Consider the following 51654-nt stretch of genomic DNA (forward strand, 5'->3'; position numbering starts at 1 on the left):
CCGTGTCGGGGTGCCGCGAATTATACAGATGAGTTGCCGCGACGTCAAGCTTTTTCGGCTGAATTTTTCGCAAATTTCTCTGCTTGTTTCACAAGATATTGATAATTCGCGAGTTTGGTTCGGCATTGTTATCAGTATTTTTTGCTTAGGTGGCGTTTCAGCCGCTGGGATGCCGGGCTTTTGCTGATGGTTGTCCCGCTTGAAGGGTTTTTGAGGGGCTGCTGTCAGGCGGCGGGCTGCCTTGCCCTGCCGCAAAAGTCCGGCGGGACGGGCTGTCAGAGGGAGGCGATGTCTTGCGCGATTTGTTGGCGCAGGGCGTCGATGCTGCGGAAGGGGGTTTCGGGGCGCAGGAAGCGGCGCAGTGAGATGCTGAGCTGTTCGCCGTAGAGGTCGCCGCTGTAGCCGCCGAGGAAGTGGGTTTCGAGGCGGACGATTTTGGTGTCTTCGCGGATGGTGGGGCGCAGGCCGAGGTTGGCGATGCCGCGGAGTTGCAGCCCGCGGTGTTCGCAGCTGACTTCGTAGACGCCGTAGGGCGGCAGGGCGGCGCCGGGCGGCAGGGCGATGTTGGCGGTGGGGAAGCCAAGGCGGCGGGCGAGTTGCTGCCCGTGCTCGACGCGGCCGCAGATGGTGAAGGGGTAGCCGAGCATGCAGCCGACGCGCTCGAGGTCTCCGGCGGCGAGGCGCTCGCGGATGCGGCTCGAGCAGATGATGTCTCCTTCTTGGCTAAGGAGTTCGTTGATGCAGGGGGTGAAGCGGAGTTCGGCGGCGGCGCGACGCAGGAATTCGGTGTTGCCGCGGCCGCCTTTCCCAAAGTGCCAGTTGGCGCCGACGGAGATGCCGGCGATGGGGCAGGCGGCGGCGAGTTCGAGCAGGAAGGTGCCGGCTTCGGTGTCGGCGAGTTCGCGCGTGAAGGGTAGCAGCAGGAGCAGGTCGGCGCCGAGGGAGGCGATGCGCTTGGCTTTGAAGGCGGCGTCGGGGGTGAGGAGTTTGGGGGCGGCAGCGGGGTTGAGGAGGGTGAGGGGGTGCTGCTCGAAGGTGAGGACGCCGCGCAGGGCGCCGGGGCTCGCTGCGCTGCGGATGACGGCGGCATGCCCCCGGTGGACGCCGTCGAAGAAGCCCATGGCCCAGTGGATGGGGCGGTGTATACGGCGCAGGTCGGCGGTGCTGTGGAGGATTTGCATGGGGAGAGGTGGGGGAGGCTCGCGGTTCGCTGCCGGGCTGCGGTTTAGTTTTCGCGCCGGCTCAACACCTGTTCGATGCTCAGGAGGCGGGCCAGGAGTTCGTCGCGAGTGCAGGCTTTGAGCTCGGGGACGCTGATGGCTTCTTCGACGCGGAAGGGGCCGGAGCGACTGCGCCGCAGGGCGGTGAGGTGGGCGCCGCAGCCGAGCAGTTGGCCGATGTCGTGGGCGTAGGTGCGGACGTAGAAGCCTTTGCTGCAGCGGACGCGAAAGTCGACTTCGGCGTTCGCGAGGTCGATGCGCAGGATGTCGTGTTCACGGACGGTGACGTGCCGTGCTTGCCGCTCGATGCTCTGCCCTTTGCGGGCGAGTTTGTAGCAGGGGACGCCGTTGATTTTGACGGCGGAGTACATGGGCGGGGTTTGGTCAAAGCTGCCGTTGAAGTGCTCGAAGGCGGCGCGGATGGCGTCGGCGCTGAGTTGGTCGGTGGGGCGGGTGGCGATGATTTGGCCGTCGGCGTCTTGGCTGTTGGTTTCGATGCCGAGTTTCATGGTGGCCAGGTATTCTTTGTCATCGCACATGAGGCGGTCTTGCAGTTTGGTGGCTTTGCCGATGACGACCATGAGCAGGCCGGTGGCCATGGGGTCGAGGGTGCCGCAGTGCCCGACTTTGCGGGTGTTGAGGACGCGGCGGCAGAGGGCGACGGCGTTGTGCGAGGTGAAGCCGGGGTCTTTGTCGACGAGGAGGACGCCGCAGGGGGCGTCGGGTGCTTCCGAGGTGCTCATGGGGATGGGGAGGGGTGGCGGGGGGATGCCGACGGCCGGGGAGCCGAGGGCGGCGCGGGCGCTGCGATGGTGCGGCTTCGGGCGGCGCGGCGGGGAGGGGCTGCGGGAGGTTTTTAGTCGGCGGGGAGGGTGCGCAGGATGCGGCGCAGTTCGTTGAGGACGCGTTCGCGGCAGTCGGCGAGGCTGCCGCGCATGCGGATGCCGGCGGCCATGCTGTGGCCGCCGCCGTCGAAGCAGCGGGCGACGTCGGCGACGTTGACGCGGGGGTCTTTGGAGCGCAGGGAGACGCGGATGCGGCCGTCTTCGAGGTCTTCAAAGATGGCGCTGGCTTTGACGCCGCGGATGACGCGGATGATGTCGACGAGGTCTTTGGTGTCTTCGAGGTTGATGCCGAGGCGTTGTTTGGTGCCGGCTTCCATGGAGTAGTGCGAGAGCATGCCGCGCTCTTCGATGACGAGGCGGTTGAGGACTTCGCGCTGGACGATGATGGTGCTGAGGGGTTGCTCTTGGTAGAGGCGGCGGTTGATGTCCGCGACGTCGATGCCGGCGGCGATGAGTTCGGCGGCGGCGATCATGACGTCGGGGGTGGTGCTGCTGTATTGGAAGGAGCCGGTGTCTGTGCTGATGGCGGTGTAGAGGGCGGCGGCGATGCCAGGGGTGATGCCGATGCCGAGGTGGTGCAGGAGGCGCTGGATGATGTAGCCGGTGGCGGCGCAGCCGGGGTCGATGATGTTGCAGTCGCCGTAGCGGGTGTTTGTGCCGTGGTGGTCGATGTTGATTTTGCAGGGGGCGGCGGCGAGGATGGCGCAGGCGCGGTCGCCGAGGCGTTTCCAGTCGCCGGTGTCGAGGCAGATGAGGGCGTCGAGGTCGGCGGGGCAGGTGTCGGGGACGGGTTCGATGAGTTCGGCGCCGCTCAGGAAGGTGTAGCGCGAGGGGACGGGATCTTCGTTCCAGAGGCGTACGTGCTTGCCGAGGCTGCGCAGGGCAAGGCCGAGGGCGATGGTGGAGCCGATGGCGTCGCCGTCGGGGCGGAAGTGGGCGATGATGCCGATGCGTTGATGCTGCTGCAGCTGCGCGACGAGGGGGGCGAACATGCGGGGAGTATAATGCACGCGGAGGCAAAAGGCAAGCTCTACCCGCAGGCGGCGGCTTTCCTCTATGTAGGGCTCTGCGGGGGATGCGATCTCGCGGAGGGACGGCGAAGGCGGGGCGCGTGGGGCTCGCGGAGCAGGAGAGGAGCTATGCCGAATGAAAAAGACCGCAGCTGCTTGCAGCTGCGGTCTTGCGAGTAGGGCTACAGGGACTCGAACCCCGAATAGCGGTGCCAGAAACCGATGTGTTGCCAATTACACCATAGCCCTGTGTTTCGGAACGGGCGCAGTATACTCCTGCGCGGATGTGGTGTCAAGACTATTCTGACGTTTTTTTTCGCTTCGGAGGCGCTTTTTTTGCATTTGGGGGCGGGGTTGCCGCTGCGGCGGGGTGTAACGGTTGGTTTTAGGACGCAAGCGGGCGTTGACATTGCGCGTGTTCTTTGTATAATGGCGCGCATGAGAAATCAAGACGAGAAGATGCCGGAGGATCAGGATTGCTGCTGCGCCGATGAGCCGCAACAGGAGGCTCCGCTCAATGAGACGCCTGTGGATGAGTCGGATGCTCAGCAGGCAGCCGATGCAACGGATGAGTTGACGAAGTGGCGCGAGCGCGCGCTGCGCACGGCGGCGGAGTACGATAATTACCGCAAGCGCTGCGTGAAGGATAATCAGGATTTCCGCAAGTATGCCAACCGAGGGCTGCTGGAGGAGTTGCTGCCGGTGGTGGATAATTTCGAGATGGGGATGCAGATGGCCGGGCAGGATACGTCGTCGATGATTTACATCGGTATGAGTATGGTGCAAAAGCAGCTCAGTGACTTTCTCACCGGGCAGGGCGTGGAGCGCATTGCGGCGGAGCCGGGTCAGGCTTTCGACCACAATGTGCACGAGGCGATTCAGAGCGAGCCGTCGGATCAGCCCGAGGGGACGATTCTGCGCGTGCTGCGCCCGGGTTATATGCTGAAGGACCGCTTGCTGCGCCCGGTGAATGTGGTGGTGGCGGCTCCCCGCGACGCGGAGGCATGAGGGCTGCCGATACGCTGATTTTCAAGTTCTGAAACGGTTATGGCAAAGGATTATTACGAGGTGTTGGGTGTGGATCGCCAAGCGGATGACGCGACGATTAAGAAGGCTTACCGCAAGCTGGCGATGAAGTATCACCCGGATCGCAATCCGGATAATAAGGAGGCTGAGGAGAAGTTCAAGGAGATTGGTGAGGCCTACGAGGTGCTCAGTGATGCCGATAAGCGCGCGGCTTATGATCGCATGGGTCATGAGGCGTTTAAGAATGGCGGCGCGGGCGGCGCGGGCGGCGCGGGTAATCCGTTCGGCGGTTTTACGGATCCGATGGATATTTTCGCGCAGATGTTCGGCGGGATGGGCGGTTTCGGCGGTCGCGGCCGCCGTCAGGCGGATCCGCGCCAGCCGGGTTCGGATTTGCGCTATGATCTCGATGTGACGCTGGAGGAGGCGGCCCACGGCTGCGATAAGACGCTCGAGATTGAGCGCCTTGTTTCCTGCGAGGCTTGCCACGGGACGGGCTCAAAGGACGGGTCTGCCGGGTTCAAGACTTGCCCGACTTGCCAAGGGACGGGTGTGGTGACGCGCCAGTCGGGGTTTTTCGTGCAGCAGAGTACGTGCCCGACTTGCCGCGGCGCGGGGCAGACGATCAGCAATCCTTGCCCGAAGTGCCGCGGTGAGGGTCGCGTGCACAAGGATGTGCAGATTACGCTGCATGTGCCGGCCGGTGTCGATACGGGGACGAAGTTGCGCTCGAGCGGCAATGGCGATGCAGGGCTGCGCGGCGGTGAGACGGGTGATCTCTATGTTTTCATCGAGGTGAAGCCGCATGAGATTTTTACTCGCGAGAAGTCGGATCTGAGCTGCGCGATGCCGGTGTCTTTCATGGATGCGGCGACGGGCTGTGTGCTGAAGGTGCCGACGCTGGACGGGGCGGCGAAGTTGAAGTTGCCGGCAGGTACGACGAGCGGGACGATTTTCCGCGTGCGCGGCCAGGGTATGCCGTCGCTGAAGGGGTCGGGTCGCGGTGATCTGATGGTTGAGGTGACGGTGGAGACGCCGACGAATCTGGACTCGAAGCAGAAGAAGGCGCTCGAGGAGTTCGGCAAGACGCTCAAGGAGTCTAATCAGCCCGAGGTGCAGGAGTTCCTGAAGCGCGCGGCGAAGTATCTGAAGTGAGGAGGGGGAGGCGCGATGCACCGCTGTTGTCTGCCGGGGGCCGATTGGTCGGCTGATTCTCTGCTGCTGGAGGGCGAGGAGGCTCACCATGCGCTGCGCGTGATGCGTTTGCGCCCGGGTGATGTTTGCGAGCTTTTCGACGGGGAGGGGCAGGCGGCGCGGGTGCGCGTGGCGGCGGTTTCCGGGGCGTCGATGCGGGTGGAGGTTGAGGAGTTGCTCGCGCCGCTGCCGCCGGTGGCGGAGATTGTTCTGGCGCTGGCGGTGCCGAAGGGGGCGCATATGGATTTGGTGGTGCAGAAGGCGGTGGAGCTGGGCGTGTCTCGCGTTGTTCCGCTGCTGACGCAGCGCACGATTGTGCGCCTCGATGCGCGCGAGGCGCAGGCCAAGCAGCTGAAGTGGCAGCGCACGGCGCTGGAGGCTTGCAAGCAGTGCGGGGTGAATCGCGTGCCGCAGGTGGAGCTGCCGCAGCCCTATGATCGTTTTTTGCAGCGAGGGGATGTGCCCGGTCTGCGTTTGCAGTGCGCGATTCTGCCGCAGGCGCGACCGCTGCGCGAGCTGCTGGAGGCGGCGCGCGCGGACGGGGCGTCCGCCTGTACGCTGCTGATTGGGCCGGAGGGTGATTTCAGCCCGGCGGAGTATGAGGCGGGCGCGGCGGCGGGCTATGCGCCGGTGTCGCTGGGGCCGATTATTCTGCGGGTGGAGACGGCGGTTTTCATGGCGGTGGCGGCGGCTCGCTATGCGCTGGATCGCTGAGGGCTTGGGCGGTGACGGGTGTTTGTCGGTGGCGGAGAGGTCGGCTCGCTGTTGTTGAGGGGCGGAGGATGTGCTGATATGGCTTTTCTGGAGCTCGATCATGTGTGTGTGCATTACCCGGTGCGCTCGACTTGGGGGCGCACGGGTGAGGTGCTGCGCGCGGTGGATGATGTGTGCCTGAGCTTGGAGCGCGGGGAGGTGCTGGGGTTGGTGGGTGAGTCGGGCTGCGGCAAGTCGACGCTGTCGCGGGCGATTATGCAGTTGCAGCCGCTGACGTCGGGGCGCATTTTGCTGGAGGGGGTTGAGCTGTCGGCGCTGCCGGCGGCTGAGGTGAGGCGGCGCCGGCTGGATTTTCAGATGGTGTTTCAGGATCCGTACGCGTCGCTGAATCCGCGTCTGAGTATTTTTTCGACGCTGGCTGAGGCGCTGTCTCGCCGGGCGCCGCTGCCGCGTTCGCAGCGCGAGGAGGCGGTGGCTGCGTTGATGGAGCGCGTGGGCTTGGCGCCGGAGCATATGCACCGCTATCCGCATGAGTTTTCGGGCGGGCAGCGGCAGCGCGTGGCGATTGCCCGCGCGATTGCGCCGAAGCCGGCTTTGCTGCTGGCGGATGAGCCGGTGTCGGCGTTGGATGTTTCGATTCAGAGCCAGATTCTCAATTTGCTCACGGGTTTGGTGCGGCAGATGGGGATTACGATGATTTTTATTTCGCACGATTTGGCGGTGGTGCACTATGTGGCTGATCGTATCGCGGTGATGCGGCGCGGGCGCATGGTGGAGTGCGGCTCGGCTGATGAGGTGTATTTGCACCCGCGCGAGGCGTATACGCAGGAGCTGCTGGCGGCGGTGCCGCGGTGCTGAGGCAGCGGCGGGCGGTGCCGCGGCGCCTATCGCGTCATGCACGGATGCACACGCACTTTTGGCTTGCGGGTTGACTGATCTGTGGCAGAATACGCGCATGCACAAGACCGCACTCTCTCTCTTCGGCTTTGCTGCCCTGGCGCTGTCGGTTCAGGCGGCGGAGTGGCTGACGGATCCCGAGGAGGCCAAGCAGAGGGCGACGGCTGAGCACAAGGCGATTCTGGTGAGCTTCACGGGGTCGGACTGGTGCGCCTACTGCATGAAGCTTCGAAAGCGTGTTTTTGAGACGGAGGCTTTTGAGGAGTACGCGAGCCGGAATTACGTGCTGCTGGAGATTGATCTGCCCGAAAAGGAGGGTTTTGACCCCGCGCTCAAGGAGCGCAATCAGCAGCTCTGCGACAGTTACGGCATTACGGCTTTTCCGACCGTGCTGGTGCTGAGCTGCAAGGGGCATACGGCCGGCGGCTTTATCGGGGGCAGGCCGGGCCCGGATGCGGTGATGCATGCGCTGGCGCCCGGGCTTGAGAATGCGCGGCGCATGGAGCGGATTTACGATCTGCCCGCGGATCAACAGGCCGAGGAGTTGGTGCGTATTTACAAGTCGCTGCCTTCGCGCCTGCGAGGGGCGGCGCGCGGGCTTCGCAGTGAGATTCTCCGGCTTGCGCACAGTGATTCGGAGGCTCTCCGCGAGCTGCATGCCGAGCTGGCGGCCGAGCAGCAGCTCGATGACTTCCGCCGGAGGATTGAGGAGAGCGGGGAATGCCCGGCGGAGGTGCTCCGCAAGCTCGATGAGATGATTGCTCAGAGTATGCCGCAGAATTTGCCCGTGCTGCTCGATGCAAAGTTTAATCTGCAAATGATGACGGCTGAGACGCTCGATGACCTCGAGGCGGCGCGGCGGACGCTGCTTCGCCTCGCGGAGCTCAAGCCGGAGTATCGCGAGAAGATCGAGAGTATGATTCGCGAATGTTTTGCCGACCCCGAGTTGCTGCTCGAGGTGCTCCGGCAGGAGCGCGAACGCTGAGGGCGCCCCGACTGAGGCGGGCGACGAAGTCGGCGACACGGCGGACGGCCGGGGACACGGCTGAGGCGGACGGCCATGTTGGCGACACGGTTGCGGCCGAGCTGACAAGAGCCGCGCATTTTTCGCTTGCAGAGGTCTTGCTGCTTGTGCCGGAATGGGGCATGCACAAGTTGATGATGGCTGCGGCTGCGCCGGTTGTTGTTCAAGCTCCGGCGACGGCTGCGGAATGGATGACGGATTATGAGGCGGCCTGTGAGCGGGCCGCCGCCGAAGATAAGATGGTGCTCATCGATTTCACGGGCTCCGACTGGTGCAGCTTTTGCATTCAGCTGCGCTGCGGGGTGCTCGATAAGCCGGATTTTGAGGCTTACGCCCGCGATCGCTTTGTGTTGCTGGAGGTCGATCTGCCCAATAACTCCAAGTTTGATCCGAAGTTGCGCGCAGCCAACGAGGCGCTCTGCCGCGCTTTCGGCATTCGCAGTTTCCCGACGATGCTGGTGGTGACGCCGCACGGCGATGTGGCGGGCGGTTTTCTGGGTTATCGGCCGGATCTCGCGGCGGTGCGTGAGGAGTTGGAGCCCGCGCTCGCGAATGCCCGCGCGATTGAGGCGGCGCGGCAGCTGGAGGGCGAGGCGAGGCGCGATGCTCTGATGAGCTGCTACCGGGCGATGCATGAGCGGCTGCGCATCTGCGCGAAGGGTTTGCGTGCCGAGATCATGCGCTCTGACCCGCAGGATGTCTACGGCCTGCGCGACCGGGTGCTCAATGAGCAACAGATGGATGAGATCAACGGCCGACTCGAGACGCTGGAGGATGACCCCGCCGCGGCGCGCGATTATCTTGAGGCGCTCCTGCCTTCGGCTCGCCCCGCCAACCGCCTCGCGCTGCTCAATTTGCTCTACCCGCTGCAAATCAAGGCGGCCGATTCGCTCGATGAGCTCGAGGCGGCGCGGCGGACGATGCTGGAGATTCTCTCCTGCAAGCCGCCTTACGCCGAGAGTATCCGCCGCCGGCTGGAGAGCAAGTTTGCCGATCCCGAGGAGCTGCTCCGTCAGGTGCGCACGCAGCGGCGCCTGCGCGGCAACGCAAGGCCGCCGCAGCCCTGAGGCCCGCGCACGCCTGCCGAGCCCCGACCTTGCGGCGGCTCCCGACCTTGCGGCGGCTCCGGCTGCGGCAGTTCCGTCCGCGGCAGGCAATGCAAGACGGGCAATGCAAGGTGAGCAATGCAAGGCGGCACGCGACCTGCCCGGATAGCGCCCCACCTGTTTGCGTCAGCAGAGGCAGGGATTTGCATTTTTTGCTTGCAGTGCGGCGCAACTGTGTCAGAATGAGGCCATGCACAAGATGCTCTTTTCCATGATGTCGCTGGCAGCGATTGTCGCGCCGGCTTTTGCCGCCGAGTGGCTGACCGACCTCGAGGCCGCCAAGAAGCAGGCCGCTGCCGAGAACAAGGCCATTCTCGTTGACTTCACCGGCTCGGACTGGTGCGGCTACTGCATCCGCCTCAAGAAGAATGTCTTTGACAAGCCGGAGTTCGCCGACTACGCGAAGGACAAGTTCGTGCTGCTGGAGATCGATGTGCCGAACAACCCGAAGTTCGACCGCGAGCTCCTCAAGAAGAACCGGCAGCTCTGCAGCGATTTCAACGTGAGCGGCTTCCCGACCATTCTGGTGCTCACCCCGCAGGGTGAGGTAGCGGGCGGTTTCGTCGGCGGCAAGCCCGATCTCAATGCGGTGCAGGCGGCGCTCGATCCCGCGCTGGAGAATGTTGCGGCTCTGGCTGCCGCGGAGAAGCTGACGGGCGATGAGAAGACTAAGGCGCTGGCGGCTTGCTACGAGGCGCTGCCCGACAGCGTCAAGGAGTCCGCCAAGTCGCTGCGCGGCAAGATTGTGGCGAATGATCCGAACGACCTCAGCGGTCTGAAGGCTGAGGTTGAGGCCGAGAAGCAGCTGGCGGAGATCGAGGCCAAGCTCATTGCCGCCGGCAATGATATGAAGAAGGTTCTCGCGACGCTTGAGGCTCTGATGCCCGAGGTTCTGCCGGCCAACAAGCCCATCATGCTCAACTCGCTCTTCGAGCTGCGCATGCTCACGTCCGAGAACGAGCAGGATCTCGAGAAGGCCAAGCAGACGCTCGACGAGCTCGCGGCTCTCCTGCCCGATCAGAAGGCTGATATCGAGGCCTTGAAGGCTCGCATCTCTGCCGATCCCGCAGCTCTGCTGGAGAAGATCAAGAAGCAGCGCGAGTTCATGCAGCGGCAGATGAAGCCGACGGAGTAAAACTCCGCGCTCCTTTCGCCTTTTCTCCCGACCGGCTGCCGACAGGCAGCCGGTTTTTTCGTGCTTTGGCCTCAGGGAGAACGCAGCGACTCCCGCCCCTCCCCTCTTCCCCTCTCCGAGAAAAAAGGGGGCGCAGCTGCATGCTGCACCCCCCTTCTCTGCGATTCGGCTCTGCGCCTTGTCTTCGGCGACTCGCCTTTAGTTCTCGCCGTTCATTTCGGCGATTTTGCGGAGCATCGCGTCGCGATCTCGGTACTCCGTCTCGATGAACTCCTGAATCTCGGGCGCTCTCTCGGGGCAAAGCTCCGCAAGCTCAAGCAGGGTCTTGCGGGCAGCCTCGAGGTCGTCATAGGTCTTTGCCGAGGCGAGCTGGAGGCTGAACTTGAGCTCCACCATCGTCGGTTTGTTGGGTGCCAGCGCTTCGTCCGCGAGCCGACAGACGAGCTCGAGCACTTTCTGCCTGTCGTTGCCGACCTCGGCTACCCGGCGGCGGAAGTCGTCCATCTGCTCTTCAGCGGCACGCATTTCGCGCAGGCCGGAGACACCGTTGACGTCTTCTTTCTCCACCACGGCGAGCAGGTTCGAGGCGTCGCGCAGCACGGAGGGAATCGCCACGTAGCAGTTGAAGAGGGCCTTCAGGCGCTCGTCTCCGCTGAGTTGCTGCGCTGCGGTGAGCGCCTTCGCGTTGTCATAGCCTCGGTTCAGGATGGCCTGCACTTCGCTCATGTCGGTCAGTCCGCCCACAAAGCCGCCGGCCACCTCGCCTTCGGACGTCAACACCATGATGGTGGGGTAGCCTCCCACCTTGTAGCGCTTGCAGAGTTCTCTGTTGCGAGCGAGGAGGGCGCGGTCAAATTGGGGGTTGCGGGGCACGTCGACCTCCAGCAGCACGAACTTGTCCTTGGCGTAGTCGGCGAACTCGGGTTTGTCGAAGATGTTTTTCTTGAGGCGGATGCAGTAGCCGCACCAGTCCGAGCCGGTGAAGTCGACGAGGATGGCTTTGTTCTCGGCCGCGGCCTGTTTCTTGGCGGCTTCGAGGTCGGTCAGCCACTCGGCTCCGCAGGCGGGAGCGACGATGGCGGCTACGGTCAACAGAGAGATGAATGCGTTTTGCATGATCTCTATGATGACATGCGCGGCGGATTCTTCAAGGATAAAATGCCCGAGACCCCGCGCGCTGACGCAGTTGCCCCGCCGCCGTCCGCGCCGGCCGCGCCGCCGCAGGCGGGAAAACGCCGCGAGGGCGGCGGAGCCGAGCTCCGCCGCCCTCGAAAAGGGAGACTAGCGCGCCGCAGCAAGAGCGTCCGCGCGGGGTCTTTGGCTTACATCGTCATGCCGCCGTCGCAGACGAGCACCTGGCCGGTGATGTAGCGGGCTTCGTCCGAGGCGAGGAAGAGGGCGCAGTTGGCGATGTCTTCGGGCTTGCCCATGTCGGCCAGCGGGATGCGAGCCAGCAGAGCCTCGCGGGCTTTCTCGGGAATCGCGTCCGTCATCTCCGTCGCGATGAAACCGGGGGCAATCGCATTGCAGGTCACCTTGCGGCTGGCGAGCTCCTGAGCCACGGCCTTGGTGAAGCCGATGACGCCCGCCTTCGAGGCGGCGTAGTTGGCCTGCCCGGCATTGCCGGTGATGCCCACGATGGAGCTCATGTTGATGATGCGGCCGGCGGAGCTGCGCATGAGTGTGCGCTGGAAGGCCTTGACGAAGAGGTAAACGCTCTTGAGGTTCGTGGAGATCACGGCATCCCAATCGGCCTCCTTCATGCGCATCAGCAGGCCGTCCTTCGTGATGCCGGCGTTATTGACGAGGATATCCACCGTCGGATACTCGGCGAGAATCTCTTTGACGCAGGCCTCGACGGCCGCCGCATCCGAGACGTCGCAGGGGAAAGCTTTGCAGCTGCCGGGGAACTCGGCGTTGATCGCATCAGCGGCACCGCCGCAGGAAGCAGGGTTGCGCGAAATGAGCACCACCTTGGCGCCCTCGGCCGCAAAGCGGTGGGCAACGGCCTGACCGATACCGCGACCGGCACCCGTCACTACAGCGATTTTACCAGAGAGTCTGTTCATGGTGAGGCTATTCTACCCGAGGCCGGCAGTCTTGGCAAGCTCTTTCTCTGGGCACGCGCATCGGCTTATCTCAGGGCTTGCGGCAGGCCGTGAAAGGCCTGCGCTGCGGACCGTCATGGGAGCACATTTTTCTTGACAGGTCAAGATGCGCTGCATACAATCTCCCGCGGGTAAGTGTTACGTATGCACGCACGCGAGAGCTGTCTGCATCGGGCAACATGGGTTCATCCCCTGAAAAGGAGAACCCGCCGGTAGCTCAGCTTGCACGAACCCGCCATCGCCATCCGTTTCATCCAACAACAAACTTTCGTCAATGTTCGTTTTTTTCAAAAAGCTCATCGGGATGTTCTCGTATGACATCGGGATCGATCTCGGTACGGCTAATACACTGGTCTACGTGAAGGATCAGGGTATTGTGCTGCGCGAGCCGTCCGTCGTCGCCATGAAGGGCGACAAAGTCAAGGCCGTCGGCGAAGAGGCCAAGCGCATGCTCGGGCGCACGCCCGGCTCGGTCGTCGCCATCCGCCCGCTCAAGGAGGGCGTGATCGCCGACTTCGACGTCGCGCAGGAGATGCTCAGCTACTTCATCCGCAAGGCCTGCAACCGCCGCAGCCTGCGCCGCCCGCGCATTCTCATCGCGCACCCCTCGGGCATCACCGAGGTGGAGCGCCGCGCCATCATCGACTCGGCCTACGAGGCCGGAGCCAGCAAGGTGCAGCTCATTGAAGAGCCCATGGCTGCGGCCATCGGCGTCGGTCTTCCCGTCTCGGAACCCATCGGCAGCATGATTGTCGATATCGGCGGCGGCACGACCGAGGTGGCCATCATCTCTTTGTCGGGCATCGTCTACAGCCAGTCCGAGAAGTGCGGCGGCGATGCTCTCGACGATACCATCTGCCGCCACATGCTGGCGGCGCACAACCTGCTCATCGGTCCGCGCACCGCTGAGGACATCAAGATCAGTGTGGGCTCGGCCCACCCGCTCCAACAGGAGCTGCAGATGGAGGTCAAGGGCCGCGACCGCGGCACCGGTCTGCCCAAGACGGTCGTGGTGCGCTCGGAGGAGATTCGCGAGGCGCTGCAGGATAAGTTGGACATCATCGTCAATGCCATTCGCCAGACTCTGGATCACTGCCCGCCGGAGCTGGCAAGCGACCTCTACGATCGCGGTATCATGGTGGCCGGCGGCGGCGCTCTGCTGCGCGGTCTGGGCGATCTGCTGCACGAACAGACAGGCCTGCCCATCACCATCGCCGATGATCCGCTCAGCGCGGTTGCAGAGGGCACCGGTAAGTTCATTCAGGAGAACAGCCGGATTTTCGAAGACGAAAACTGATACTCACCCTGCTCTGACGCCGCTGCGGCGGGCATCCTGCCGCACGGCCTGCACCGATAGGCGCTGCGCCTCGGCATCGTCTCTGCCTGCCGCAACTCGGCAGGGCGACGGCGGGGCGGGCGGAAGTGCGGAGACGCCGTGCCCGCACCCCCTCGGTGCCGATGAGTCGGCGAGCATCGCTCGGGCAAACCTCAACCCCTAACCATACACTTTGTCATTACTTTCAAAAATGGTCAATTCAGTCAAACGCTTCTTCGGGTTCGGCCAATGCAACCCGAAGGAAGGCACGACGATTGTCATCAACGCCGAGAAGCTGGAACGCCGCGTTGCCCTGCTTGAGGAGGGCGTGCTGGAGGAGTACAGCATCGAGCGCGAAGGAGAAGACAACATCGTGGGCGGCATTTTCAAGGGCCGCGTCAAAAACATTGAGCCGGGTCTCAAGGCCATGTTCGTCGACATCGGCTATGAGAAAAACGCCTTTCTGCATTTCTGGGATGCCCTGCCTCTGGCGCTGGATTCCTCCCTCGAGGAGATTCAGAAGGAGGGGCGCCCGCGCAAGCAGCAGAAGAAGATTACAAGCAAGGATATTCCGGATATTTACCCCATCGGCTCCGAGATTATGGTGCAGGTGACCAAGGGGCCCATCAGCTCGAAAGGTCCGCGCGTGACGACGAATATTTCGCTGGCGGGCCGCTACATCGTGCTGATGCCCTTCACCGATCAGTTCGGCATCTCGCGCAAGATCGACGACCCGAAGGAGCGCCAGCGCCTGCGGCAGATTGTGCAGAAGCTCAATGTGCCCGAGGGCATGGGCATCATCATGCGCACGGTGGCGCAGGGGCAGCGCTTCCGCCACTTTGTGCGCGATCTGGCGATGTTGCTGACGCAGTGGCGCGAGGTGGAGGAGAAGTTCGCGGCCAACGATGCGCCTCTGTGCGTTTACCGCGAGCCCGATCTCATTGAGCGCACGGCGCGCGACTTCCTGACGGACAATGTCGACAACATCGTCTGTGACAGTCTGGAGGTGACGCAGCGCATGCAGGAGATTGCCGGCAAGATTTCCCGCCGCTCGAAGCGCCACATCATGCACTACCCCTGCCGCCAGCCCATTTTTGAAGAGCTGGGAATCGAGCGGCAGATTAACGAGGCCTTCCAGCGCCAGGTGCTGCTGCCCTGCGGCGGCTACCTCGTGATCGACGAGACGGAGGCGCTCATTGCGATTGATATCAATACGGGGCGCAACAAGGGCAACAAGGACCTCGACAAGACGATTCTGGAGACCAACCTGGAGTCGGCCCGCGAGATTGCCCGCCAGCTGCGCCTGCGCAATATAGGCGGCTTGGTGGTGGTTGACTTCATCGACATGCGCCACCGCAAGGATCAGCTGGCGGTCTACAAGGCGATGAAGGAGGCGCTCAAGCGCGATAAGGCCAAGACGCAGGTGATGCAGATCACGCCCATCGGCCTGATGGAGATGACGCGCCAGCGCATCAATGAGTCGCTGCTCGACTACGTGAACGATCACTGCCCCTACTGCCACGGGCGCGGCCGCATCAAGAGCGTGATGACGATGAGCGTGGAGATTCAGCGCCAGCTCAAGGCGACGATTATGCGCTACCGCGATACGGTGGGCGACATGCTGGTGGTGGTCAACAGCGACGTGCTCTCGCGCTTCAAGAATGAGGACGCGAAGCTGCTCATGGAGCTGGAGCGCCAGTGTGCCGGACGACTCATTTTCCGCAGCGATCCTTCGATTCACCGCGAGGCCTTCGCCATTCTCGACCCCGCTCACAACAACAAACCGCTCTATCAGGTCAACATGTGAGCCCGCGCCTCGCGGCGAGCCCGAAGCTTCCCTCCTCGACTCAGAACAGCGGACACACCCTCATCGGCCCCCGCAGCCCATCTGCCGGGGCCTTTGCGTGGGCAAGAGCTAACGAGGCTCAAACATACACCGCAAAATAACGGCGTCCCGCTGATTCTCCTTGCCTTTTCACCCGCCCTCATCTAAACTGAGACAGGGAAAGACGGAAGGCAGGTCACCCGCGACTCTCACCCCCTCCGCTCCCTCCGCCGCCAGCCGATGGCATCCGCGCGACGCATAACATCTCCCCGACCATGACCACCCCCATACCCCTCCCGGACGACGAACAGCTCATCTGGCAAGGCCGGCCCGGGCGCACCACCCTGCCCGCAGCCAAGGCGACAGCCTTCACCCTAACGGCGCTGCTGCTCGCCCTCGCCGTCGCGGCCGCCCACCTTCTCGCCCCGTCCTCCTCGCTCGGCGACGGGCTCGCCGAAGTCTGCTCCCTGATCCGCAAACCCTTCGTCACGGGCTTCGCCCTTCTCTTCGCCGTCGCCTTCCTCCTCTACCCCCACCTCATCCGCCACATCCTCAGCCGCAGGCTCTACGTCGTCACCGACAAGCGCCTGATCAGCCTCGACGGCGGAACGGACAAGCCGAAAACACCGCAACAGCTCGAGCGCTCCTCGCTGCGCTACGACGAGATGTCAGACCTGACCCTCAAAACGATGGGCGACGGGCTCTGCAACCTCTATCTGAGGGACAACGCCGCGCCGGCGTCAAACGGCCCCCACATCCAAGTCATCCCCTACCTGCCGCAAGACATCGCAGCCTACATTCAAAGCCGCTGCTGCGGTGAGTAGAGATAGCCGACACGGCCCCTCGCCTGAACGCCATCTGCCGGCACGCAGACAGGCAGAGCATTTCTCTCGGATCTCGCCCGGGTAAAAAGCATCAACTAAGCGTCTGAAGAAGGAGCCCACCACCCTCATGCGGGTGGTGGGCTCCTTGTATCAAGAGCAGCGGGCAAGCAACCCGCACCGGACGAAAGGAAACGCAAACGTCGACGCGCGGAAGCCGCTTCCATCGCGGCAATCACATCGCAACCCGGCGCCGACCGGCTCGGCGGCCGCTCACCAGCCCTCAACCACAAGGCGGCTGCGGGCCTCCGCATGGCCCTGCCGCGCCGCCGCGCGGTGCCATTTCAGGGCCTCGGCCACGGCCTTGAGGCCTTTTTGTTCATCGTAATAACAACCAAGCCAAAACTGCGCATCAGCCAAGCCCTGCTCAGCGGCGGCGCGGCACCATTCAAGGGCCTCCTCCTGCGACTCCTCGACGCCGATGCCCTTGGCGTAGCAGCAGGACAGATTGAACTGCGCCTCCGGCATGCCCTGCTCGGCGGCAGCGCGGCACCAAGCGACGGCCTCCTCCTGCGACGCCTCGACGCCTTCGCCCTTCGCATAGCAGCAGGACAGATTGAACTGCGCCTCCGGCATGCCCTGCTCGGCAGCGGCCTCATACCAGCGGAAAGCCTCCTCGGGCGAAGCCTCGGTACCGACGCCCTCGGCATAACAGAGAGCCAGCGCATACTGAGCCTTCGCGTTTCCCTGCTCGGCAGCGGCGCGGTACCACTTGAAGGCCTCGGCGGGCTTCGGCTCAGGCATCCCCCTGCCCTCTTCACAACAGAGCCCGAGGATGTACTGCGAGGGGGCATTTCCCTGTTCAGCAGCGGCGCGGTACCACTTGAGCGCTTCCTGCAGAGAGGGCTTCACCCCGCGGCCGTTGAGGCAGCAGACGGCATAACTGTGCTGCGCCTCGGCCAGTCCCTGCTCGGCGGCGGCGCGGTACAGGCGGGCGGCCTCGGCGTCTGACGGCTCGGTACCCTTGCCGAAGTGGCAGCAGTGGCCGAGGGTGAGCTGAGCACGGGCGTGCCCCTGCTCGGCGGCGCGGCGATACCAAGTGACGGCTTGGGTGATGGAGCGCTCTTCTCCGCGACCGGTTCTGAAGGCTTCAGCCAGCTTGAACTGAGCCTCAGCCTCTCCCCGTGCGGCGGCGGCGCGGCAGAGCGCCATGGGGTCGGTGCCGGACGCAGCTTCGGCGGATGAGGGGGCGGAGGGGGATGGTGTCGAATGTGATGCTGAATTGTTCATACGCTCTCCTTATACCTTAGTTCTGTTGTGTTCGAATGAAGATTTTTAGCCCCCCTCGGAAAAGAAACTCTCCCGCCGAACCAAGGAGCCGTCCGCCCGCAAAGAGGAGGGGGAGGAGCGGCTCCGTTGCTCGGGGGCGAGTATCGGAAGCGTCGTGGCGCTCCCCCCTCTGCGGGGGTGAGCGGCCGAGTGGAGGGTCTCAGAGCAGGTCGGGAGCGTCGAGGGCGCTGTTGAACTCGCTCTCCAGGCTCTCCAGCTCGCTATCTACGTCGACATCCGGAACAAGCAGGTCGTCCTCGGGAGCGGGATCGGTCTCATCCGATACGGTCTCCGTCGCCTCGAGCTGCACCTCTTCCGTCAGGTCAGGCAAAATGACGGCCGCGTTATCGTCTGCGGCGGGCGTCGGCTCTTCAGCATCTTTGATTTCTTCGGCGGGGGTGGCTTCTTCGGCGGGCTTGGGCTCGGCAGCGGGAGTAGCCTCTTCCGCAGGCTTGGGCTCGGCAGCGGGGGTGGCGTCAGCCGCTTTTTGTTCGTCAGCTTTTTCGCCGCAGCTCGCGAGGCTCAGCAGAGCAAGAGCGAGAAGGGGAGTCATCCATTTGTTCGCTTTCATGGTCGATGATTCGGTTAGTTTACATCGGGCACATCCGAGGTGCCCGCAGGCAGGGTAGCAGATTTTCGGGTGGGTCTCAAGAGCAAACATGCGGTTTTGTCGGCGGGGCGCCGCGCATCCTGCAAGCCCGTCCCGCATGCGCGGAGCCGGCGCCCGCAGGCGCCTTGTCGTCGTCGCGCCGCCGCCTGCCGACGCCCTCCGAACGCCTCTCTGCGCTCTCCGAACACCTCTCTGCGCCCTCCGAATACCCTCCGAACACCCCCCTGCACTTCCTGAACGACCCTCTGCATCCCCTGCACCCTCGCCCACTCTCAGGGCAGCGGCTGCGGCGGCACGGCGACCTCACCGCAGAGCAAAAAACGCGTCTCGCGGCCGGGCCACCGCGGGTTTGCGTACATCCGGCAGCTCGAGTGTCAGCGCCGATATACAGCTTGCCAGCGCGGGGCCAAGCTGCTACAATGGCGGCACACATGAAAACCGACACGATTTGCGTTCAGAGCGGCTGGACTCCCGGCAAGGGCGAGCCGCGTGTCCTGCCCATTTACCAGTCGACCACCTTCCGCTACGAGACGAGCGAGCAGATGGCTCGCCTCTTCGATCTGAAAGATTCCGGCTTCTTCTACACCCGGCTTCAGAACCCCACCAACGAGTGCGTCGCCAAGAAGATCGCCGAGCTCGAGGGTGGCGTGGGGGCCATGCTCACGTCCTCGGGGCAGGCGGCCTCATTCTACTCCGTCTTCAACATCTGCGAGGCGGGCGATCACTTTATCTCGACGTCGGCCATCTACGGCGGCACCTACAATCTCTTTGCCGTAACCTTCAAGAAGCTGGGCATCGAGGTAACCTTCGTCGATCAGGATGCGTCCGATGAGGAGCTTGAGAAGGCTTTTCGCCCGAACACGAAGTGCGTGTTCGGCGAGACCATCTCGAACCCCTCGCTGCAGGTGCTCGATATCGCGAAGATGGCCCGCCTTGCTCACGCGCACGGCGTGCCGCTGATTGTGGACAACACCTTCGCCACCCCCATCAACTGCCGCCCCTTCGAGCACGGGGCCGATATCGTGATTCACTCGACGACGAAGTACATGGACGGCCATGCCACGCAGGTCGGCGGCGTGATTGTCGACAGCGGCAAGTTTGATTGGATGGCGCATCGCGACCGCTTCCCGGGGCTGACGACGCCCGACGAGTCCTACCACGGTCTCGTCTACGCCGAGGCTTTCGGCGAGGGGGCCTACATCACGAAGTGCACGGCGCAGCTGATGCGCGATTTGGGCAGCATTCCGTCGCCCTTCAACGCCTTCCTGCTCAATCTGGGGCTGGAGACGCTGCACCTGCGTGTGCCCCGCCACTGCGAAAACGCGCAGAAGGTGGCGGAGTTCCTCACGACGCAGCCGGAAGTGGCTTGGATCCATTACCCGGGGCTTCCCGGCAATCCGGCCTACGAGCTGGCTCAGCGCCAGTTTGACGGCGGCCGCAGCTGCGGCGTGGTGACCTTCGGCATCAAGGGCGGTCGCGAGCGCGCGATTAAATTCATCGACAGCCTGAAGCTGGCGGCCATTGTGACGCACGTGGCCGATGCGCGCACCTGCGTGCTGCATCCTGCCAGCCACACGCACCGCCAGCTCTCCGACGAGCAGCTCATCGAGGCCGGCGTGAAGCCCGATCTCATCCGCTTCTCGGTGGGTATCGAAGATGCGGAAGACATCATCGCTGATCTCCGCCAAGCTTTCGAAGCCATTGCGACGGCCTAAAGCCCCATCGGGCGCAGGAGGAGCGCGAATTCTTCGCGGCTCTTCCCCGGCTCGATGCAACTCAGCTCTTTCGATCTCCCCGGTCGCGCGCCCCTCCGCGCGCGACCGGAGCTGTTTTTTGCGGCGAGCGGGCGCTTCCGTCTCTCCCCTCATCCTCCCTCGCCGAGCCCTGTCCGCGCGGAGTCGGCGTGATAAAATTAAACCGCCCCACACGGGGCAAGAGTCAGCGTTCACGCTCCTCCGAGCACCCGCCTGAACAATTCGTGCCCATCCGCTGCACGATTTTTCTTATACGCTTTGTTTCAATTTAATACAGTGCGCATCGGCGGCGCAAAATCGGCCATTTCATCTTATTTTTTTTCGAGCATTTTTCTGGACGTTTCAAATTTCGGGTGATATACCCTTTTCAGGCAAACCGCTGCCCCGTTCGGCATCAGATCGGGGGCTTTGCAGCGGTTCGGCCTGCTTCATATCACGTAATGACAAGAGCTATGTTGAAGAAAAAGAGTGCGCCCGCGCTTTCGCCGGCGTCAGGATACACGGATCCCGAGCGAGCACTTTCGCGCGGGGTAAATGGGAATGATTCGGTTTGCCGCCTGTCGGCAGACCGTGAGATCTCTCACCATGTCGGGACTCTCGAGCCGACTGCCCTGTCTGCCGCTCAGGCAGGCGACGGTCGATGCGCTCGTTGCGGTCGTGTCTGAGTCAGCGGATGTTTGCCGATTGACTGATTATTAACCATCCGATTCGTTGCCTATCGACTCTGCCACGGACGCCGTTCATCACATGCGATTGCTTTGCCGCTCCCGGGAGGGGGCGGCTTTTTCTTTCGCCGCGCGGCGTTTTCTTGTCGACTCCGGCCGGGCTCCGTGGTATCATGACAGGGTGGCGGCAGCAAGTGCCGACCCTTCGCGAAACAGCTCACAAGCACAACCCTGAGAGACACGGATATGAAAAAAGCGAAATCACTGATCAAAGCCTGCAAGATCGGCGCTTGGGGACAGGCCGCCGATATGCTCAACCGGGGCGACTCGGTGCACGGCTCGGGCCCGAAGGGCAAGACGCCGCTGATGTACGCCTGCCGCCGCGGCAACCTCGACTTCGCCGCACGCCTGATCGATCTGGGCGCGGATGTCAATGCGCGCACGCTCAGCGGCAAGACGGCGCTGATGTATGCCTGCAGCGGCTCGCCGGCTCTATGCTGGATGTTGCTCAGCCGCGGAGCCGATCCCTTGGCGACGGATGTTCAGGGGCGTACGGTGCTGCACTACGCTTGTCGGAAGGGGCAGCTGGATCTGGCCGAGAAGTTGCTGGCTGCCGGGGCGGATCTGAACGCCCGCGACCAACGGGGTCGCACGCCGCTGCACCACGCGGCTGCCAAGGGGCAGTGGCCCGTCGCGGAGATGCTGCTCGGCCGCGGGGCGGACTTGCAGCAGGCTGACCGCTTCGGCTGTACGCCGCTGCACCACGCCGCGCGCAAGGGGCGCCGCCTGCTCGTCGGGATGCTTCTCTCGCGAGGCGCGGCGGTGGACGCGCAGGACCACAACGGGCGCACGCCGCTCATGCACGCTTCGCTCACCGGGCACCGCAAGACGGCCGCTCTGCTGATGGCGCACGGCGCCGACCTGCAGCTCCGCGACAAGAACGGCAACACGGCCGCATGGCTGGCCGCCGGGGATAAGGCGCACAAGATGATCCGCCTGATGACGCCGCCCGATGCCTGAGACCTCGGCGTTTGACGCCCCGAGTGTGTGAAGCCCCGGTGCATGTCACCTCGCGTGTTCGTCACCTCGGCGTTCGTCACCCCGGTGTTCGATGCCGCGCGTCTTCGTCACCCCGAGTGAGGACGCGCCCGACGCGAGCGGGGGATGCCGCGCGGGCGCGTTCCGGCAGCGGCGGTGCTCATGCGCCCGCCGCGCGAAGCTTGGCGGCTATCACTTGGTAGCCTTCCTGTTCGGCGATTTCGAGCGGGGTGCGTCCTTCGTCATCCTCGACGGTCAGATCCGCCCCCGCCGCAAGCAGCACATCGACCATCTCCGTGTGATTCAATAACACAGCCAAGTGAATCGGCGCACCCGGATCGCTCTCTGCATTGACGTCGGCTCCGTGATTAATTAAAACGCGAGCCACGTTCACGTTGTTCATGATGGCCGCATCGTGAAGGGGGGTGCAGTTGCGCTTGCTCCGAGCATGGATATCGGAACCGGTGTTGAGCAACAACTGCACCGCTTTCGGATAATCCCTGTGGTGTCGGCTCAGCAGACGCCCCAGTGCCGCGTACCCCTCTTCCCTTTTGAAGTTTCGCCTGTAATCCTCCAGCGCCGGGTATAATCCGCCGGCGGCAGCATGGTGCAGCGCCGTCATGCCTTTGTCATCGCGAAGGGACGCATCGGCGCCGCCGACTCGGAGTATCTCTATGACCTCGGTCTGACCGCCCTGGGCAGCCACCATCAACGGGGTCATCATACTCTTATCGGCAGCGTTGGGATCCGCACGGTATGTCAACAGATGCTGCACGACGCTGATGCGCCCGCTCTGTCCGTTGAGCACGGCGTCGGTAAACTCCCGAACATCGTCCTCCGTCTTCTGCAATTCAGAGTCGACGTTTGCACAGGCCAGATGCAAGGGGGTGAAACCGTCAGACGTCTTTTTATCGGGGTCGGCGTCAGCTGAAAGCAGCATGAGAGTTATCACATCGTTGCCCATGATCGCCGTATAGTGCAAGGGGGTGAGAGTCAGAAACTCCGCATCGCAATCGGCTCCGGCATCGAGCAGGGCACGCACGGCTCTGGGATTGTTGAGGCAGCAAGCTGCGTGAAGGGGCATCCATCCGCCCAGAAGCATCATATCCGGGTCACAACCGGCGTCGAGAAGCAAGGCCAGGCGCCGATCATCCCCGTCTCGTATGGCTACAAATAAGGCATCCGCATAAGAGGACGATGTGATTCCCTCTGCGGCAAGACGCTGTTTCGCGAGCTCCTGCTCCGAAACCCGAGCCTGCAGCGGGGCGGCCGAAAAGACCGCGACGGCAAGGCCTATTCCTAACGTTTTTGCATGTTTCATCAGGCACATAAACTCTCCGGCCGCGAGCATAACACGCTGAGAATTCGCGTCAGGATTTTATGCACAAGTATAACAAAGAGAATCGATTGTATCCGAGCTTACGCGTCTGCGGGCTTGTCCTGCGCCGGGGTCTGCTTCCGCAGACGGGCGATGCTGTAGTAGGCGAAGGGGACAAACAAGATGCCGATGGCCGTGGCGGCGCTCATGCCGCCGATGACGCATTGGCCGATCACGCGCCGCGCCTCCGCTCCGGCTCCGGTCGCCGTGGCCAGCGGGATGCAGCCGAGGATGAAGGCCAGACTGGTCATGAGGATGGGGCGCAGGCGCATTTGGGCGCCCTCGAGCGTTGCGGCCAACAGATCCATGCCCTCGCGGCGGCGGTTTTCGGCGAACTCAACGATGAGGATGGCGTTCTTGGCGGCAAGGCCGATGAGCATGATCAGGCCGATTTCGGCATAGAGGTTGAGCTCCAGCCCGCAGGCCAGCAGGGTGCCGAGCGCGCCGAGGATGGCGACGGGCACCGAGAGGGCGATGCTCAGCGGCAGTGACCAGCTCTCGTACAGCGAGGCGAGCAGCAGGAAGGCGCAGGCGCCGGAGAGGGCAAAGACGGCGCCGAGGCCGATGCCCGAGGCGGCTTTCTCTTCCTGAAAGCTCATGCCGGTGTAGCTCATGCCCATGTCGGCGGGCATGCTGCGGTCGAATTCGGCTTCGAGCGCGGCCATGGCCTGCCCGCTGCTGTAGCCCGGGGCGGCGACGACGTTGAGCATGGCGGCGTTGTACATGTTCTGCCGGATGATGTAGTCGGGCCCGTAGCTGCGGGTGATGTCCACAAGGCTGTCGAGCGGTATCCGGCTGTTGTCGGCCCCGGGGAGGTAATAGGCCTTGATCTGGCTGATGTTCATGCGGCTGCTGTCTTCCGCCTGCATGTAGACGGGGTACTGGTAGCCGAAGCGGTTGAAGTAGTTGATGAAGCTGCTGCCCAGCAGCGTTTGGAGGGTGCTGTAGGCGGTGCTCAGGCTGACGCCTTGGGTGAGGGCTTTCTCGCGATGGAGCGTGAGCTGATACTGGGGCGAGTCGGGCGCCATGAGGTTGCTGACGCGGGCGATTTCGGGGAGTTTCTCGGCGCAGCTGATGAAGTAGTCGCTTTGTTCGCGGAGGTAGGCGATGCCGTTTCCGCCGCGGTCTTCGACCATGAGGCTGATGTCGTTGCTGGCACCGACGCCGGGGATGGCGGGCGGCTGCATGGCCATGCCGATGCCGCCGGTGTCGAGTTGCGGGACGAGGCGGTTGATGGCGGCGGTGACGGCGGCGGCGCTTTCGGTCTCGGGGTTGCGCTGCTGCCAGGGTTTGAGGGTGATGAAGCAGAAGGCGTTGTCGGGGCTCTGCACGCCGGTGATCATGTTGTAGCCGTTGACGGTGACGACGCCTTGGATGCCCGGCAGGCGGCAGAGGGCTTCGGTGAGCTTTTCGCCGGCTTTTTCGGTGACTTTCAGGGAGCTGCCGACGGGCATCTGCAGCGAGCTGAAGAGGTAGCCTTGGTCTTCGTCGGGCAGGAAGCCGTCGGGGATGTGGCGGATGACGACTCCGATGGCGAGGGTCAGGGCGATGAGGACGAGGGCGGTCAGGGGGCTGAGTTTGATGAGCAGGCGGCCGGCGGTCGCATAGCGGCGGCGCATGCCGTCGATGAGCGCATTGAAGCGCTGCGCGAGAAAGTTCTCGCGCGGGCTGCCGTCGGCCTTGCGGGCGCGGGGCCGAAGCAGCAGGGCGGCCAGCGCCGGGCTGAGGGTGAGGGCGTTGAGTGCCGAGAGCAGGATGCTCACGCCGAGTGTCACGGCAAATTGGGTGTACATCAGCCCGGTGATGCCGCTGATGAGCATGCAGGGGAAGATGACGGCAGCCAGCACGAGGGCGGTTGCGATGACGGGGCCGGCGACTCCTTTCATGGCGGCGAGGGTGGCGTCGCGGGGGCTGAGTCCGGCGTCGAGCTGGGTCTGGACGGCTTCGACGACGACGATGGCGTCATCGACGACGAGGCCGATGGCGAGCACGAGGCCCATGAGGCAGATGGTGTTGATGTCGATGCCGAAGAGGGGGAAGAAGATGAAGGTGCCGACGATGCTCACGGGGACGGCGGCCAGCGGGATGAGCGTCGCGCGCCACCCCTGCAGGAAGATGAAGACGACGAGGATGACGAGCAGCAGGGCTTCGACGAGGGTGCGCAGGATGTCTTGGATGCTCAGGCGCACGCTCAGGGTGGTGTCGAGGGCCTGCGTGAGTTCGAGGCCGGGCGGCATGCGGTGCGCGGCAAGGGTGTTTTCAACGGCCTGAACGGTTTGGAGGGCGTTGCTGCCGGGGCTCTGGTAGACGGCGATGATGGCGCAGGCTTTGCCGTTGTAGGTGGCGCTCAGCGAGTAGCTTTGTGCGCCCAGTTCAATGCGGGCGACGTCTTTGAGGCGCACGACGGAGTCGCTGTCGGCACGCAGGATGATGTTTTCAAACTCTTCGACGGTGACGAGGCGCCCTTCGGTGCGCACGGTGTAGGTGTCGGGCTGGTCAGGCGGTGAGGGGGCGGCACCGATTTTGCCGATGGGGTTGACGCTGTTCTGCTCTTGGACGGCTTGGCGAATGTCGGTGACGCTCAGGCCGAGGGCGGCCATTTTATCGGGCTTGAGCCAGATGCGCATGGCGTATTCACCCGCGCCGAAGACTTGCACGTTGCCGACGCCCGGGGTGCGCAGCAGGGGGTTGACGAGGTTGATGTAGGCGTAGTTCGAGAGCCAAGTGGCATCGTAGTCGCCGTCGGGCGAGCGGAGGACGTAGAGCAGCAGGGGGGTGCCGCTCATGCTGCGCAGGGTGACGCCGAGCTGCTGGACTTCGGTGGGCATGTCGGAGTTGGCTTGGGCGTAGCGCAGGTAGCTGAGCACTTGGTCCATGTCGGGCTCGCTGCCGACTTTGAAGGTGATGTTGAGGGTGAGGTCGCCGTTGTTGGTGCTGGTGCTCGTCATGTACTCCATGCCCTCGACGCCGCTCATTTGCTGCTCGATGGGGGTGGCGATGGAGTCGACGACGGTGTTGCAGTCGGCTCCCGGGTAGCTGGTGCTCAAGGAGATTTGCGGCGGGATGATGTTCGGGTACTGCGCGACGGGCAGGGTGAGTGCACAAAAGAGGCCGCCGAGCAGGATGAGCAGAGCCAGGCTGATGGCGACGATGGGGCGGCGTATGAAGAAGGCGTACATCACGGGCTGAGACGGCGCAGCCCTCCGCCGCGTTCAATAGCGTTTAGGTGACGGGCGGGCGTTTGCAGACTTCGCATCGGCTGATCGCTTTTTCCGCTTGACGCTCCGAGGCGTACGTGCGAGAATGCCTTGGTTGCCTCTATTCTTGTTATGAAGTGGTCTCATTTGCTTTATTTTGCGGCTTTCGGTGTGAGCACGGTGCTCTTTCACCGCCGCAAGCCGATTCTCGGGACGATTATTGTGACGGATCGCTGCAATTTGCACTGCAAGCACTGTTCGGTCAATAATATCACGGCGGTGATGCACCCTTACGCGAAGATTCAGGCGGAGATGCGGCAGCTCTACGCGATGGGGGTGCGTATTTTGTTTTTCTGCGGCGGAGAGACTTTTCTGTGGCGCGACGGTTCGATGGGGCTGCGCGATCTGGTGCGCGAGGCGAAGCGCATGGGCTTTTTCATTGTGAATGTGGTGACGAACGGGACGCAGCGTCTCGATTTGCCCGAGGCGGATCTGATTCTGCTGAGTCTCGACGGTGATGAGAAGCGCCACAATCTGATTCGCGGCGAGACCTACGCGACGATTCGCCGCCATATGGCGGAGGCGACGTCTGATAACATCTGTCTCTACATGGCGGTGAACCAACTCAATAAGCAGTGCATTCGCTCGGTTTGCGAGGTGGCGCGCGAGGAGCCGATGGTGCGGGCGGTGTCGTTCAATTTTCACACGCCCTACCCGGATACGGCGCCGCTGGAGTTGTCGCGCGAGGATAAGGTGGCCTGCTGCCGCGAGATAGAGGAGTTGATGGATGAGGGCTTCCCGATTTTCAATTTGCGCAGTGCTTTTCCGGCCATTATTGACAATGCGTTCCCGACGCCCTGCCACCAGTGCGTGGTGATGGAGGACGGCAAGTTGTCGGTTTGCGGGCGCTGCGTCGAGGTGCCCGGTCTCTGCGAGCGCTGCGGTTATTTCTTTGCGGCGGAGTATGCTCTGGTCTTCGGCGGCAATATGAAGGTGGCAAGCGAGATGCTGCGAACTTATACGCGTTTTGTGTGATTGTTTATGAGCTGGTTGACGACGGCGGCGCGCACGTGGCTGACGGGCAGTTCGGCGCCCTTTCTGTTTACGGATGAGAACGAGGAGAGCCTCGATACCGCGGTGCCCGGGGCGCTGGGGCTTTACGTCCATGTGCCTTTCTGCCGGCGGCTCTGCGATTTCTGCCCCTATTGCAAGGTGGTCTACAGGCGCTCGGAGGCGGCGGCCTATACGGAGGCGCTGCTGGAGGAGATACGCTTGGTCGGGGAGCGGGAGACTGCCCGGCGGGAGGTTTCGAGCGTGTATTTCGGCGGGGGGACGCCGGCTCTGCTGGCGGGCGAGTTTTCGCGGCTGACGAGTCAGCTGGCGCGCTATTACGAGGTGCGCGACGGAATCGGGGCCGAGCTGCACCCGGCCGATGTGCGCCCCGAGGTGCTGGGCTTGCTGCGCGAGGCGGGGGTGACGCGCATCAGCATCGGGATTCAGTCGTTTCTGCCCGAGTTCGCGTCGCTGCTGGGGCGCCCTGCCCCGTCGCCCGAGGCTCTGGCGGCGGCGCTGCGCGAGGTGCCTTTCGAGACGGTGAGCATGGATTTTATTTTTGCGCTTCCCGGGCAGTCGACGCAGCAGGTGGTGCAGGATGTGGAGACGGCCTTTGCCCACGGGGCGAATCACGTGGCGATTTATCCCTTTATTGATTTTTCGTTTACGGCCTCGCGGGTGCCGGCGGCGCAGAAGCGGCGCAAGCGCGAGATGATGGATGCGATTGCCGCGCACTGTGCGCGGCACGGGTATGATCGCGATTCGATCTGGACTTTCGCGCTGCCGGGCGGCCACCGCTATTCGAGCATGACGCGCGACTGTTATCTGGGCTTCGGCTGTTCGGCGGTGACGCTGTTGCGCGATTCGTTCAAAATCAATACTTTTTCGGTTCCGGCCTACGTGGAGCGCCTGCGGGAGGGGCGCCTGCCGAGTTGCCTGACGCTGCGCTTCTCGCGCCGACAGCGCATGCTGTATTATTTGTTCTGGCGGGCGTATTCGATGTTTGTGAGCGAGGCGGATTTTCGTGCGTTTTTCGGCACGGAGCTGCGCGAGGCCTTCGGGCCGGAGCTGTGGCTGGCCTGCCGGCTGGGGCTGCTGCGGCGCGAGCCCGGCGGCTACCGCCTCACGACGCGCGGGGCGTTTTACTTCCACCACTACGAGAATTTTTACACGCTCTCGTACATCGACAAGATGTGGGGGGTGCTGCGGCGCGAGGCTTTCCCGCGCGAGTTGCGTATCTGAGCGCGGGATGAAGGGGGAGGAGAGGAGCTGTGCGATGCTGTCCGTATTCGTTGTTTCTGGCATGGCGCCTGCTGACGGGGCGGGGGCGACGGGGCTTGCTGCTTATCTGTCTGCTGGGGGTTCTGCTCTCGGTGGCGGGTCAGGTGGTGGTGGGCGGGGTGATGCAGGGGATGATTCGGGAGGTGGAGAACGGTCTGCGGGCCTACTGCCCGCACCTGATGCTGCGCTCGTCGGTCTGGACGCCGGAGCAGTTGGAGGCGCTGCCGGAGGTGCGGCGCGCGTCCCGCGGTACGGCGGGGATGGCTCTGGTCGACGGGGCGCTGTGTTCGTATGTGGCGTCGCTGCCGCTGGCAGCTTGGCCTGAGGGGGAGCGCTTGGCGCTCGATGATGACTGCTGCGTGATCAGCGCCACCTGCGCCGAGCGGCTCGGCGAGCCGCGCGAGCTTGTGATGCGCTTCGGCGCGGGGGAGGCGGATGAGCGGCGCCTGCGCGTGGTCGATGTGTTTCATGTGCCGGGCCGCATGAAGTCGCCCGATGTGGTCTGTTTCGGCGCACTGCCGGGGCCGTCCGTGATAGGGCTTGAGCTGGAGCCTTGGGGCGATGCGGATGAGCTGGCGGAGCTGATTACCCGCCGCGATGCCTCGGCGCTGCTGCCGGCACTCTGGGACGGCAATGCCGGCTGGCTGGGCGTGCTGGCGCAGTTGCGCGCCTCGCTGAGTTTTCTGTTTGCCGCGGGGGTGCTGGCGTCGGCTTTCTGCGCCTGTGCGCTGCTGATGGTGGGGGCGCTGCAGCGGCGCGGGTCGATGGCGGCGTATCTGGCTATCGGGGCAACGCCGCGCGCGCTGGCGGCGGTGTATGCGTGGCAGGCGCTGTTGCTGATGGCAGCGGCGGTGCCGGCGGGGCTGCTGCTGGGGCACGGGCTGCTGCTGGGGCGCGAGGGCTTGGCGCGCGTGTTTGAGTTCTGCGGTATGGGGATGTACGATGCGCAGGCGCTGGATATGCCGCTGCCTGCGGCGATGTGGCCGGGGCTCTATGCCTACGCGGCGCTGACGTCCTGCCTCGCGCTGGCTTTCAGCGTGCTGCCGGCGGCGCTGGTGGCTTTGCGCTCGGCGACGCCGCGCGCGCTGGCGGGTTCGGCGCTTTGAGGAAGAGGGAGAGGCCGAAGTGGCGGACGCGGCGGCCTTCGCGGTCGCGGAATTCACCCAAGGCGATGAGGATGACGTCGATGACGGTCCAGACGCCGAAGAGGCCGAGGGTCATGAGCATGATGATGCCGCTGATGTAGCGGCGGCACAGGAGGCGGTGCAGACCGGAGACGGGGAGAAGGGCGAGGAGCAACAGCAGCAGCCGGCTCTGCGGTGAGATGTCGTCGTTGCAGCTCACGGCGGCGGGTCTGCTTCAGATTTCGCGCCTGTCCTGCAGGGCGCGCATGACGGTGATGGCGTCGGCGTGGCTGAGGGCGGCTCCGGCCGGCATGCCCTGCGCCAAGCGCGTGATGCGGCAGTTGAGGCCGGAGAGCTGCTCGGCGAGGTAGAGGGCGGTGGCTTCGCCTTCGACGTCGGAGCTCAGGGCGAGGATGACTTCGCAGGCCGGGCGCTGCCGCACGCGCTCGACGAGTTTCTCGATGCCGAGGTCTTCGGGCATGACGCCGTCGAGCGGTGAGATTTTGCCGCCCAGGCAGTGGTAGAGCCCGCGGAAGCTGCCCGAGCGCTCGATGGGCAGCACGTCGGTGGCTTGCTCAACGACGCAGATCTGGCCGATGTCGCGCGCGGGGTCGCTACAGGCGTTGCAGCGCTCGCCTCGCGCGGCAAAGAAGCCGCATTCGGGGCAGTTGTCTATCTGCTCCACAGCGTTTCGCAGCGCTTCGGAGAGCTTGATTGCCTGCTGCCGCCCCTGCTGCAAAAACCAGAGGGCGTGCCGCTCGGCACCGCGACTGCCGATGCCGGGCATGCTGCGCAGGCCGGCCATGAGCTCAAGGACGGCGCTCGGGTAATCCTGCACTTTCATGGGATGCGCCTACAGTAAAAGGGGATGAGCGAGGTGACCAGCCAGAGCAGCGCGATGCAGAAAATCGGGGCCGAGGGGTTGACGAGGCCGCCCCAGAACACACAGAGGAGCCCGGGCAGCGCCACCGTGACGGCGACGAAGAAGCAGATCTGCGTGCGCCTTCCCCACGAGGCTTCGCGCAGCAGCACGAGGCTCAGGTAGAGCGTGAGGGCAACGCAGATGCCGAAGAGCCCCTGCGGGCTGAGCAAGGGTTGCTGAATTTTCTCGGCTTCGATGAGGAAGGGTTCGCCGCAGAGCATCATGATCTGCCGCGTCTCCATGGCCTCATAGCAGCCGCTGAGCATGAAAATCATCAGGCAGAGCAGCACGAGCAGACTCAGGCTGATCCACTTCACGAGAAAGAGGTTGCCGCGCTGCACGGGGCCTCGTTCGCTGTTGAGCAGGGAGGCGGCGGCTTCGCGCAGCCGGGGCGAGATGACGACGCGGTGCCTGAGGCTGAAGATGACCAGCCGCAGGACACGCCCGAGCCGCCTTTGCTCGGGATCATCGGGCATTGCCGGTGGTTGCTTCTTCATGCGTCTGCGGACAAGGGGAATGCGTCGGCTCTCTCGGACATGAAACGGCGGGGGCTGTGTCTGCCCGCCGCCGTTTCACGTTGTCGGATGCGTCCTCGGCAAGAGGCGCTCAGTCCACAAAGCGCTTCACGATGAGGGAAGCGTTGTGGCCGCCAAAGCCGAAGGAGTTGCTCAGGGCGACGTCGACCTTCATGCTGCGGCCGACATTGGCGCAGACGTCGAGGTCGCACTCGGGGTCTTGATTGAAGACGTTGATGGTCGGCGGGACGAAGTTGTCGCGGATGGCCATCACGCAGGCCAGCAGCTCCACGCCGCCGGCGGCACCCAGCAGGTGACCCGTCATCGACTTGGTCGAGCTGACGACGAGGCCGTTCTTCGCATAGTCGCCGAAGGTGCGCTTGATGGCGCGGGTCTCGCAGATATCGCCGAGGTGCGTCGAGGTGCCGTGCGTGTTGATGTAGTCGACGTCGGTGGGCTTGAGGCCGGCGTGAGCCAGCGCCATCTCCATGCAGCGGCTGGCGCCTTCGCCCTCGGGCAGGGGAGAGGTGAGGTGGTAGGCGTCGGCACTCAGGCCGTAGCCGACGAGCTCGGCGAGGATGCGTGCGCCGCGGGCTTGGGCGTGCTCGAGGGTCTCAAGCACGATGACGGACGCGCCTTCGCCCATGACGAAGCCGTCGCGATCAATGTCGTAGGGGCGCGAAGCCGTCGCGGGATCGTCGTTGCGGGTCGAGAGCGCCTTCATGTTCGAGAAGCCGGCAATGCCGATGGGCAGAATCGTCGCTTCGGCACCGCCGCAGAGCATGACGTCGGCATCGCCGAACTTCATGATGCGCCACGCCTCGCCGATGGAGTGGTTCGAGGTGGCGCAGGCGGTCGAGATGCTCATGTTCGGCCCGCCGAAGCCGAACTCGATGCTGATCATCCCGCTGGCCATGTTGGTGATCATGTAGGGGATGCAGAAGGGGGAGACACGGCGCGGGCCGCTCTTGATCAGCGTCTCGCAGTTCGTGCTGTGAATGCCCAGACCGCCGATACCCGAACCGATCATCACGCCGATGCGCGTCTTGTCCTCCTTCTCCGGGTCGAGGGCGGCATCTTCCATCGCCATGACGGCGGCGCCCATGGCAAGCTGTTCAAAGCGGTCGCAGCGACGCACCGCCTTGGGGTCTGATTTGAAGTAGGGAGTGGGGTCGTAGTTGCGCACTTCGCCGGCTATCTGCGAGGGGAAGGCGGAGGCATCAATGCTGGCAATGCGAGCGATACCCGAGCGGCCCTGTTTCATCCCCTCCCATGTCTCGGCGGCTGTGTTGCCGAGCGGGGAGACGGCACCGATACCTGTGATAACGATTCGACGGTCTGTCATAGCAGTGAGCTGAGCTTAACTGATGAAGAAGCTAAAGTCAAGTCCAAAAGCCGCGCAGGCGGCAGGAAATCGCCCTGCCGCCCTTTTCCGCGCGAGAAGTCGCTGCGCACCTGCAGCTGAGCCTGTCAGGCGCGCAGCGACGATTTGATTTATGCGACGATTTTATTTATCATACCTGATGCTGATGGTGCCGCGCGAATCGAGGCGGCGATCGCAACCGAAGATGATGAAAAGGCGGGGATTTTTCACCTCGGAGGCGACTTTGAGGCGGTAGATATTGCCGCGGGTGTTGTGCGGAGCTCCGGCGTTGCCCTCGTGCATGTCCTCAGCGACGAGCTTGGTGCCGTCATAGAGGCGAACACCCTTGGTGGGCAGGGCGTCGTTGCCGCCCTTGTAGACGAAGGTCACGGTGTAGGTGCCCGCGTCGCCGATGGGCAGCTCGCCGTTGAGCTGCACGGGCGTCTCGTCGGTGGGAAGCGACGAGGGAGTCCAGCCGTTCTCGTACGTGAGCCCCTTGGCCCAGACCTTCAGAGAGATATCGGCAGCCATGCCCAGAGTGCTTTCCGGCGCGAGCTCCTTCATCTTGGCGGCGTACTTGCGCATCAGACCGAGCTTGGTGACGTCGCCCTTGCGGTGGATAAAGCCGATGGCATTGGCACAGAAGACCTGCCGCTGCTCGGGCGTATAGCCGGGCTCTTCGAGTTTGGCGTCGAGCTCGGCGAGAATCTCGTCGAGGGTTGCATCGCGCATCTTGCCGTCATCACCCTTGACTTGGTATTTGAGCATCTTCTCCGTGAACTGCCAGGGGTTGAACTCGAAGCTGCGCATCACGCCCGTCTCGTCCTTGGGATCGGCCTGAGAGATCTTCCCCTTGACGTTGGGGCGACTGGCACCTTCGACCTGCAGGGCAAGCCCGAGCAGGCGGGCCTTGGCCGCACCCTGCTCGCGATCCGCCTGACTGACGAGTTCGTTCTGATGCTTCATCGCGTTGATGTGGAAGGCGATGCGCTCCGCGACCTCCTTGGCGTCCGCACGCATCATGACGGGGCCGCAGATGGTGGCCGTGTGGCGGCCGCCGGGGCCGTAAACGGCGATGGCGGGGTAGGAGTCGATGCTGTCGACGACGCCGAGCTGTTTGCTGTTGGGATCCAGCGGGGCGAGCTTGCCGAGGCGCTTCGCGATCGCCTCGCGGTCTTCAAGCTTGGCGAACTGGGGCATGGCGACGCTGAGAATGACGGAGTCGCCGGCCGCATCCAGCACGCGCTTGCTCTTCATGAGGCGCTCGCAAATATCCTTGCTGAACTTATCCCACTTGTCGGCGTAGATAAAGAGCAGGTAGCCGTTTTCGCCGACCTTGGCAGAGGCCTGCTCAAAGTTCTCGGCCTTGGTGGCGGCAGGGCTGCTCGTAGCGCAGAGCGGCAGCAGCGCCACGGCGGCGATGCTGGTGGTCAGAAATGTTTTCATAGACGATGAATATCGGGTTAGGGAATGCTGCTGTGTGTGGGGAGGCGGCCGACGTCAGGAGGCCTGATTGCCGTAGATGTAAATACCGTTGAGGTGCATGAAGTTCTCACCCGGGCGCAGAACGCGCACGTAGCGTGCGCGCGGCAGCTCGCTCTGCAGGTCGAAGCGCGTGACGCGATCGGGCACCTGGCCGGCCGGCTGGCCCACATCCTTCCAATCGTCATCGCGGCCGGTGGCCGAGACTTGGATACGCAAGCCGGAGAGGCGGTTGCGGTGTTCAGGGGTGGTGACGACAACGACACCGGTGACGTTGATGAGGCGCGGCAGCTCGACGGCAGCCCAAGAGTCCTTCTCCTTCTTGGTGTGGAAGTGGCCGCCGCCCTTCATCAGCAGGCCGGGGTGAGCGCAGGGGTTGTCGTATTGCGGCGCACGGCTGCTGAAGTAGACCATGCCCTCCTCGGACCAGAGCTTGCCGGGGAAGGGTTCAAACTTGGGCAGTTTGTTGTCGGGCTTGCTGTAGCGCGGTGAAAGCATCTTGACGATGCTGCGGTAGGTCTGGCGGTCGCGCATGGCTTCGGCGCGGAGCAGAACCTCCCCGAGCATTTTGTCTCGGTCATCGGCCGCGATGCCGCTGCCCTGCGAGAGGCAGTCGATGGTTGCCGCCATGAGCTTGTCCTGCCCCGCCTTACTCATACCTTCGGCAAGCTTGGTGCCCCAGGACAGGGCGATGGTGGCGTAGGTCGGGTTGGAGGCGACGCTGCTCAGAACAGACCGGTAGAAGCTGCACTTCTGATCGTCGCTCACGGCGTTGTTCTGCTTGAAGAGCTCGAGTTGCTTGTCGAGGAACTGCTCAACGCGCCAGCGGTCGGGCCCCTGCTCATCCACCGCCTTCCAGAACTCTCCCAGAGTCGTCAGCCGCACGCTGTCGTCGCCGAAGGTCTTGTTGAGGTTGGGGTAGATGTATTTGCCGAGCAGCTGCGAAGCCATCTCCGGGAACTTCGGCACGAGGAGCTTGCAGATCTGGGCGTTGAGCGTGCGCCAGTTGCCTTCCTCACCGACCTCGGGGCGCGCGATGTAATCGGCATAGTCGCGCCATGCCAGATAGTTGGCCGGCTGGTAGGTGACGGCTTGGTTGTAACAGGTAATGGCCTTGCTCTTGTCTCCCGCGCCGACCTGTGTGGCAAAGAGGGAGGCCAGGGTGCGGTAGGCGTTGGAGATGCGCGAGCGAGCGGCTTCCTTCTTGTCCTCGGAGTACAGTTTGTCGGCCATGTGGAGCGACGAATACTCCCAAGTCTCGCGCCAGGGGGTCCAGTGCAGGCTGCGCTCCCATGTCAGCGAGTAGGAGGGCACCCACTTGTCTTGGACGCGCAGCACGAAGGCGCAGTGGCCGGGCTCGCCGGCCGTGAGCGCCGGCACGCCGTTGGCGCAGGCCGAATAGGCGCCGAAGTGCGAGAGCGAGCCGCAGACGCCGCCGACCTTGTTCGTGAAGAGCATGGAGTTGTCGAACAGGCCTTCGAAGGGCTCCCAGTAGCCGTCGCCGTGAATGCTCTCGCCGAAGAGGTTGTAGAGCTTGTAGCCGTTGCGCCAGCAGCACCCGCTGTAGCGCTCAACCGGCAGGTGCACGTTGTCCAGCGACCATTCGAGAGACTCGCGCGTGCAGAAGCGGTTGTCTCCCTTGCAGCCGGTGACGACGCGGCGCAGCCAGAAGGGCAGGTCGTCAAACACGACGTTGAGGCGGTTGGCCCGCCACGAGCTGATGAAGTAGTCCGCGCGATCGAGGGCGGTTTCTGTGGGCCAGCCGTGGCGCGCGAACTCGAGAGCCGTCGCGGTCACCGTGTCTCGCTCAATCTGATTGTACGCAATCTTCGGGTCTTTCTCCATCATCTGCGCCATGAGCGAGACGACGCGACCGGGCTGCACGCACTCGCCGCTGTGGACGATTTGCTCGATCCAGTCGAGATTGTTCGTGATGTCGCCGAGCAGCTTGGCGCCCTCGGGCGTCGCAGCGAAAGCGCTGAGGGTCAGCACCTCCTCCGCCTGTTTCCGCTGGTCGTTGATTTTGGTCTTGTTGTCGGCAATCTCCTTGTTGATGGCCTTGCGGCGCGCGCCGTTCGCGTTGCTCAATTCGCTGCGCAGCTCCTCGTTTTTCTTCTCGAGCTTGGCGAGCTCATCCGTGAAACGCTTCTGGCGAGCCGCCACATCGTCGGCAGCCTTCAGCTCGAAATCGGCCAGCTGCCACTGGGCGAGCAGGAGGCGGTTCTCTTTGCTGCCCAAGAACTTCTTGACGCTGTTGCGGTCGATTTTCCCGAGGCGTTTGAGTATCTCTTCCCCGAGCCGTGCCTGCAGGGCGGCCGGGTTCTGCCACTCGTCGCCCTTGACGGTTTTGCCGATGTAGCTGCCGGGCATGGCGGGGCCGTCCTCGCCCTTCTTGAAGATATCGCCGGCAATCTCCGGCAGGAGCTCCTCTTGCAGGTAGGGTTTGGCGAAGTAGGCGCCCACGCCGAGAGCGGCCAAGATGCCGATGGCGATCCAAAGTTTGCGTCCTTGGCGAGCCGGCCGGGTCGGGCCGCTGACGGGGACGACGGGTCGGGCTCCCCTTCGGGGGCCGCCGGGGCGAGGCTGAGAGATCCTTGGTTTCATGTGTGCGATCTGATTTGAAGCGGTCTGCATTTTAGCTTTTCGGGCGGGGCGGCGTCAAGCACAAAAGACGTCTTGTCGGGCAATCCGCAGCGGCGGCAAGAGAGCCCGGCGGCGTCAAGCGCTGCCGGGCTCTGTTGTCAGAATCTCCCCCATCCCTGTGTCGCCCGCCATCGCCCGCAGGCGACGGGCGCGGGCTCAGTTGTCGGGGAACTTGATGCCGAGGCCGTTCAGGCGCAGAGCGGGCGGGATGTCGAGGTCATCGCTGTCGACGGCGCGTGCGAAGTCATCGACGCCCCTCTCAGCGTAGTCATCGCGGAAAAGGATGTCGGTACGGGCAGATGCGGGCAGATCGTCATCGTCCTCTTCGCCGGGCATGAGTTCACCCTGACGCAGCCGTGCTGCGTCGGCTGATTCGCGCAGAGACGTCGGCGGGGCGGGGCGCACGGCACCGCCCGCATGCGGCGAAGCAGCTTCGCGGCTGTAGCGGGGCGCCGCTTGGTGCCCCACGTCGAAGAGGCTTTCGTCGCGCGTTTCACTCGGTGTACTCAGCATGGCCGAGGGGCGTGACACCGGGCGCACGAAAGAGGCCGAGGCGTCGCCATTCTTTACCTGAGACCAATCCTCATTGCCGTTGCCGCTCCCGCCTCCCTGCGGGGCAAATTCGGGCTCCTCGGGCTCCAGCAGGGAGTCGCCGCGCTGCGGTATGCGCTCTGCGGCAGCGGCGGGCTTGAGCCCGGGGCTCTCGTCGTAGGGCTCGACGCTCAGTTCGCTCGGGTCGTCGCTGCTCTCGAGCGAGGCAGAAGCAGCGCCGTCCGCAAGCGGAGCATCGTCCTCATCGTCCGCTCCGTCGGAGCCCTCAGAGTTGTCAACATCGCCTGCATCGCCGCTGCCCCGAGTATCATCGGTGGGCACGGGCATGTTTTCCAGAGCTTGGCGGAGCTCCTCCCCGTTGATGGAGGCGATGAGCGTCAGGCGCATTTCATCGCCGAGGTGCGGCTTGACCGAGGTGCCGAAGTAGAGCGTCACATCGTCGTCGGCCAAGGCGCCGCGCACGGTCTCCATAGCGGTGCGAACCTCGGCAAGCGACATGCTCTCGCCGCCCGCGACGTGGGCAATGACGCAGCGCGAGAAGCGGATGGCTCCCCGGAAGGCGAGCAGGGGCGACTGAAGAGCCGCGCGGGCGGCGTCTTCGGCGCGGTTTGAGCCGTAGCCGCTGCCCGAGCCGAAGAGACAGCGCGAGTCGCTGTTATCCAGCGCGGCGGCCAGTTCGTCGAGCCCGAGATTGATGATCCCCGGCGAAGAGGAGAGCATGGGAACGGAGGCCGTCGCCTTGGCCAGCAGGCGGTTGGCTTCTTCAAAGACGGCGCGGGCACCGGGGCGGCCGCGGAAGAGATCCTCCATGTAATCGTTCTCAAAGCAGTAGACGATATCGGAGAGCCGCGAGACTTCTTCGAGGGCGGCATCCGCCTGAGCACGGCGGCGGCGGCCCTCAAAGGCAAAGGGCATCACGGCGACGGTGACGAGGAAGAGCCCGGCCTCTTTGGCCATCTGCGCGAGCATGGGGGCAGCGCCCGAACCGGTGCCGCCGCCCAGACCGACGACCATCACCAGCAGGCGCGCCCCGCGGATGAGGCGCCGTATCTCGCCGGCGCTCTCCGTGGCGGCACGACGAGCCACCTCGGGGTCACCTCCCGAGCCCAGACCGTGGTTGAACCCGGCGCCGAGCTGCAAGAATTCGACGTTGCCGCTGCCCAGACCGACGCGCTCATCGAGCGACATGGTGCAGAGGCGCACGTTGGCAGCGCTGGAGCCGCCGAAACACTGAAGGATGTTGGCACCGGCGCCGCCGATACCGACGATGACGACGCGGTCATCTTGCCGAACGTTATGTTGATAGGGAAGCATGGTGAAAGTCTGGTCAGCGAACTCCGGTCTCCGCCGGAGCCGCGCGTGCGTATAACGAAGGTGCGTAAGACGAAGGTGCGTAAAACGAAGGGAAGACCGGGCGGCGCGGCGCGGGCATCAGGAGCCGAAGCCGAAGAAGCTCTTGAGCCTGCCGAAGAAGCCGATATTCTGCTCGCGCTCGGCATCGAGGCGCTGCGCGTAGCGGATGAGCCCGATGCCGGTGCAGTAGCGGGGATCATCCTGATAGGAGCAGGGCTGGGTCGGGTCAATCGGAGCCGGCTGATACACCTCATTTTGCAGGAAAATGCGGTGCGCCAGACTGTCGAGCCCGCGCATCAGGCTGGTGCCGCCCGTCAGGTAGACGGAGAAGGCTCCCTTGTAGAGCAGGTCGGCCGGGATGCGGTTGTAGACGCGCATCAGCGTATCGCCCAAGCGATCGCGGATGATCCTGTTGAGGCTGCCGCACTCGATGCTCACATCGTGCAGACCGTTGTCGCTGCGGTAGTGGACGAGCCTGTGGTCCTTGAGTCCTTCCCAAGCGTTGCCTTCGGTGCACTTGAGCTTCTCGGCGGCCTTCATCGAGAAGCGGGGAACGAGCTTCACGATGTCCTGATTGATGGTGTTGCCGCCGACGGGCACGCAGCCGAGGCAGACGACCTCGCCGTCTTTGTAAAAAACATAGTCCGTGGTGCCGCCGCCGATGTCGATGAGCAGCGCACCCTCCTGTTTCTGCGAGCGCGAGAGCACCATCTGCGCCGTCGCCAGCGGGGCGAACACGATGTCCGTCACCTCGAGCGGCACGCTGCGCACGCAGAGCAGCGAATTCTGCAGCCGCGAGCTGATGCCGTGCACGATATGGCTGTTGATTTCGATGGTTCGCCCGGCCAGACCGACGGGATTGCTGATCTGAGCGCGTCCGTCGATGGAGTAACAACCTACCTCGCGGTTGATAATCAGGCGACCCTCATCCACGTCGAGGTGGCGCGCCTTCTCCAGCGCCTTGGCGGCGTGCTCCTCTTCAATGACAGTCTCGTTGTCGGGCAGTCGGAAGGTGCCGGAGTTGGTCTGGCCGATGATGTGATCGCCCGTCACGGAGAGCACGACGGAGAGGATGTCGACCTCCGCGTCGTTCTGCGCCATCTGCCACGCGTCGCACACGCACTGCCTCGCCATATTGTTATCGACAATCTCTCCTTTGCGTACGCCTGCGCTCGGCACCTCTCCGATAGTCAGAAGGGTGGTGGCGGCGTCCGGTTTGACTTCACCGACGACCATGCAGGTCTTGGTGGTGCCGATTTCGAGTCCTGCGAGAATCTTGCTGCGAAACATAGCTGGGTGCGTTGGATGGGGTTCGTGAATCGAGGTGGTGGTGTGCGGGTCAGCGCTTCGTGTAATACTCAACCTGCTCGCGCGTAGGCATGATGCTCGGCAGCAGCGTCACGTAGGCGACGTGGTATTGCTCCGAGGGTTTGAAGAGGAATCCGGGATCCTTATCGCGCAGGGTGAAGGCACTCGGGCGGAACACAGGCAGCACCTGATTGCTGCCCGGGTCATAGGCGTCCTCGCCGGTGAATGTGCCGGAGATGACGTACTCGCAGTTATTATCACCGCTGTAGGTGGCCTTGGGGTGCGGAGGCTCCCAGCCGCGATCGGGGGTGTGCACCAGGCTCTCATCCATCATGACGAGGCGAGCATCGCGCCAGCTCTGGCCGGCCTTGCGCACGTAGCCCCAGAAGCGCGTGTTGGGCACGTAGTAGCGGCGGCCGATGTAATAATCGCCGGGGGTTTCGCGGGCGATCTCGGCCTCGCGTGCCGCGATGGCGCGGCAGTCGGAGCGCAGTGAGTTGCACTGACAGAGGGTGAGTGCGCCGAGGGTGAGGAGGAGGAGCTTTCTGATCATGAACGCCTGTCTTTCTACCCCATCGCGCGTCGCAGGTCAAGCAAATTCGATAGGCAGGTCAAAGCTGCCCGCGCCCGCCGACCCCGCCTGCACGCCGCCGAGACGCTTCGGTGCGGCAGAACGGCGGATGATGCGCCCTTGTTTCCCTCGGCGAGAAAAAAGCACTCCGTCGCCGCAGCTGCGGCGGCGGAGTGCCGTCCGTTTGATAAAGCTTAGCGAGCTTGCTTCAGCAATGAGCTTCAGAGCGCCTTGAGCTCCTCGATGGCAGCCTGCAGGCCGGCGGCGTCTTCGATGGAAATCACCTTGGCCTCCTTGCAGATGCGCCCCATCATGCCCGCGAGCGTCTTGCCGGGACCCATTTCGATGAAGAGGCGTTCGCCCTTCGCAATGAGGTCCTGCATGCTGGCGGCCCAGCGGACGGAACCGCAGACCTGCGCTCCGAGCATGGCGCGAACGTCGTCCGTGCTCGTGACGGGGCGAGCCTCATAGTTGCAGTACACCGGCACGGCGGGCATCTGCATCGGCACGGCGGCGAGCTCGGGCAGCAGCTTCTGCTGCGCGCTCTTCATGAAGCGGCTGTGGTAGGCGCCGGCGACGTTGAGTTTCTTGGCCAGCTTGAAACCGGCGGCCTTCGCACCCGCGACGGCCTTGTCCACGCCCTCCATCGAGCCGGAGACGACCGTCTGCCCGGGGCAGTTGTAGTTGGCCACGTCAATCCCGCATTCGTCAGCGAGCTTCTGCACGGCCTCATCGCTGCCGCCGATCATGGCAGCCATAGTGCTCGGCGCGGCCTGGCAGGCCTCCTCCATGTAGGCGCCGCGCTTCTGCACGAGCTTCAGCCCGTCCTCGAAGGTGAAGGTTCCGGCAGCGGCATGCGCCGTGAACTCACCCAGCGAAAGGCCGGCGGCGGCCACGGGCTCAAGGCTCACCTCGCTGCTCAGCAGCTTCCAGAGCGCCAGCCCGTGCAGGTAGAGCGCGGGTTGGCAGTAGCACGTGCGCGTCAGCTCCGCATCCGGGCCTTCAAACATCACCTTCGTCAGCGAGAAGCCGAGGACCTCGTCGGCCTTCTCCATCATCTCGCGCGCAGCGGGATAAGCATCATAGAGATCCTTGCCCATGCCCACCTTCTGGGCACCTTGACCGGGGAAAAGAAGTACAGCTTTCATATCAGAGTGAGGCGCAGCGCGCCGCGCTATCCTAGGACGGAGACGGCCGACTGTCAAGCTCAAACAGCCTCGATCGCGCGCGGGGATTTTCGTCCGCTTACGGCGACGCGAGTCGACGGACGCCGCGAAGCCCGACGGAATTGTCTCGGGAAAGGGTAGCTCGGGAAAGGGTGCCGCGCTACGGCGGCTCCGTTCATCGGCTTCGGTCAGCGAGCCCCCCTTCGGCGTACCCGTTGCGGCATCCCCCTTCGGCATCCCGCTTCAGCATCCCGTTGCGGCACTCCCCTTCGGTATTCCGCTTCAGCATCCCGTTGCGGCATCCCCCTTCGGCATCCCGCTTCAGCATCCCGTTGCGGCATTCCGCTTCGGCATCCCGTCGCGGCATTCCCCCTTCGGCGCCTCCGTTCAGACGCTAGCCACTCAGCGCACGCCCGCCGAAAAAAATGTGCAAGATGCAATGTTTCGTATTGCCAAACAGGATGCTCTCGTGTAGAATACCGCGCTTTTTTCAAAGCGCAACTCAGGAACCCAAGCAGACAATGAACCCCGAAATATTATTCTGGATCGTCCCTGTGGCCTCCATCGTCGCGCTGCTCTTTGCAGCCATCTTCTTCTTCAACATGAAGAAGGCCGATGAGGGCACAGACCGCATGAAGGAGATCGCCGGCTACGTGCGCGAAGGCGCCATGGCCTACCTGAAACAACAGTACAAGGTCGTCGCGTTCTTCTTCATCATCATTGCCCTCATCTTCGCGGTGATGGCTTACTTCAACATGCAGAACAACATCGTTCCCGTGGCCTTCCTCACCGGCGGTATCTTCTCCGGCCTGGCAGGCTTCATCGGCATGAAGACCGCCACCTACGCCTCCGGGCGCGTGGCTCAGGCCTGCCGCGATGAAAAGGACGGTCTCAACAAGGGTCTGCAGCTTGCCTTCCGCTCAGGCGCCGTGCTCGGCCTGACGGTGGTGGGCTTCGGTCTGCTCGATATTTCGGCCTGGTATCTCGTACTCAGCAAGATTCCGGCCTTCGGCTTCAACGGGGAAAACGTCAATGACCTCGTGCAAATCACCACCATCATGCTGACCTTCGGCATGGGCGCCTCCCTTCAGGCGCTCTTCGCCCGCGTCGGCGGCGGCATCTACACGAAGGCGGCCGACGTCGGTGCTGACCTCGTCGGCAAGACGGAGTACCACTTCAACGAAGACGACCCCCGCAACCCCGCCACCATCGCTGACAACGTCGGCGACAACGTCGGCGACGTGGCCGGCATGGGTGCCGACCTCTATGAATCCTACGCCGGCTCCATCCTCGCCTCGGCGGCTCTGGGTGCCGCGGCTGCTTCCTCGGCCGGCCTGAGCTACGGCGACGGCCTCAGGGCCGTGATGGCTCCGATGCTCATCGGTGCCGTGGGCGCCATCCTCTCCATCATCGGCATCTTCCTCGTGCGCACCAAGCCGGGTGCCAACCAGAGCCAGCTCATGGGCGCCCTCAACCTCGGCATCAACATCTCGGGCGTTCTCATCGCCCTCGCCTCCCTCGGCGTGCTCTACCTGCTGGGCATCAACAACTGGCTCGGCCTCTGGGGCTCGATCATCATCGGCCTCATCGTCGGTATCGCCATCGGCAAGGTGACGGAATACTACACCTCCTTTGAGTTCAAGCCGGTGAAGTTCATCGCCGAGAACGCCACCACCGGCCCCGCCACCGTCATCATCTCGGGCATCGGCACGGGCATGATCTCGACCTGCTGGCCGGTCATCTTCATCGTCATCGGCACCATCGGCGCCTACCTCTGCGCCGCCGGTGAGTTCGCCTTCACGGCGGCCAACATGAATCAGGGTCTCTACGGCATCGGCATCGCTGCCGTGGGCATGCTCTCCACGCTCGGCATCACGCTGGCGACGGACGCCTACGGCCCCATCTCCGACAACGCCGGCGGCAACGCCGAGATGAGCGGTCTGGGTGAGGACGTGCGCTCGCGCACCGACGCCCTCGACGCTCTGGGCAACACCACCGCCGCCACCGGCAAGGGCTTCGCCATCGGCTCGGCCGCCCTCACGGCCCTCGCCCTGCTCGCCTCCTACATCGAAGAGCTCAAGATTGCCGCCCTCAAGCTCGGCGAGAACTTCCAAGTGGTGGGCGACATCACCAGCGCTCAGCTTGCCAAGATGAACATCGCGGAGTTCATGGCCTCCTTCGACGTCACGCTCATGAACCCGAAGGTGCTGCTGGGTATCTTCATCGGCGCGATGCTCTCCTTCCTCTTCTGCGGTCTGACGATGAACGCCGTCGGTCGCGCCGCCAAGAGCATGGTGGAAGAGGTGCGCCGCCAGCTCTCCGACAAGGACGTGCTGGAAGGCCGCAAGAAGGCTGACTACGCCCGCTGCGTGGGCATCTCCACTCAGGGTGCTCAGCGCGAGATGATCATCCCGTCGCTCATCGCCGTGGTCACCCCGATTCTCACCGGCATCGTGCTGGGCGTGCCCGGCGTGTTCGGCCTGCTGGCCGGCGGTCTGGCCGGCGGCTTCGTGCTGGCCGTCTTCATGGCCAACTCCGGCGGTGCTTGGGACAACGCCAAGAAGTACATCGAGACCGGCGACGCGCCCTTCTGCGGCAAACACACGCCGATTCACGATGCCTCCGTCGTGGGCGACACCGTGGGCGATCCCTTCAAGGATACCTCCGGCCCCTCGCTCAACATCCTCATCAAGCTCATGAGCATGGTCTCCATCGTGACGGCCGGTCTCAACATCGCCGTGACGCTTCTGTAAGCCTCGGCACGAGCAAGTTCACTGCGGTCGACTCGCCCTTGCGGGAGAGTCGGCCGCACCGTTTTTTTGCCGCTGATGGCCTCGGTTATCCTTGCATCAGCCGAGGGGCTGTGATAGAATCGCGCGAACTCACGCACACTACTACTTACCGACCATGGATAAACTCATCGTTGAGGGCGGCCACCGCCTCAAGGGCACCGTGAATATCAGCGGCTCCAAAAATGCCTCTCTGCCTATTCTCGCGGCAACGTTACTGACGGATGAGCCGGTGCGCATTTCGCGCGTCCCCGATGTGTCGGACACCAACTACATGCTCCAGATTCTCAGCCAGCTGGGAGCCTCGGTCGAGCGCAGCAGCGGCACGGTGCGCGTGGAGAGCCCCGACGGCATCAGCTCGAGCGCCTCGTACGAACAGGTTCGCAAGATGCGGGCCAGCATCTGCCTGCTCGGCCCCATGATGGCCCGCATGAAGCGCTGCACGCTCCCTCTGCCCGGCGGCTGCGTCATCGGTGATCGCCCGGTCGACCTGCACGTTCGCGCCATTCAGGCGCTGGGAGCTCGCGTGCGCGTGAAGGGCGGCAACCTGCTCATCGAGGCCCCCAACGGTCTCGTCGGCAACACGGTTGACATGCGCGGCGACAACGGCCCGACGGTGCTCGGCACGGACAACCTCATGATGGCCGCCGTGCTCGCCCGCGGCACCACCGTCATCGAATCGGCCGCCCGCGAGCCCGAAGTGGTCGACTTGGCCAACTTCCTCAACAAGATGGGAGCGCGCATCGAAGGAGCCGGTTCGCGCACCATCACCATTCACGGCGTCGAGGCGCTCCACGGCTGCGAGCACACGGTCATTCCCGACCGCATTGAGGCGGGCACCTTCATGGTGGCCGGAGCCATGATCAGCGACGGGCTGCACCTCAACCGCATCTGCCGCGAGCACGTTACGGCCATTGCCAACCTGCTCACCGAATGCGGGCACCACGTCGAGTTCAGCGACGACGGCCGGAGCGTTTTCGTGCGCCCGGGCGAACACCCCACCAGCGGCAAGATCACCACCAACCCCTATCCCGGCTATCCGACCGACATGCAGGCGCAGATGACGGCGCTCTTCGCCGTCACGCCGGGCATCAGCGTCGTCAAAGACACCATCTTCCCGCAGCGCTTCATGCACTGCTCCGAGCTCAAGCGCATGGGTGCCAACATCAAGGTCGACAGCGGGACGGCCATCATCACGGGCGTTGAAAGCCTCTCGGCCGCCCCCGTGATGGCCAGCGATCTGCGCGCTTCGGCGGCACTCGTCCTCGCCGCGCTCGCCGCCGAGGGGACGACCGAGATTCATCGCCTCTACCACATCGACCGCGGCTACGAGATGCTCGATGACAAATTGATGAGCATCGGAGCGCACGTCAGGCGCGTGCCGGACGTTGAAGAGAGCCCCTCTCTCCAAGGCTGATTTCCGCCGCGCCGCCGCGGCGGCGCGTTCCGCTCCTCATGAAGAAGCGCCTGCTGCCACTCGCATCGATCACGCTGGCGCTCGCTCTGTTGCTGACGGCGGCTTGGGTCATCTACGTCGGCATGGGCAAGAGCGAGGCCGACCGCCTCTGCCGCGAGCGCTTCTGTTACGCCTGCCACGGCGACGGCTTCGCCGAGCCGCTGGCCTGCCTGAAGTCGCGGGAGGCGGGGAGCCCCATGACGCCGCTCATCATCGAGGCGCTGCGCCGCGAACACCCGAGAATCGCCGAGGAGCAGCTGCAAGTCATCGCCGAGGAGATCGCCCGCCGCCAGCTGCCGGCCATCGACGCCCGGCAGCAAAGCCGGCGCGGAGAGCGTCTCTACATCGCGAAATGCGCCGCCTGCCACGGCAGCAAGGGCGAGGGCAAGCCCGGGCAATACCCGCCGCTCGCCGGCTCGGAGTGGCTCACGGACGAGCCCTCGCGCCTGCCCGAGATTCTCCGCCTCGGCCTCCGCGGCCCGATCAGCGTGAAGGGGGAGCCCTGGGATGAAATCATGCTGCCGCCCGGTCTGAGCGACTCCGACCACGAGCCGGTCATTCAGTATCTGCGCGAGCGTTTTGCCCGCCCCTGAGGCCGCAGCGGCCGACCTCCGCCCGAGGAGCGTGCGGCGCTCTTTTTCGGTGCGCCGATGTGAAAATGATAAAAAAATGCCGATGCCGTAGATTTTTATCTCCGGGTGCGTTCTCAAGGGCAAAGGGCTCTGCCCGAACAAATACATCACCATGAAAAGTGCCTACATTATCTCCCTCATTGCTTCTCTGCCTCTGATGGCTCAGGAGTCCGCTCCGCAAGTGAATCCGCCTGCCCAGCCCGCTCCTCCCGTTGTCAACGAACAGCCCGCTCCTGCTCCCGAGCAGATCAACGCCCCCGTGAAACCCGAAGGGGCTATGCCGGCGGCTGCTCAGCCCGCCAAGCCCGATTTCCGCGGTCCGCGCGGCCCGAAGGGCAAGCCCGGCTTCGACGGTCGTCGCGGGCCGAAGGGTCCTCAGGGTCGCCCCGGCTTCAAGGGCCCGAAGGGTCCTCAGGGCCAGCCCGGTTTCAAGGGTCCCAAGGGTCCGAAAGGTCCTCAGGGTCAGCCCGGCTTCAAGGGTCCCAAGGGCCCGAAGGCTCAGTGCAACGGTCAGCAGGGTCCCCGCAAGGGCGGTCTGCGTTTCGAGATGAAGCGTCCGGGCTTCGGTTGTCAGTTCGTCCTGCGCCAGCAGCGTCCGGGCTGCGGCTGCGGCAAGATGATGCCCCAGCGTCCCGGCTTCGGCGGCAAGTTCGCCCCGCGCCATCATCGTCAGGGCTTCGGCTGCGGCATGATGATGCCCCAGCGCCCCGGCTTCGGCGGTCAGTTTGCTCCGCGCCATCATCGTCAGGGCTGCGGCTGCGGCAAGATGATGCCCCAGCGCCCCGGCTTTGACGGCAAGTTCGCTCCGCGCCATCATCGTCAGGGCTTCGGCTGCGGCATGATGATGCCCCAGCGTCCCGGCTTCGGCGGCAAGTTCGCCCCGCGCCATCATCGTCAGGGCTTCGGCTGCGGCATGATGATGCCCCAGCGTCCCGGCTTTGACGGCAAGTTCGCTCCGCGCCATCATCGTCAGGGCTTCGGCTGCGGCAAGATGATGCCCCAGCGCCCCGGCTTCGGCAAGCCCGGCAAGCCTCAGGCTCCGAAGTTCGACTTCAAGAAGGCTGCTGATTTCGTCTTCGGTCAGATGGATCAGAACAAGGACGGCGTGATCGACCGCGCCGAGTTCGACAAGGCCGCTGCCATCATGGCTGACATGCACCGCAAGGCGGGCATGGGCAAGAAGGGCATGGGCAAGAAGGGCATGGGCAAGAAGGGCGACTTCCACGGTCACAAGCACGGCAAGAAGCACGGCCCGAAGGCTCCCCGCCCCGAGGCTCCGGCTCCCGTCCCCGCTCCCGCTCCGGCTGCTGCTCCGGCCCCGGCTCCTGCCCCCGCTCCGGCTCCGGCTCCCGCTCCCGCTCCGGCTCCGGCTCCTCCGGCAGCCTGATGTGATTTGATTCTCACTCTCATGATTCCTCAGGGAGGGGGCGCAAGCCCCCTCCTTTTTTGTACCCGCCCTGCGCGCGCGAATCTTGCTGCGGAGCCTTGCGCGGTACTCCGAGCAAGGGAACAGTCCCCCGGCTCCTAAGCGCACGGGGCACGGCCTCTCCCGGGGCTCGTGCGCCGCATGCGCCTCACCCCTTGCGCCGACACGGCAGCGCGGCGGCGGTGCCGGCATGTGCCGAAAGGCAGCGTGAAGTCTGAACGATGACGACGTCCACGGGCGTGCTGAGGGCACAGCGTGCGGAGCGAGCAGCAAAAGCTTGTTCTCGCCCTGTAGATTTCAGCAAGAGGATGCGTTCTCTTGAGTGTAGCAACATTTCATCCCGTTAAACATTGGCTTGTCCTCTTTCGAGGGACGCCGCACGGGGTGAAAGGGAGCGGACACACAACAACACAACTCTCTGCAACGATGAAAAAATCCTGATCATGCTGCCTCTTCCGGCAGCCCTTCCGCTCGGAGCACAGGGCTTGCCCTTCGCTGCTCCGAATCCGTCCGACCCGGCTCCGCCGCTGCGCGCCCCGGCTCCCGAAGAGGGGCACGCAGCGCCGCACCGCGAGGGCAAGCCCGGCCCCAAGGGCAAGCCCGAGCCTCCGAAGCACCGCGGCGACAGGAATGCCCGAGCGCACGCGAAGCCCGGCGCGCCCAAGCCGCCTGCTCCCAAGGCTCCGGCACCGAAGCCGCCCGCACCCAAGGCTCCCGCGCCCCCCGAGCACCGCTGAGCCGAGTCGGAAGTCCGTTGCCGCAGCGAAAGGTCGACCTTGCCGACATCGCATCCGGCATCGCCCAATGAACCCAAACAAAAAACCCTCACCCGTTTCGGGTGAGGGTTTTTCCTATCAGAAAGGATCGACGGGCGCCTTACTCGGCAGCAGTCTCGGTCTCTTCGGCAGCGGCCTCGGCGATGACTTCGCCCTTGACCGTGAGCACCACCTTGACGGTAGCCGTAACCTGCGGATGCAGCTTGGCAGCGACCTCGTAGGTGCCGGACTTCTTGAGCGGCTTCTCGAGATCAATGGCGTGGCGGTCGATCTCGATGCCCTGAGCAGCGAGAGCCTCGGTAATCTGCTGGTTGGTAATGGCGCCGAACACCTTGCCGTTCTCGCCGGCCTCGAGGGTCAGATCGACCGTGACCGTGGCAATCTTGGCAGCGATCTCACGGAAGTTGGCGAGCTCAGCCGCCTCGCGCTCAGCGCGCTTCTTCTGGAGCATGTTGATGAAACGCTGGTTGGCGGGAGTCGCCTCGAACGCAAGGCCCTGAGGAATCAGGTAGTTGCGGCCATAACCGGCTTTCACGGTAACGAGGTCGGCTTCACAGCCCAGACCTTCGATCTTCGTAGCGAGAATAACTTTCATGTTAGCCATAACTCAAATAGTGGGTTTGGTGTGAGCGGATGAGATACACCATTCCGCCGCTTTTGTCAAGCAAAAATGCGCGGCGGAATCAGATTCCGCCGCGCAGGGCTCCGAGACGCACGCGCCCGATGGCTCAGGCGCGGCGCGAAAAGGCGTCAGTCCTCCGAGGCAGCGCGGGACATCTTGCTCCGGCTGCCTTTTTTGGCTTTCTTGCTGCCTTTTTTGCCGCCTTTTTTATCAGCGCTTTTTTCTCCGGCCTCGGTCTGCACGGGCGTGCCGGCTTCTTCGGTCTTTTCGCTGATGACGGTGTCGAGCGGGATGAGCAGGAAGCCGATGCCGCGGCTACCCTTCAGCGTGTGGGCGGCCTCGTAAAACACGCCGATGTGCTTCTCATCCACCTGCGCGAGGCAGGAGTAGCCGAGGCAGGGACGGCGATCATACTCGTAACCTTCGCTCCAGGTCTTGCCCTCGTCGCGCGAGACGCGGATGGTCATGTGGTCGCGACCGCCGGACTTGGGGTTCGAGAAGAGCAGCAAGCTGCCGTGCTCATCCGAACGCGCGCGGATAATCGACGCCTGGCAGACGGGCTCGCGCAGAGCGCTGTCATTTGACTCATGCGGCTCCCAGGTCTTGCCGAGATCCTTCGTCACGTAGACGATGCGCTTGCCGCTGCGCGCCTCGTTGCGGCAGTTGAGCATCAGCGAGCCGTCCTTGAGCTCGACCACCTGACACTCCGATGTGCTGTGCGGCACGCCTTCGCCGAAATGCCAGCTGCGGCCGTTGTCTTTGGAGTAGCAGATGGTGCTGCGGCAGCGGATCTTGGCTCCGTTCTGCCAGATCTGAGCCGGGAAAACAATGACGCCGCGGCGCGTGCAGATGCCGCTGCCCGGGCCTGCGAGGATGCAGGTCCACTCGTCTTTTTTAATCTCGCGCGTCGGGTTGATAAACTCCTTCTTCCAGCTCTTGCCCTCGTCGGTGCTGTAAGTCATCACCCACTGCCCCGTGCGGTCTTCACCCTGCCCGGACTTCGAGACGCCGAGGATGGCTCCGCCGCCGAAGTGGCCGGCCAGAGCCTGCAGCCAGATGCGTCCCTTGCGATCCTGCAGGATGCAGGCATCGCCGTTGCCGTTCTCGGGACCGGGGCCGGAATCCATGGCCACGGCCGGCTCCGTCCACGTTTGCCCGCCGTCGGTCGAGCGCACGGTGGCGACGTCGATATCCGCGCAGAGGTCGCCCTCATGGCAGTAGCGGGCATCGAAGCAGCCCACCAAAGTGCCCTTGCGCGTGCAAATCAGGCCGGGAATGCGGAAGGAGACACAGGCGCGGGGGTCGGCCTTGTCGGGCTGGTTGCCGACGCGCTCGCCGGGCACGGCCACCATGTAGCCGATGCGCTGCTGCACGGCCTCGCCCTCCGCCGTCTTGCCCCCGACGCTCGCCGAGAGCTCGCGGAACTCGACAACGCCGCCGACCGAGCTGCCCGTCGAAGGCTCGGCGTCAACCCAAAGCCAGTTTTCCCCGCTGCTCAGAGGCTCCGTGCAGGTGATTGTCACGCTGCCGTCAGCGGCCACATCGGCCTTGCCGAGCACGCGCGTATTGTTGAAATCCTTGCCGTTGGCGGCTCCCGTACGCAGGGTCACGGAGGCGATGCTATCGGCGGGGTGAACGCGGAAGCTCAGCTTCTCCGGGGTGACGGCGTTGCCCTTGCCCACCGTCTGAACCTGCAGGGCAAAGGCCGGGTTCACCTCGGCTCGCTTCAGCAGCGGGAAGGGGCCGGGGTTGACGAACTTGATCTCGCTTACCCTCATGGCGCCGCTGTGCAGCAGCAGGTCGTCAATCAGCACACCGCCGTCTGCGGGCGACTTGCAGCTCAGGCGCAGCGCCGTGGTGCCGGCCGGCAAATCGAACTCGACGCGGCGCTTGTAGCCCCCGACGCCCAGATTATTTCCGGCCGTGGCCACTTCCTTGTCTCCCTCGGGCGTGACGGCCGTGCAACTGAAGGCGAAGTCGCCCTTGCGCGTCCAGCGTTGAATCCAGAATTCACACGAACTCTCTTCGGCCAAGGGGGTTGAGAAGCTGAGCACGACGCAGCTCTCGCCACCCTGCAGGTGCAGGGCCGCGCTGCCGCTGTGCGCCAGCTTGGCATCGTGCAGGATGCGAGCCTGCCCGGCCTCTGTGCGGAGGCTGCCGTACTCCGTCGAGCAGTTATCGACGGGGCCCGCCGGGGCTTTTTCAAAACTCTCGGCGGCTGAGGCGAGGCCGCAGCCGATCAATGCAGCAAAGACGGATTTGAACATGAACTCATCGTATCACGAATGAGCTCTCAGCGTCAAGCTCAAAGCATCGGCCGCCAGGGCAGACGCACACCTGTCCCAAAGTTTGAGCAGAGGGAAAAAGGATGCAGTAATCATGCGGGGTGTCGGGCAAGGAGAGGGCAAA

At 64.0% G+C, this 51654-nt stretch carries 42 protein-coding genes and 1 tRNA gene; 21 read left to right on the plus strand and 22 right to left on the minus strand.

Annotated elements, in window-relative coordinates:
* On the plus strand, window positions 1–187 hold a 187-nt coding region (locus AC6UAL_RS05610; protein WP_500682389.1), incomplete at its 5' end, for a hypothetical protein.
* A gap of 88 nt (window positions 188–275) precedes the next feature.
* On the opposite strand, the gene ribF is transcribed toward AC6UAL_RS05610, so the two are convergent.
* The 4 genes from ribF to AC6UAL_RS05630 all read right to left on the minus strand — a co-directional run bounded on the left by ribF (window position 276) and on the right by AC6UAL_RS05630 (window position 3324).
* Window positions 276–1181 (minus strand): riboflavin biosynthesis protein RibF, encoded by a 906-nt coding sequence (ribF, locus tag AC6UAL_RS05615; RefSeq protein WP_500682390.1) that lies wholly within the window; start codon window positions 1179–1181, stop codon window positions 276–278.
* 44 nt (window positions 1182–1225) lie between these two features.
* A complete protein-coding gene (gene truB, locus AC6UAL_RS05620) occupies window positions 1226–1963 on the minus strand; it encodes a tRNA pseudouridine(55) synthase TruB (RefSeq protein ID WP_500682391.1) in 738 nt (245 codons plus the stop codon).
* Between the two features lie 113 nt (window positions 1964–2076).
* Complete coding sequence (locus AC6UAL_RS05625; protein WP_500682392.1) at window positions 2077–3057, minus strand: DHH family phosphoesterase; 981 nt, start codon at window positions 3055–3057, stop codon at window positions 2077–2079.
* A 195-nt stretch (window positions 3058–3252) separates the two neighbouring features.
* Window positions 3253–3324, minus strand: a tRNA-Gln gene (locus AC6UAL_RS05630).
* Between the two features lie 189 nt (window positions 3325–3513).
* Here AC6UAL_RS05630 and AC6UAL_RS05635 point away from each other — a divergent pair.
* From AC6UAL_RS05635 to AC6UAL_RS05665, 7 genes are all read left to right on the plus strand, one after another.
* Entirely contained in the window at window positions 3514–4083 is a 570-nt protein-coding gene (locus tag AC6UAL_RS05635; protein ID WP_500682393.1) for a nucleotide exchange factor GrpE, read from the plus strand.
* A gap of 39 nt (window positions 4084–4122) precedes the next feature.
* Window positions 4123–5256: a molecular chaperone DnaJ gene (gene dnaJ / locus AC6UAL_RS05640; RefSeq protein WP_500682394.1), complete on the plus strand. Its 1134-nt coding sequence runs from the start codon at window positions 4123–4125 to the stop codon at window positions 5254–5256.
* A gap of 15 nt (window positions 5257–5271) precedes the next feature.
* On the plus strand, window positions 5272–6009 hold the full coding sequence (locus AC6UAL_RS05645) for a 16S rRNA (uracil(1498)-N(3))-methyltransferase (RefSeq protein ID WP_500682395.1): 738 nt from the start codon (window positions 5272–5274) through the stop codon (window positions 6007–6009).
* Window positions 6010–6087: 78 nt separating this feature from the next.
* On the plus strand, window positions 6088–6867 hold the full coding sequence (locus AC6UAL_RS05650) for an ATP-binding cassette domain-containing protein (RefSeq protein WP_500682396.1): 780 nt from the start codon (window positions 6088–6090) through the stop codon (window positions 6865–6867).
* Window positions 6868–6964: 97 nt separating this feature from the next.
* The gene (locus AC6UAL_RS05655; RefSeq protein WP_500682397.1) at window positions 6965–7891 is read left to right on the plus strand and encodes a thioredoxin family protein; all 927 of its coding nucleotides are present in this window, start codon (window positions 6965–6967) and stop codon (window positions 7889–7891) included.
* A gap of 161 nt (window positions 7892–8052) precedes the next feature.
* Window positions 8053–8997: a thioredoxin family protein gene (locus AC6UAL_RS05660; protein WP_500682398.1), complete on the plus strand. Its 945-nt coding sequence runs from the start codon at window positions 8053–8055 to the stop codon at window positions 8995–8997.
* A gap of 229 nt (window positions 8998–9226) precedes the next feature.
* Window positions 9227–10171, plus strand: a complete 945-nt coding sequence (locus AC6UAL_RS05665) for a thioredoxin family protein (protein ID WP_500682399.1) — start codon at window positions 9227–9229, stop codon at window positions 10169–10171.
* 198 nt (window positions 10172–10369) lie between these two features.
* On the opposite strand, the gene AC6UAL_RS05670 is transcribed toward AC6UAL_RS05665, so the two are convergent.
* Window positions 10370–11287: a thioredoxin fold domain-containing protein gene (locus tag AC6UAL_RS05670; protein WP_500682400.1), complete on the minus strand. Its 918-nt coding sequence runs from the start codon at window positions 11285–11287 to the stop codon at window positions 10370–10372.
* 206 nt (window positions 11288–11493) lie between these two features.
* Complete coding sequence (fabG, locus tag AC6UAL_RS05675; RefSeq protein ID WP_500682401.1) at window positions 11494–12240, minus strand: 3-oxoacyl-[acyl-carrier-protein] reductase; 747 nt, start codon at window positions 12238–12240, stop codon at window positions 11494–11496.
* A 313-nt stretch (window positions 12241–12553) separates the two neighbouring features.
* Between fabG and AC6UAL_RS05680 the strand changes: the two genes are divergently transcribed.
* The 3 genes from AC6UAL_RS05680 to AC6UAL_RS05690 all read left to right on the plus strand — a co-directional run bounded on the left by AC6UAL_RS05680 (window position 12554) and on the right by AC6UAL_RS05690 (window position 16243).
* Complete coding sequence (locus tag AC6UAL_RS05680) at window positions 12554–13576, plus strand: rod shape-determining protein (RefSeq protein WP_500682402.1); 1023 nt, start codon at window positions 12554–12556, stop codon at window positions 13574–13576.
* 229 nt (window positions 13577–13805) lie between these two features.
* Window positions 13806–15401 carry an Rne/Rng family ribonuclease gene (locus tag AC6UAL_RS05685; protein ID WP_500682403.1) on the plus strand — a complete coding sequence of 532 codons (1596 nt, stop codon included), beginning with the start codon at window positions 13806–13808 and terminating at the stop codon, window positions 15399–15401.
* 293 nt (window positions 15402–15694) lie between these two features.
* Window positions 15695–16243: a hypothetical protein gene (locus tag AC6UAL_RS05690; protein ID WP_500682404.1), complete on the plus strand. Its 549-nt coding sequence runs from the start codon at window positions 15695–15697 to the stop codon at window positions 16241–16243.
* 270 nt (window positions 16244–16513) lie between these two features.
* On the opposite strand, the gene AC6UAL_RS05695 is transcribed toward AC6UAL_RS05690, so the two are convergent.
* Window positions 16514–17530 carry a tetratricopeptide repeat protein gene (locus tag AC6UAL_RS05695; protein WP_500682405.1) on the minus strand — a complete coding sequence of 339 codons (1017 nt, stop codon included), beginning with the start codon at window positions 17528–17530 and terminating at the stop codon, window positions 16514–16516.
* Between the two features lie 199 nt (window positions 17531–17729).
* Complete coding sequence (locus AC6UAL_RS05700; RefSeq protein WP_500682406.1) at window positions 17730–18140, minus strand: hypothetical protein; 411 nt, start codon at window positions 18138–18140, stop codon at window positions 17730–17732.
* A gap of 470 nt (window positions 18141–18610) precedes the next feature.
* On the opposite strand from AC6UAL_RS05700, the gene AC6UAL_RS05705 reads away from it, so the two are divergent.
* Window positions 18611–19894: an O-acetylhomoserine aminocarboxypropyltransferase/cysteine synthase family protein gene (locus AC6UAL_RS05705; protein WP_500682407.1), complete on the plus strand. Its 1284-nt coding sequence runs from the start codon at window positions 18611–18613 to the stop codon at window positions 19892–19894.
* Between the two features lie 950 nt (window positions 19895–20844).
* Window positions 20845–21618 (plus strand): ankyrin repeat domain-containing protein, encoded by a 774-nt coding sequence (locus tag AC6UAL_RS05710; protein WP_500682408.1) that lies wholly within the window; start codon window positions 20845–20847, stop codon window positions 21616–21618.
* A 178-nt stretch (window positions 21619–21796) separates the two neighbouring features.
* On the opposite strand, the gene AC6UAL_RS05715 is transcribed toward AC6UAL_RS05710, so the two are convergent.
* Both AC6UAL_RS05715 and AC6UAL_RS05720 read right to left on the minus strand, forming a co-directional pair.
* Entirely contained in the window at window positions 21797–22987 is a 1191-nt protein-coding gene (locus AC6UAL_RS05715; protein ID WP_500682409.1) for an ankyrin repeat domain-containing protein, read from the minus strand.
* Window positions 22988–23055: 68 nt separating this feature from the next.
* Window positions 23056–26193 carry an efflux RND transporter permease subunit gene (locus AC6UAL_RS05720; protein WP_500682410.1) on the minus strand — a complete coding sequence of 1046 codons (3138 nt, stop codon included), beginning with the start codon at window positions 26191–26193 and terminating at the stop codon, window positions 23056–23058.
* A gap of 150 nt (window positions 26194–26343) precedes the next feature.
* Between AC6UAL_RS05720 and AC6UAL_RS05725 the strand changes: the two genes are divergently transcribed.
* The 3 genes from AC6UAL_RS05725 to AC6UAL_RS05735 all read left to right on the plus strand — a co-directional run bounded on the left by AC6UAL_RS05725 (window position 26344) and on the right by AC6UAL_RS05735 (window position 29651).
* On the plus strand, window positions 26344–27246 hold the full coding sequence (locus AC6UAL_RS05725) for a radical SAM protein (RefSeq protein WP_500682411.1): 903 nt from the start codon (window positions 26344–26346) through the stop codon (window positions 27244–27246).
* Between the two features lie 6 nt (window positions 27247–27252).
* Entirely contained in the window at window positions 27253–28506 is a 1254-nt protein-coding gene (locus AC6UAL_RS05730; RefSeq protein ID WP_500682412.1) for a coproporphyrinogen-III oxidase family protein, read from the plus strand.
* 95 nt (window positions 28507–28601) lie between these two features.
* Entirely contained in the window at window positions 28602–29651 is a 1050-nt protein-coding gene (locus tag AC6UAL_RS05735) for an ABC transporter permease family protein (protein ID WP_500682413.1), read from the plus strand.
* On the opposite strand, the gene AC6UAL_RS05740 is transcribed toward AC6UAL_RS05735, so the two are convergent.
* From AC6UAL_RS05740 to fabD, 10 genes are all read right to left on the minus strand, one after another.
* Window positions 29578–29889, minus strand: a complete 312-nt coding sequence (locus AC6UAL_RS05740) for a TM2 domain-containing protein (protein WP_500682414.1) — start codon at window positions 29887–29889, stop codon at window positions 29578–29580. The two genes, AC6UAL_RS05735 and AC6UAL_RS05740, sit on opposite strands and share 74 nt — an antisense overlap.
* A 15-nt stretch (window positions 29890–29904) precedes the next feature.
* On the minus strand, window positions 29905–30513 hold the full coding sequence (recR, locus tag AC6UAL_RS05745; protein ID WP_500682415.1) for a recombination mediator RecR: 609 nt from the start codon (window positions 30511–30513) through the stop codon (window positions 29905–29907).
* A complete protein-coding gene (locus AC6UAL_RS05750; RefSeq protein ID WP_500682416.1) occupies window positions 30510–31088 on the minus strand; it encodes a hypothetical protein in 579 nt (192 codons plus the stop codon). Before AC6UAL_RS05750 ends, recR begins: the two co-directional genes overlap by 4 nt.
* A gap of 109 nt (window positions 31089–31197) precedes the next feature.
* Window positions 31198–32451 carry a beta-ketoacyl-ACP synthase II gene (gene fabF, locus AC6UAL_RS05755; RefSeq protein ID WP_500682417.1) on the minus strand — a complete coding sequence of 418 codons (1254 nt, stop codon included), beginning with the start codon at window positions 32449–32451 and terminating at the stop codon, window positions 31198–31200.
* 162 nt (window positions 32452–32613) lie between these two features.
* Complete coding sequence (locus AC6UAL_RS05760) at window positions 32614–33915, minus strand: hypothetical protein (RefSeq protein WP_500682418.1); 1302 nt, start codon at window positions 33913–33915, stop codon at window positions 32614–32616.
* A 54-nt stretch (window positions 33916–33969) separates the two neighbouring features.
* Window positions 33970–36555: a hypothetical protein gene (locus tag AC6UAL_RS05765; RefSeq protein ID WP_500682419.1), complete on the minus strand. Its 2586-nt coding sequence runs from the start codon at window positions 36553–36555 to the stop codon at window positions 33970–33972.
* Between the two features lie 195 nt (window positions 36556–36750).
* The gene (locus AC6UAL_RS05770; RefSeq protein WP_500682420.1) at window positions 36751–38460 is read right to left on the minus strand and encodes an FtsZ/tubulin family protein; all 1710 of its coding nucleotides are present in this window, start codon (window positions 38458–38460) and stop codon (window positions 36751–36753) included.
* A gap of 117 nt (window positions 38461–38577) precedes the next feature.
* Window positions 38578–39789, minus strand: a complete 1212-nt coding sequence (gene ftsA / locus AC6UAL_RS05775; protein WP_500682421.1) for a cell division protein FtsA — start codon at window positions 39787–39789, stop codon at window positions 38578–38580.
* A 49-nt stretch (window positions 39790–39838) separates the two neighbouring features.
* Window positions 39839–40360 carry a hypothetical protein gene (locus tag AC6UAL_RS05780; RefSeq protein ID WP_500682422.1) on the minus strand — a complete coding sequence of 174 codons (522 nt, stop codon included), beginning with the start codon at window positions 40358–40360 and terminating at the stop codon, window positions 39839–39841.
* A gap of 239 nt (window positions 40361–40599) precedes the next feature.
* On the minus strand, window positions 40600–41526 hold the full coding sequence (fabD, locus tag AC6UAL_RS05785; RefSeq protein ID WP_500682423.1) for an ACP S-malonyltransferase: 927 nt from the start codon (window positions 41524–41526) through the stop codon (window positions 40600–40602).
* A gap of 539 nt (window positions 41527–42065) precedes the next feature.
* On the opposite strand from fabD, the gene AC6UAL_RS05790 reads away from it, so the two are divergent.
* The 5 genes from AC6UAL_RS05790 to AC6UAL_RS05810 all read left to right on the plus strand — a co-directional run bounded on the left by AC6UAL_RS05790 (window position 42066) and on the right by AC6UAL_RS05810 (window position 48584).
* Entirely contained in the window at window positions 42066–44297 is a 2232-nt protein-coding gene (locus AC6UAL_RS05790) for a sodium-translocating pyrophosphatase (RefSeq protein ID WP_500682424.1), read from the plus strand.
* Between the two features lie 154 nt (window positions 44298–44451).
* On the plus strand, window positions 44452–45750 hold the full coding sequence (gene murA / locus AC6UAL_RS05795) for a UDP-N-acetylglucosamine 1-carboxyvinyltransferase (RefSeq protein ID WP_500682425.1): 1299 nt from the start codon (window positions 44452–44454) through the stop codon (window positions 45748–45750).
* Between the two features lie 38 nt (window positions 45751–45788).
* Window positions 45789–46382: a c-type cytochrome gene (locus tag AC6UAL_RS05800; protein ID WP_500682426.1), complete on the plus strand. Its 594-nt coding sequence runs from the start codon at window positions 45789–45791 to the stop codon at window positions 46380–46382.
* 151 nt (window positions 46383–46533) lie between these two features.
* A complete protein-coding gene (locus tag AC6UAL_RS05805; RefSeq protein ID WP_500682427.1) occupies window positions 46534–47808 on the plus strand; it encodes a hypothetical protein in 1275 nt (424 codons plus the stop codon).
* Between the two features lie 482 nt (window positions 47809–48290).
* Window positions 48291–48584 carry a hypothetical protein gene (locus tag AC6UAL_RS05810; RefSeq protein ID WP_500682428.1) on the plus strand — a complete coding sequence of 98 codons (294 nt, stop codon included), beginning with the start codon at window positions 48291–48293 and terminating at the stop codon, window positions 48582–48584.
* 139 nt (window positions 48585–48723) lie between these two features.
* Here AC6UAL_RS05810 and rplI read toward each other — a convergent pair whose 3' ends face one another.
* Window positions 48724–49227, minus strand: a complete 504-nt coding sequence (gene rplI / locus AC6UAL_RS05815) for a 50S ribosomal protein L9 (protein ID WP_500682429.1) — start codon at window positions 49225–49227, stop codon at window positions 48724–48726.
* Window positions 49228–49373: 146 nt separating this feature from the next.
* Window positions 49374–51512, minus strand: coding sequence for a sialidase family protein (locus AC6UAL_RS05820; protein ID WP_500682430.1), 2139 nt, complete (start codon window positions 51510–51512; stop codon window positions 49374–49376).
* Between the last annotated feature and the right edge of the window lie 142 nt (window positions 51513–51654).

The sequence above is a fragment of the Candidatus Parakkermansia intestinigallinarum genome, from assembly GCF_944389695.1.
In the GTDB taxonomy this organism is placed as follows: Bacteria; Verrucomicrobiota; Verrucomicrobiia; order Verrucomicrobiales; family Akkermansiaceae; genus Akkermansia; species Akkermansia intestinigallinarum.

Bases quoted from the DNA above. Each gene is read 5' to 3' on its own strand.
- ribF (WP_500682390.1), bottom strand. From the start codon at position 1,181: ATGCAAATCCTCCACAGCACCGCCGACCTGCGCCGTATACACCGCCCC.
- AC6UAL_RS05705 (WP_500682407.1), top strand. From the start codon at position 18,611: ATGAAAACCGACACGATTTGCGTTCAGAGCGGCTGGACTCCCGGCAAG.
- AC6UAL_RS05805 (WP_500682427.1), top strand. From the start codon at position 46,534: ATGAAAAGTGCCTACATTATCTCCCTCATTGCTTCTCTGCCTCTGATG.
- AC6UAL_RS05800 (WP_500682426.1), top strand. From the start codon at position 45,789: ATGAAGAAGCGCCTGCTGCCACTCGCATCGATCACGCTGGCGCTCGCT.
- AC6UAL_RS05700 (WP_500682406.1), bottom strand. From the start codon at position 18,140: ATGAAAGCGAACAAATGGATGACTCCCCTTCTCGCTCTTGCTCTGCTG.
- AC6UAL_RS05725 (WP_500682411.1), top strand. From the start codon at position 26,344: ATGAAGTGGTCTCATTTGCTTTATTTTGCGGCTTTCGGTGTGAGCACG.
- AC6UAL_RS05750 (WP_500682416.1), bottom strand. From the start codon at position 31,088: ATGAAGAAGCAACCACCGGCAATGCCCGATGATCCCGAGCAAAGGCGG.
- AC6UAL_RS05695 (WP_500682405.1), bottom strand. From the start codon at position 17,530: ATGAACAATTCAGCATCACATTCGACACCATCCCCCTCCGCCCCCTCA.
- AC6UAL_RS05635 (WP_500682393.1), top strand. From the start codon at position 3,514: ATGAGAAATCAAGACGAGAAGATGCCGGAGGATCAGGATTGCTGCTGC.
- AC6UAL_RS05720 (WP_500682410.1), bottom strand. From the start codon at position 26,193: ATGTACGCCTTCTTCATACGCCGCCCCATCGTCGCCATCAGCCTGGCT.
- truB (WP_500682391.1), bottom strand. From the start codon at position 1,963: ATGAGCACCTCGGAAGCACCCGACGCCCCCTGCGGCGTCCTCCTCGTC.
- AC6UAL_RS05665 (WP_500682399.1), top strand. From the start codon at position 9,227: ATGCACAAGATGCTCTTTTCCATGATGTCGCTGGCAGCGATTGTCGCG.
- AC6UAL_RS05690 (WP_500682404.1), top strand. From the start codon at position 15,695: ATGACCACCCCCATACCCCTCCCGGACGACGAACAGCTCATCTGGCAA.
- AC6UAL_RS05820 (WP_500682430.1), bottom strand. From the start codon at position 51,512: ATGTTCAAATCCGTCTTTGCTGCATTGATCGGCTGCGGCCTCGCCTCA.
- AC6UAL_RS05770 (WP_500682420.1), bottom strand. From the start codon at position 38,460: ATGCTTCCCTATCAACATAACGTTCGGCAAGATGACCGCGTCGTCATC.
- recR (WP_500682415.1), bottom strand. From the start codon at position 30,513: ATGAAAGTGCAGGATTACCCGAGCGCCGTCCTTGAGCTCATGGCCGGC.
- AC6UAL_RS05760 (WP_500682418.1), bottom strand. From the start codon at position 33,915: ATGAAAACATTTCTGACCACCAGCATCGCCGCCGTGGCGCTGCTGCCG.
- ftsA (WP_500682421.1), bottom strand. From the start codon at position 39,789: ATGTTTCGCAGCAAGATTCTCGCAGGACTCGAAATCGGCACCACCAAG.
- rplI (WP_500682429.1), bottom strand. From the start codon at position 49,227: ATGGCTAACATGAAAGTTATTCTCGCTACGAAGATCGAAGGTCTGGGC.
- AC6UAL_RS05670 (WP_500682400.1), bottom strand. From the start codon at position 11,287: ATGCAAAACGCATTCATCTCTCTGTTGACCGTAGCCGCCATCGTCGCT.
- AC6UAL_RS05790 (WP_500682424.1), top strand. From the start codon at position 42,066: ATGAACCCCGAAATATTATTCTGGATCGTCCCTGTGGCCTCCATCGTC.
- AC6UAL_RS05710 (WP_500682408.1), top strand. From the start codon at position 20,845: ATGAAAAAAGCGAAATCACTGATCAAAGCCTGCAAGATCGGCGCTTGG.
- AC6UAL_RS05765 (WP_500682419.1), bottom strand. From the start codon at position 36,555: ATGAAACCAAGGATCTCTCAGCCTCGCCCCGGCGGCCCCCGAAGGGGA.
- AC6UAL_RS05810 (WP_500682428.1), top strand. From the start codon at position 48,291: ATGCTGCCTCTTCCGGCAGCCCTTCCGCTCGGAGCACAGGGCTTGCCC.
- fabG (WP_500682401.1), bottom strand. From the start codon at position 12,240: ATGAACAGACTCTCTGGTAAAATCGCTGTAGTGACGGGTGCCGGTCGC.
- fabD (WP_500682423.1), bottom strand. From the start codon at position 41,526: ATGAAAGCTGTACTTCTTTTCCCCGGTCAAGGTGCCCAGAAGGTGGGC.
- AC6UAL_RS05685 (WP_500682403.1), top strand. From the start codon at position 13,806: ATGGTCAATTCAGTCAAACGCTTCTTCGGGTTCGGCCAATGCAACCCG.
- murA (WP_500682425.1), top strand. From the start codon at position 44,452: ATGGATAAACTCATCGTTGAGGGCGGCCACCGCCTCAAGGGCACCGTG.
- AC6UAL_RS05660 (WP_500682398.1), top strand. From the start codon at position 8,053: ATGCACAAGTTGATGATGGCTGCGGCTGCGCCGGTTGTTGTTCAAGCT.
- AC6UAL_RS05645 (WP_500682395.1), top strand. From the start codon at position 5,272: ATGCACCGCTGTTGTCTGCCGGGGGCCGATTGGTCGGCTGATTCTCTG.
- dnaJ (WP_500682394.1), top strand. From the start codon at position 4,123: ATGGCAAAGGATTATTACGAGGTGTTGGGTGTGGATCGCCAAGCGGAT.
- AC6UAL_RS05680 (WP_500682402.1), top strand. From the start codon at position 12,554: ATGTTCGTTTTTTTCAAAAAGCTCATCGGGATGTTCTCGTATGACATC.
- AC6UAL_RS05650 (WP_500682396.1), top strand. From the start codon at position 6,088: ATGGCTTTTCTGGAGCTCGATCATGTGTGTGTGCATTACCCGGTGCGC.
- AC6UAL_RS05730 (WP_500682412.1), top strand. From the start codon at position 27,253: ATGAGCTGGTTGACGACGGCGGCGCGCACGTGGCTGACGGGCAGTTCG.
- AC6UAL_RS05715 (WP_500682409.1), bottom strand. From the start codon at position 22,987: ATGCTCGCGGCCGGAGAGTTTATGTGCCTGATGAAACATGCAAAAACG.
- AC6UAL_RS05655 (WP_500682397.1), top strand. From the start codon at position 6,965: ATGCACAAGACCGCACTCTCTCTCTTCGGCTTTGCTGCCCTGGCGCTG.
- fabF (WP_500682417.1), bottom strand. From the start codon at position 32,451: ATGACAGACCGTCGAATCGTTATCACAGGTATCGGTGCCGTCTCCCCG.
- AC6UAL_RS05625 (WP_500682392.1), bottom strand. From the start codon at position 3,057: ATGTTCGCCCCCCTCGTCGCGCAGCTGCAGCAGCATCAACGCATCGGC.
- AC6UAL_RS05780 (WP_500682422.1), bottom strand. From the start codon at position 40,360: ATGATCAGAAAGCTCCTCCTCCTCACCCTCGGCGCACTCACCCTCTGT.